The organism is Photobacterium sp. NCIMB 13483 (genome assembly GCF_003025475.1).
Taxonomy (GTDB): domain Bacteria; phylum Pseudomonadota; class Gammaproteobacteria; order Enterobacterales; family Vibrionaceae; genus Photobacterium; species Photobacterium piscicola.
Genome location: NZ_PYLV01000003.1, coordinates 1 through 57,671, shown reverse-complemented (window position 1 = coordinate 57,671; position 57,671 = coordinate 1). Strand labels below are relative to the sequence as shown.

At 37.9% G+C, this 57,671-nt stretch carries 44 protein-coding genes; 13 read left to right on the top strand and 31 right to left on the bottom strand.

Features of this window, described 5'->3' with window-relative positions:
- Positions 1–16: 16 nt before the first annotated feature.
- Together C9I86_RS03930 and C9I86_RS03925 are read left to right on the top strand one after the other, a co-directional pair.
- Positions 17–1,213 carry an extracellular solute-binding protein gene (locus tag C9I86_RS03930; protein WP_107275705.1) on the top strand — a complete coding sequence of 399 codons (1,197 nt, stop codon included), beginning with the start codon at positions 17–19 and terminating at the stop codon, positions 1,211–1,213.
- Positions 1,213–3,348, top strand: a complete 2,136-nt coding sequence (locus tag C9I86_RS03925; RefSeq protein ID WP_235865984.1) for a diguanylate cyclase domain-containing protein — start codon at positions 1,213–1,215, stop codon at positions 3,346–3,348. The genes C9I86_RS03930 and C9I86_RS03925 overlap by 1 nt, the downstream gene beginning before the upstream one ends.
- Before the next feature lie 58 nt (positions 3,349–3,406).
- Here the strand turns inward: C9I86_RS03925 and C9I86_RS03920 are convergent, their stop codons facing one another.
- Both C9I86_RS03920 and C9I86_RS03915 read right to left on the bottom strand, forming a co-directional pair.
- Positions 3,407–3,874 carry an RNA methyltransferase gene (locus C9I86_RS03920; RefSeq protein ID WP_080159184.1) on the bottom strand — a complete coding sequence of 156 codons (468 nt, stop codon included), beginning with the start codon at positions 3,872–3,874 and terminating at the stop codon, positions 3,407–3,409.
- A gap of 123 nt (positions 3,875–3,997) precedes the next feature.
- Positions 3,998–4,333 (bottom strand): PBPRA1643 family SWIM/SEC-C metal-binding motif protein, encoded by a 336-nt coding sequence (locus C9I86_RS03915; protein ID WP_107275704.1) that lies wholly within the window; start codon positions 4,331–4,333, stop codon positions 3,998–4,000.
- Between the two features lie 620 nt (positions 4,334–4,953).
- Here C9I86_RS03915 and zwf point away from each other — a divergent pair.
- Genes zwf through gnd form a run of 3 tightly spaced genes read left to right on the top strand, consistent with a single transcriptional unit; the run spans position 4,954 to position 8,631 of the window.
- Entirely contained in the window at positions 4,954–6,453 is a 1,500-nt protein-coding gene (gene zwf, locus C9I86_RS03910) for a glucose-6-phosphate dehydrogenase (protein ID WP_107275703.1), read from the top strand.
- A 2-nt stretch (positions 6,454–6,455) separates the two neighbouring features.
- Entirely contained in the window at positions 6,456–7,181 is a 726-nt protein-coding gene (gene pgl, locus C9I86_RS03905) for a 6-phosphogluconolactonase (RefSeq protein WP_107275702.1), read from the top strand.
- 1 nt (position 7,182) lies between these two features.
- On the top strand, positions 7,183–8,631 hold the full coding sequence (gene gnd, locus C9I86_RS03900; protein ID WP_107275701.1) for a decarboxylating NADP(+)-dependent phosphogluconate dehydrogenase: 1,449 nt from the start codon (positions 7,183–7,185) through the stop codon (positions 8,629–8,631).
- Positions 8,632–8,711: 80 nt separating this feature from the next.
- Here the strand turns inward: gnd and C9I86_RS03895 are convergent, their stop codons facing one another.
- From C9I86_RS03895 to C9I86_RS03865, 7 genes are all read right to left on the bottom strand, one after another.
- Positions 8,712–9,008: a hypothetical protein gene (locus C9I86_RS03895; protein WP_045040663.1), complete on the bottom strand. Its 297-nt coding sequence runs from the start codon at positions 9,006–9,008 to the stop codon at positions 8,712–8,714.
- A 287-nt stretch (positions 9,009–9,295) separates the two neighbouring features.
- Positions 9,296–11,764, bottom strand: coding sequence for a trimethylamine-N-oxide reductase TorA (gene torA / locus C9I86_RS03890; protein WP_080159189.1), 2,469 nt, complete (start codon positions 11,762–11,764; stop codon positions 9,296–9,298).
- Between the two features lie 23 nt (positions 11,765–11,787).
- The gene (gene torC, locus C9I86_RS03885) at positions 11,788–12,966 is read right to left on the bottom strand and encodes a pentaheme c-type cytochrome TorC (RefSeq protein ID WP_080159190.1); all 1,179 of its coding nucleotides are present in this window, start codon (positions 12,964–12,966) and stop codon (positions 11,788–11,790) included.
- 46 nt (positions 12,967–13,012) lie between these two features.
- The gene (torE, locus tag C9I86_RS03880) at positions 13,013–13,189 is read right to left on the bottom strand and encodes a trimethylamine N-oxide reductase system protein TorE (RefSeq protein ID WP_080159191.1); all 177 of its coding nucleotides are present in this window, start codon (positions 13,187–13,189) and stop codon (positions 13,013–13,015) included.
- Between the two features lie 479 nt (positions 13,190–13,668).
- A complete protein-coding gene (locus C9I86_RS03875; RefSeq protein WP_080159192.1) occupies positions 13,669–14,772 on the bottom strand; it encodes a phosphoribosylaminoimidazolesuccinocarboxamide synthase in 1,104 nt (367 codons plus the stop codon).
- A gap of 216 nt (positions 14,773–14,988) precedes the next feature.
- Complete coding sequence (locus C9I86_RS03870) at positions 14,989–15,753, bottom strand: metal-dependent hydrolase (RefSeq protein ID WP_080159193.1); 765 nt, start codon at positions 15,751–15,753, stop codon at positions 14,989–14,991.
- 241 nt (positions 15,754–15,994) lie between these two features.
- Complete coding sequence (locus tag C9I86_RS03865; protein WP_107275700.1) at positions 15,995–16,708, bottom strand: DUF445 family protein; 714 nt, start codon at positions 16,706–16,708, stop codon at positions 15,995–15,997.
- Positions 16,709–16,965: 257 nt separating this feature from the next.
- Between C9I86_RS03865 and C9I86_RS03860 the strand changes: the two genes are divergently transcribed.
- Positions 16,966–19,284, top strand: a complete 2,319-nt coding sequence (locus C9I86_RS03860; RefSeq protein WP_107275699.1) for an ATP-dependent helicase — start codon at positions 16,966–16,968, stop codon at positions 19,282–19,284.
- 36 nt (positions 19,285–19,320) lie between these two features.
- On the opposite strand, the gene C9I86_RS20325 is transcribed toward C9I86_RS03860, so the two are convergent.
- From C9I86_RS20325 to C9I86_RS03805, 12 genes are all read right to left on the bottom strand, one after another.
- The gene (locus tag C9I86_RS20325) at positions 19,321–19,455 is read right to left on the bottom strand and encodes a hypothetical protein (RefSeq protein WP_255418348.1); all 135 of its coding nucleotides are present in this window, start codon (positions 19,453–19,455) and stop codon (positions 19,321–19,323) included.
- A gap of 302 nt (positions 19,456–19,757) precedes the next feature.
- Entirely contained in the window at positions 19,758–21,014 is a 1,257-nt protein-coding gene (locus C9I86_RS03855; protein WP_107275698.1) for a dicarboxylate/amino acid:cation symporter, read from the bottom strand.
- Positions 21,015–21,373: 359 nt separating this feature from the next.
- A complete protein-coding gene (locus tag C9I86_RS03850; RefSeq protein ID WP_107275697.1) occupies positions 21,374–22,504 on the bottom strand; it encodes an S-(hydroxymethyl)glutathione dehydrogenase/class III alcohol dehydrogenase in 1,131 nt (376 codons plus the stop codon).
- A 371-nt stretch (positions 22,505–22,875) separates the two neighbouring features.
- Positions 22,876–23,445, bottom strand: coding sequence for an S-(hydroxymethyl)glutathione synthase (gfa, locus tag C9I86_RS03845; RefSeq protein WP_080157758.1), 570 nt, complete (start codon positions 23,443–23,445; stop codon positions 22,876–22,878).
- A gap of 284 nt (positions 23,446–23,729) precedes the next feature.
- Positions 23,730–24,344 (bottom strand): S-(hydroxymethyl)glutathione synthase, encoded by a 615-nt coding sequence (gene gfa, locus C9I86_RS03840; RefSeq protein WP_080157757.1) that lies wholly within the window; start codon positions 24,342–24,344, stop codon positions 23,730–23,732.
- 218 nt (positions 24,345–24,562) lie between these two features.
- The gene (locus tag C9I86_RS03835) at positions 24,563–25,792 is read right to left on the bottom strand and encodes an NAD(P)/FAD-dependent oxidoreductase (protein ID WP_080157756.1); all 1,230 of its coding nucleotides are present in this window, start codon (positions 25,790–25,792) and stop codon (positions 24,563–24,565) included.
- Positions 25,793–26,334: 542 nt separating this feature from the next.
- The gene (locus C9I86_RS03830; RefSeq protein ID WP_080157755.1) at positions 26,335–27,228 is read right to left on the bottom strand and encodes a LysR family transcriptional regulator; all 894 of its coding nucleotides are present in this window, start codon (positions 27,226–27,228) and stop codon (positions 26,335–26,337) included.
- A gap of 251 nt (positions 27,229–27,479) precedes the next feature.
- Positions 27,480–28,706 carry an NRAMP family divalent metal transporter gene (locus C9I86_RS03825; protein ID WP_080157754.1) on the bottom strand — a complete coding sequence of 409 codons (1,227 nt, stop codon included), beginning with the start codon at positions 28,704–28,706 and terminating at the stop codon, positions 27,480–27,482.
- A gap of 237 nt (positions 28,707–28,943) precedes the next feature.
- A complete protein-coding gene (budA, locus tag C9I86_RS03820) occupies positions 28,944–29,663 on the bottom strand; it encodes an acetolactate decarboxylase (RefSeq protein ID WP_045038424.1) in 720 nt (239 codons plus the stop codon).
- A 12-nt stretch (positions 29,664–29,675) separates the two neighbouring features.
- Complete coding sequence (gene alsS / locus C9I86_RS03815; RefSeq protein ID WP_080157753.1) at positions 29,676–31,340, bottom strand: acetolactate synthase AlsS; 1,665 nt, start codon at positions 31,338–31,340, stop codon at positions 29,676–29,678.
- Positions 31,341–31,609: 269 nt separating this feature from the next.
- Positions 31,610–32,800 carry a NupC/NupG family nucleoside CNT transporter gene (locus tag C9I86_RS03810; protein WP_107275696.1) on the bottom strand — a complete coding sequence of 397 codons (1,191 nt, stop codon included), beginning with the start codon at positions 32,798–32,800 and terminating at the stop codon, positions 31,610–31,612.
- Positions 32,801–33,423: 623 nt separating this feature from the next.
- A complete protein-coding gene (locus C9I86_RS03805) occupies positions 33,424–34,893 on the bottom strand; it encodes a lytic transglycosylase F (protein WP_107275695.1) in 1,470 nt (489 codons plus the stop codon).
- Positions 34,894–35,075: 182 nt separating this feature from the next.
- On the opposite strand from C9I86_RS03805, the gene C9I86_RS03800 reads away from it, so the two are divergent.
- The 3 genes from C9I86_RS03800 (at position 35,076) to C9I86_RS03790 (ending at position 37,857) form a co-directional block, all read left to right on the top strand.
- Positions 35,076–35,981, top strand: a complete 906-nt coding sequence (locus tag C9I86_RS03800) for a hypothetical protein (protein WP_080157750.1) — start codon at positions 35,076–35,078, stop codon at positions 35,979–35,981.
- A 77-nt stretch (positions 35,982–36,058) separates the two neighbouring features.
- Positions 36,059–36,550, top strand: a complete 492-nt coding sequence (locus tag C9I86_RS03795) for a DUF1456 family protein (RefSeq protein WP_080157749.1) — start codon at positions 36,059–36,061, stop codon at positions 36,548–36,550.
- Positions 36,551–36,774: 224 nt separating this feature from the next.
- A complete protein-coding gene (locus C9I86_RS03790) occupies positions 36,775–37,857 on the top strand; it encodes an aspartate/glutamate racemase family protein (RefSeq protein WP_107275694.1) in 1,083 nt (360 codons plus the stop codon).
- Between the two features lie 63 nt (positions 37,858–37,920).
- Here C9I86_RS03790 and C9I86_RS03785 read toward each other — a convergent pair whose 3' ends face one another.
- The 5 genes from C9I86_RS03785 to C9I86_RS03765 form a co-directional block, all read right to left on the bottom strand.
- Complete coding sequence (locus C9I86_RS03785) at positions 37,921–38,451, bottom strand: copper-binding protein (RefSeq protein ID WP_080157747.1); 531 nt, start codon at positions 38,449–38,451, stop codon at positions 37,921–37,923.
- 3 nt (positions 38,452–38,454) lie between these two features.
- Positions 38,455–41,619, bottom strand: coding sequence for an efflux RND transporter permease subunit (locus C9I86_RS03780; protein ID WP_107275693.1), 3,165 nt, complete (start codon positions 41,617–41,619; stop codon positions 38,455–38,457).
- Positions 41,619–43,337, bottom strand: coding sequence for an efflux RND transporter periplasmic adaptor subunit (locus C9I86_RS03775; protein ID WP_107275692.1), 1,719 nt, complete (start codon positions 43,335–43,337; stop codon positions 41,619–41,621). Before C9I86_RS03775 ends, C9I86_RS03780 begins: the two co-directional genes overlap by 1 nt.
- Positions 43,338–43,349: 12 nt before the next feature.
- Positions 43,350–44,732: a TolC family protein gene (locus tag C9I86_RS03770; RefSeq protein ID WP_107275691.1), complete on the bottom strand. Its 1,383-nt coding sequence runs from the start codon at positions 44,730–44,732 to the stop codon at positions 43,350–43,352.
- A gap of 223 nt (positions 44,733–44,955) precedes the next feature.
- Positions 44,956–45,348, bottom strand: coding sequence for a hypothetical protein (locus C9I86_RS03765; RefSeq protein ID WP_080157743.1), 393 nt, complete (start codon positions 45,346–45,348; stop codon positions 44,956–44,958).
- Positions 45,349–45,644: 296 nt separating this feature from the next.
- Between C9I86_RS03765 and lgt the strand changes: the two genes are divergently transcribed.
- Positions 45,645–46,445: a prolipoprotein diacylglyceryl transferase gene (lgt, locus tag C9I86_RS03760; RefSeq protein WP_080157742.1), complete on the top strand. Its 801-nt coding sequence runs from the start codon at positions 45,645–45,647 to the stop codon at positions 46,443–46,445.
- A 56-nt stretch (positions 46,446–46,501) separates the two neighbouring features.
- On the opposite strand, the gene C9I86_RS03755 is transcribed toward lgt, so the two are convergent.
- From C9I86_RS03755 to C9I86_RS03735, 5 genes are all read right to left on the bottom strand, one after another.
- Positions 46,502–49,105 carry a TRAP transporter permease gene (locus tag C9I86_RS03755; RefSeq protein ID WP_199190739.1) on the bottom strand — a complete coding sequence of 868 codons (2,604 nt, stop codon included), beginning with the start codon at positions 49,103–49,105 and terminating at the stop codon, positions 46,502–46,504.
- A gap of 127 nt (positions 49,106–49,232) precedes the next feature.
- Positions 49,233–50,192 (bottom strand): TAXI family TRAP transporter solute-binding subunit, encoded by a 960-nt coding sequence (locus C9I86_RS03750; protein ID WP_107275690.1) that lies wholly within the window; start codon positions 50,190–50,192, stop codon positions 49,233–49,235.
- Positions 50,193–50,566: 374 nt separating this feature from the next.
- Positions 50,567–51,409 (bottom strand): energy-coupling factor transporter transmembrane protein EcfT, encoded by an 843-nt coding sequence (locus C9I86_RS03745; protein WP_080157740.1) that lies wholly within the window; start codon positions 51,407–51,409, stop codon positions 50,567–50,569.
- A gap of 2 nt (positions 51,410–51,411) precedes the next feature.
- The gene (locus C9I86_RS03740; RefSeq protein ID WP_107275689.1) at positions 51,412–53,106 is read right to left on the bottom strand and encodes an ABC transporter ATP-binding protein; all 1,695 of its coding nucleotides are present in this window, start codon (positions 53,104–53,106) and stop codon (positions 51,412–51,414) included.
- A gap of 2 nt (positions 53,107–53,108) precedes the next feature.
- Positions 53,109–53,660 (bottom strand): ECF-type riboflavin transporter substrate-binding protein, encoded by a 552-nt coding sequence (locus C9I86_RS03735; RefSeq protein ID WP_080157738.1) that lies wholly within the window; start codon positions 53,658–53,660, stop codon positions 53,109–53,111.
- Positions 53,661–54,315: 655 nt separating this feature from the next.
- On the opposite strand from C9I86_RS03735, the gene uvrY reads away from it, so the two are divergent.
- The 3 genes from uvrY (at position 54,316) to pgsA (ending at position 57,500) form a co-directional block, all read left to right on the top strand.
- Entirely contained in the window at positions 54,316–54,960 is a 645-nt protein-coding gene (gene uvrY, locus C9I86_RS03730) for a UvrY/SirA/GacA family response regulator transcription factor (protein WP_080157737.1), read from the top strand.
- A complete protein-coding gene (gene uvrC, locus C9I86_RS03725; protein ID WP_080157736.1) occupies positions 54,960–56,810 on the top strand; it encodes an excinuclease ABC subunit UvrC in 1,851 nt (616 codons plus the stop codon). The genes uvrY and uvrC overlap by 1 nt, the downstream gene beginning before the upstream one ends.
- 132 nt (positions 56,811–56,942) lie before the next feature.
- Positions 56,943–57,500, top strand: a complete 558-nt coding sequence (gene pgsA / locus C9I86_RS03720; RefSeq protein WP_107275776.1) for a CDP-diacylglycerol--glycerol-3-phosphate 3-phosphatidyltransferase — start codon at positions 56,943–56,945, stop codon at positions 57,498–57,500.
- The last annotated feature ends 171 nt before the right edge of the window (positions 57,501–57,671 follow it).

The window sequence follows — 57,671 nt, the reverse complement described above, 5'->3', positions numbered from 1 at the left end:
GGGTACTATTAATATAATGTCAAATAATTTATTAAACACTGTTCATTTTTCTTTTTTGTTGGTAATATTATTATTTACAAAAACAGTATTAGCGACACCGAGTTTAACTATTTGGTCTTCACATCAGAATCGTGATTTTTTAACAGTAATGACGGATAAATATAAAAAAAATCATGATGTTAATATAACAATTATACAGCTTGATCCATCAGAAATAAAAGCGGAAATTTTATTAAGTGCCCAAGATGGCGGTTTACCCGATCTTATTGTTATCCCTTCAGATTTCTTAGGGTTGCATAATCTGATGGATTTATCGACAATCCCTCGTGATTGGTATACAGAATCGTTGACTCCAAGAGTGAAGGCTACTGTAGAATTAGATGGTAAATATTGGGGTATTCCTCTTATTCAGGGTAATTTTTTACTCTTGTATTACAATAAAAAATATGTGACAAAGCCAGCCACAGATTTTAGAAATATTATTTCAGAAAAAAAACAATTTCTAGATAAAAATATTATGCCAATAGGATGGAATTATAATGATATGTATTATTTTATTCCTTTCTTATCTGCATTTAATGGTTGGCCTATCATTGATGGGAAAATTGAGCTGAATACGCCAGCTATGGTTGAAGCGCTAAAATATTATCGTTCTTTGGCTGTGCAAGGGATTGTTAATCGTAACTGTGATTACCGTTGTTCGCAGCTAGATTTTATCAAAGGAAAAAGTGCATATTCTATTAATGGTGATTGGGCATATCATGATTTAAAAGTGATGCTTGGTGATAATCTTGGTGTAGCCGTATTACCTAAAGTAAATGGTAAAACGATGCATCCTATGTCTAGCACATTTGTATTGGCCGTACCTAGCAATTCACAACACTCAAAAGAAAAACAGGAATTAATTAAAGATTTTGCTGAATTTGTTCAACAACCCAAAAATCAGCATGCGGTATATGAAAAAACCAAGTTATTACCAATCTCAATGACGTATTATAGGCAACTTAGACAGAAAGCGACCGGAGATAATTTAGTTATGTTTCATCAAATGGCACTAACAAAGCTTATGCCATCAACGTTGAATATGGCTATTTCATGGCAGGCTATCGCTATAGGTTTTCAGCGTTATCAAGCAGGTGCAACAGCTGAATATGCTGCGGCACATATGCAGAAAATGGCAATAAAACAGATTCAGCACTTGGATTATAATTGATGAAGTTACGCTTAAAATCATCATTAGCATTGTTAATGTTAATTATTGCTGTTGTACCTGCTGCAATTGTTGGAGGATTACTTCTAAAGCAGCAATCCGATGTGGAAGCGAATTACCGTATTGGCATGTTAGATCGACTATCTAATACTATTGAACAAGAATTTGATTATCGTTTTTCTTTATTGTCGACAAGTTTAGATGTGCTATCACGAGATAGACTATTTGTGCAGGCGATTGATAATTTCTTTCTTGCGGGCCATGTAAGTTCTTCGCTGGGGACATTGGTTAAAAATACACCATTAATTCAAGCTGCTTACTTAGTTGATGATCAATGGTCGGAAGTTGAAAGCTACAATGGGATTCATGGTTTATCTTCTTTTTTAAAATTAAAAGATCTTCTTACGTATCGTTTATCAACTAACAATGGTAAAGGTCGCCAGTGGGTATTTTATTATAACGATGAAGATTTGATGCCGAAAAAGTTTAATCCAACACGGCGAGGAATTATCATTGGCGTTCCTATTTTTCAATCGATGACGAATGGCTTAAAGCGTATTCCTTTGGGGTATTTAATAATAGTTGTCCCAATTGAAAATATCGTTAAGGTATTACGACCTTATTTAAAAGATGGGGAACGTGTTGTCTTTCAAAATCATCGCTCTGATTTGATGGATCATGATGGTGATATGAGTGAGATTGTTATTGCTCAAGGAAAAATAGATCAAAACACACCAACAATACATAAAACAATCAATATAAAATTAGAAAATAAATATATTTCAGAGCCGATCCAATACACAATGAAAGTATATATGGATAAATATCTAGGTGAGAATCCTTATATAAATTCTTTAAAATATATATCATTATTTGGTGTGATTATTATTCTTTTGTCACTTTTTAGTGCGGGTTTGACCTATCGTTGGATTGCGCGTCCATTGGGTGGGCTAATGGATGTTGTGAGGGCCTATTCTCGAGGTGAATACAAAAGCTCAAATAAACAATTACGCTTTGCTGAATTTTTTATGGTTGAGCGACTTATTCGAAATATGGCAAAAACGATTCGAGCTCAAATGGCCGATTTAGCCGCGACGAATAAAGAGTTAAATGCTGCTTATTTAGAAAAAGAACAAGCTAACTTGCAATTGGTTAATTTCAATGATGAGTTAGAACGAAAAGTTGAAGAAAAGACCTTAGCGTTGAGTCGATCATTATTGCGAGAAGAAAATCGCCGATCGATGTTGCAATCATTATTATCATTTAGCCATGAACTTCAATCTGGCGATATTATAGAAACAGTAATGACACAAGTGGTTGCTCTATACCCGATGGCTGGTTGGGCAATGAAAAGCTATACTGGGAATAAGGGAATATGGGCTTGTGAAAACATAGACCAATCTCGCTTAGAAAATCAAGATATACAGCCTGAAAGTCATTATAGTGATTATTATTGTGTACCAAATAACGGTAAGTATTTGCATTGTTTTAAAGTTAAAAACAGTCAGAACGACATTGTTGGCATGATAGTGATGCAATATATACAATTAGAACATGATGATTTTGAAGTTATTTCTCTATTTATTCGTCAATTAGCTACTGAATTAGAAGGTCGACTATTAAATGAAGAATTAGCGCGTATTGCGATTACTGATTCATTGACCGGACTTGCAAATAGAAAAGCTTTTGATAAAGATTTAGAAGAGCATATACAATTAATTAATCGGTATCCTGATCGTCATTTTGGTTTGTTCATGCTTGATGTTAATGGACTGAAACGAGCAAATGATCAACATGGTCATAGTATGGGTGATGCGTTATTAATTGAAACCAGTAAGTTATTAGTTGAAACCTGTCGATTGACAGATAAGGTTTATCGTCTTGGTGGTGATGAATTTGCCATTATTTTAGAGGCCGGTGATTGTGACAGCTGTGACATTTTATGGCGTCGATTAGAAACAGTACGCGATCAAATTAACTATGCTAGTTTACCAAATGGAAAACAGGTTGAAATTCATTTTGCTGTTGGGTATGCCAGTACTGATCAATACTCAGCAGAGCAAGTTTGTTTAGTTGCAGATAAAGCAATGTATAAAGATAAACGTCATTTTTATGAACAAACAGGAATTGGACGATAATAAACATAACCACTGCGATAATATGGATTATTGCAGTGGTTTTTTATAAGTAAAATACTTATTTATGATTTGAGAAGTTATCACCCTTCGCCATGCGATCATATAAAATCACATTAACTGCTGCTGCCAGATTCATACAGCCTTTTGTTGGGACGTAAATAGTTTCACGACAAAAGTCAGTAATTTCTTTTTTTAATGTGCCGTCTTCAGGACCAAAAATATAAAATGCACGTTTTGGATGTTTATATTCAGGTAATGGTTTTGCATCATCAATTAAATCAACGGCAACAGGTACACAGCCGACAGGAATAATTGCTTTTAGATCTTCAACACCAATTAATGGAATATCAAGCGCAACATTTTTGGTATCAGTACAAAACTGTGCAGCGTGATCATAACGAGTGCCAGTATAAAAGACAGAGTTGACACCATAACAACCCGCTGCTCGCATAACCGAACCGACGTTTTCAGGTGTTTTGGGGTTAAAAAGGCCTACGCAAGAGTAACCCTGACTTTTTTTGCTCATATGTACATCTACTTTAGAAATTGTGGCGGGATTGTATACCTAAAGACGTTATTTTTGCAGTAGGTACCATTATTTAGAAGAGAACAAAACAGGAACTTAGGGTCCCTGTTTTTAAGTGACGTTTTATTTACCGCAACATTTTTTATATTTCTGACCACTGCCACATGAGCAAGGATCGTTACGGTTAGGTGTTTTATCAAACACTGTTGTCGTAGGTTTGTTTAATGTTGCAGTAAGATCCACAATATCTTCTTCAACGTCAGCATTAATTGTAAATGTTGCAAAAAGCTGTTGCTCTGCAAGCTCTACTTCTAATTCTTGTTGGCGTTCTTCAGTATTCACTATCAATGTGAGCGGATTGGTTTCCGTGCCAAGTTTAGTTTCGCGCTTCGTGTTGTAGCCACAGCTGCTGTGTTTTGGCTTCTTTTCGATGCGACCTTTATAGAAAAATTTAGACATGGGATAACCTGCTTGCTATGAAATATTCGCGCATCATTCGTGAATGGGTACGCTTAATAACTAAAAAGCCACCAAAGTTAAGGTGGCTGAAATTGCGGGCATAATAACCGCCATTGTGTGTGTTATCAAGCGTTGAGCAAGCGCTTCAGTAATAAAAGTCGGTGGGTGTTCTGATCAAAAATAGGATATATGGTGTTTTTTCATTGGTCTTTGTTGAAGTAAACGATTGCATTGTTATTATCATCTCTTCTACACTTAAACGGTTTTAATCAAACACCGCTGTGAAACGGTGTGTTGCTTACACTTATTATATAGACGAAAAAACCTATCAAATTAATAGGTTTTTTCGTCTATCACTGCTGATAATAATTGTTAATATACTCAATATATAAAAGAGTAAATAATGATAAATTGTCTGATATGTTAGTGTATTAGCGATAAATACAATGATTAGATGTAACATATTGACTGATAAGATTATTAATGTATAACAAAAATTTTCAATTTTTATCACGAAAAATGCATAAAAAATTGAAAATTACGGCATAATAACGCCCGTTATACCAAGCAATTGATTGCTGTACCAGATCGAATGATCTGTAAATAAATGGGAACATTACATGGTTAAACCAGAAAATAACGCAATTGTAATTTTTGGTGCGTCAGGCGATTTGACTCATCGAAAACTAATCCCTGCGTTCTATCATTTATACGCTAATGGTTTATTGCCAGAAGATTTCGCTATTTTAGGTGTTAGTCGTACGGCATATAGTGATCAGGAATTTCGTGATAAGCTTCGTTCTGCATTAGAAGAAAATGAAAAAACAGATGCGGCGATATTAACGAAGTTTTGTGAGCATTTATATTATCAGGCATTGAATACTTCTGATGCTGAACAATATGGCGTATTAAAGCAGCGCTTAGATGTCTTTAAAGATACTCACCATACACATGGCAATGCTGTCTTTTATCTCGCAACGCCACCGAGTCTTTATGGTGTAATTCCTGAGTGTCTTGCTGCTCATGGTCTTAATGATGAAGCGGATGGCTGGAAAAATCTTATTGTAGAAAAGCCATTTGGTTATGATCTTGAATCGGCTATTTCTCTTGATAAACAAATTCACGCATGTTTCCAAGAACATCAAATTTACCGCATTGACCACTACTTAGGTAAAGAGACAGTACAAAACTTACTTGTCTTCCGTTTTGCTAATGGCATGTTTGAACCATTATGGAACCGTAATTTTATTGATTACGTTGAAATTACTGCATCTGAAGCCTTAGGCGTTGAAGATCGCGGTGGTTATTATGATGGTGCGGGTGCGGTACGTGATATGTTCCAAAACCACCTATTGCAAGTTCTAGCAATGGTAGGTATGGAATCTCCAGCAGCTATTAATGCTGATTCGATTCGTGATGAAGTGGTTAAAGTGATGCAAAGCTTTAAGCCTTTATCAGAAGATGATTTGACTAACAATTTAGTCTTAGGTCAATACACTGAATCTGATGTTCGTGGTAAGCATCTACCAGGTTACCGTCAAGAGCATGGCGTTAATACTGATTCACGCACAGAAACGTATGTTGGTATGAAGATGTTTATTGAGAACTGGCGTTGGAATGGCGTACCATTCTACGTTCGTACAGGTAAGCGTTTACCGACACGTGTAACAGAGGTTGTTATTCATTTTAAGAAAACACCGCATCCAGTATTTGCAGCTAAATCAGCTGAAAATAAGTTGATTATTCGTATTCAACCCGATGAAGGCATCTTAATGAGTTTTGGTTTGAAAAAACCAGGTGCAGGTTTTGAGACGCAAGAAGTATCGATGGATTTCCATTACGATAAACTTGAATCAATGAATATGCTAACAGCTTATGAGCGTTTATTGTTAGATTGCATGAAACAAGATGCAACCTTATTTGCCCGTACTGATGCAGTAAAAGCTTGTTGGAAATTTGTTCAACCTATTCTTGATCATAAAGAACAACCTGAGCACTTATTTGGTTACGCAGCAGGAACATGGGGACCAAAAGAAGCCGATGAACTGTTAATTAATGATGGTCGTCAATGGCGCTTCCCATGTAAGAATTTAGCTAATACTGATTATTGTGAGTTATAAGCATGATGAATTATAAAGTATTTGCGACGCCACAAGATGTAGTGATTTCTCTTGCTGAAACCATGCAAGCGATGAGTTTACAATCTCAAGCGGTACATATTTCCTTATCCGGTGGCAGTACGCCTAAATTGTTATTCAAAGTATTAGCGCAAGCGCCTTTTGCTGACAGTATTCAATGGAATAATCTTCATTTCTGGTGGGGTGATGAGCGTTGTGTTGCTCCAACCGATGCTGAAAGTAATTTTGGCGAAGCAAATGACTTGTTATTTAAGCACGTTACAATTCCAGCAGCAAATATTCACCGTATTCGTGGTGAAGCAGAGCCTATTGCTGAATGTGCACGTTTTGCAGCAGAGATGGATGCAGTGATTCCACATAAACAGGGATTACCAGCATTTGATTGGATTTTATTAGGCATGGGTGGTGATGGCCATACTGCTTCTTTATTTCCACATCAGACCAATTTTGATGATCCTGCATTAGCAGTGATTGCCACTCAACCACAAAGTGGCCAGCAACGTATTTCAAAAACAGCGCGTTTACTTGAAAATGCTGACCGTATTACTTATTTGGTATTGGGTGAAAGTAAGGCTGAAGTCTTATTTGAAATAAATAGTACGCCGGCAGAGATGTTAGCTTATCCTGCCGCAAAAATTAAAGCCTCTCATGGCGAAACAGAATGGTATTTAGATGCAGCAGCTGCAAAGTTGCTAGCACAAGGAGAATAATATGAAAGGCGATATTGGTGTTATTGGTTTAGCTGTTATGGGTCAAAACTTGATCCTTAATATGAACGACCATGGTTTTAAAGTTGTTGCGTTTAACCGTACCGTTTCTAAAGTAGAAGAATTCCTTGAAGGTCCTGCAAAGGACACTAACATTATCGGTGCGACATCATTAGAAGACTTGGTCTCTAAACTAGAATCACCACGTAAAATCATGTTAATGGTTCGTGCTGGTGATGTTGTCGATGCATTTATTGACCAACTTGTACCGCTACTAGATAAAGGCGACATCATTATTGATGGTGGTAACTCAAACTATCCAGACACTAACCGTCGTGTTGCAGCCCTTGAAGCAAAAGGCTTATTATACGTAGGTTCTGGTGTTTCTGGTGGTGAAGAAGGTGCTCGTTTTGGTCCTTCAATCATGCCTGGTGGTTCTGAAGCAGCATGGCCTGCAATCAAACCTATCTTTCAAGCAATCTCTGCAAAAACAGCAGCAGGTGAGCCTTGTTGTGATTGGGTGGGTAAAGACGGTGCTGGTCACTTCGTTAAGATGGTTCACAATGGCATCGAATACGGCGACATGCAGTTAATTAGCGAAGCATACCACTTCATGAAGTCTGGTTTAGAGCTGTCTCATGATGAAATGCAAGCTATTCTTCAAGAATGGAATAAGACTGAGCTAGATAGCTACTTAGTTGAAATTACAGCTGAAATTCTTGGTTATAAAGATGAAGATGGTCAGCCTCTTGTTGAAAAAATTCTTGATACTGCGGGCCAAAAAGGTACAGGTAAGTGGACAGGTATTAATGCACTAGATTTAGGCATTCCACTAACACTTATTACTGAAGCAGTATTTGCGCGTTGTGTTTCTTCAATGAAAGAGCAACGTGTTGAAGCAGAAAGCTTATTTGGTAAAACAATTGCTAAAATTGATGGCGATAAGAAAGAGTGGGTTGATGCATTACGTCAAGCACTACTTGCATCAAAGATCATTTCTTATGCACAAGGCTTTATGTTAATCCGTGAAGCATCAGAAGAGTTTAACTGGGATCTAAACTACGGCAACGTGGCACTTATGTGGCGTGGTGGTTGTATTATCCGTAGTGCATTCCTAGGTAATATTCGTGATGCATACGATACAAACCCAGAAATTAAATTCTTAGGTTCAGATACTTACTTTAAAGATATCCTATTAAGCAGCATGCCTGCATGGCGTAAAGTAGCATCAAAAGCGATGGAAATTGGCCTACCAATGCCAACAATGACATCAGCATTAACCTTCCTTGATGGCTACACAACAGCAAGCTTACCTGCGAACATGATTCAAGCGCAGCGTGACTACTTCGGTGCTCACACCTATGAGCGTATTGATCAGCCTCGTGGTCAGTTCTTCCATACGAACTGGACGGGTACTGGCGGTAATACAGCATCTACTACTTACGACGTATAATGTCTAAGTAATCGATATAATTAAGCCATCGTTTTTACGGTGGCTTTTTTTATGCATGATGTATTGTGATGAATCTAGATTTAACTTGCTATACGTTGGCAATAGAGTAATGCGCGTAATTCCATATTTTCAGCTTCAAGCGCCACTATTTGTTTATGAGCTTCTGTGCGCATATCTTCATTTGTTTTTCGTGTTTTTTCAAAAATATCGCTCAGGGCACTAAACAATTCTTCTCCAGCAAGCAGCATTTCTTTGCCGCTAATTTCAATATTATAAGAACGTAATAAATCACGAGCATAAGTGGTTAAGTCACCTTTGGCGCGACCAATTTCTTTGTCAATTAATGGGCAAGTGTGAGGGTAGGAGAAACCTGACATATTTTGTACCTTTAAAGTCAAATATCCATAAAAGATAATTGTTATAAACCTCCGTGCCTATGAGATAATTTTCGCTTACATTTTTAAATTGATCAATATATGCACAATAAGTTTGACAAAAAACAAACAAACGTCTCTTTTTTGATACAAATTAGTCAGTAATACTGCTGTTGGGTGAAGCATTAATCTATGTTGATGAGTGCTAATTACGGTGATTTGTTGGTAAAAATAAACCCTCGTATCGATTAAGAGTACGAGGGCTTAAATATCACACTAAAATCAAATAATTAACTTACTTCAATCGGGCCACCAAAGGCGGTTACTGGTGGTAATTCACCTTTGAATTTCTCAATATTGACTAAACACGTTTGGGCACTGGTCGCTTGCGCCAATTCGGATGTTGGTATATCCATGGTTAGAGTATTTGGATCGCCATAGGTATCAATCGCACCAATCTTCTCATTTAATGGCCCGTACCATGCACCTTCTTCTATACGAACGACGCCTTGTGGGTAGCTGTCTGTGATAACAGCACCTGCAAGTAGTTGACCGCGATCGTTAAACACACGTACAACGTCACCGTCTTTGATGCCTTTAGCAGTAGCATCTTTTGGGTTGATATAGACAGGTTCACGGCCTTGGACGGTATACGTCGCGCGGAATTCATCGGATTCACACATTTGTGAGTGCAAGCGTTTGTCAGGGTGACAAGATTGCATCCAGAACGGATGTTTATCTGAGCCCGGACCACCATGTGAACGTTCTGTCTTTTCAAACCACATTGGGTGACCTTGACAGTGTTCATAGCCATAACGAGCAATTTTACGGCTGGATATTTCAATGAAACCTGACGGTGTGCCTAGCGCATTTATTTCTGGATCTTGACGGAAATCGGCATGTCGAACCCAGGGCTTACCGGTGCCAAAATCTAGGAATCCTTGCTCCCAGAAAACATCAAATTCTGGCATGTCGAATTTGCCTGCATTAGCTTTTCGGCAATCGTTATACAGCATTTGAACCCATTGCATTTCATCCATACCACGGGTGTATTCTTTATTTTTACCAAAACGACGTGATAATTCAGTGAAAATATCAAAGTCAGTTTTTGATTGGTACAGTGGGTCAACTAACTTTTGCATTGCGATTAAGCCACGGCCACTGTATGAGCCCATAACGTCAATATCGTTACGTTCAAACTGAGTACATGCAGGGAGTACAATATCAGAGAAACGACAGGTCGCCGTCCATGCAAAATCAATCGTTACCACGGTTTGTAATTTTTGGAACGCTTGTTTCATGCGGTTACGATCTTGGTGGTGATGCCAAGGGTTGTTACCGCTGATCACCATCATTTTGTAATCAGGCAGAATCACTTTAGAACCATTGTATTTAATTTCTTTACCCGGTTCTAAAATACAATCAACGAAGCGTGCGACAGGGATAGTACGACTATAACCATTGAAGTCGTTGTTATCCCATTTTGGTTTTTGCCCCTCATCCACGTTACGAGGAAAACCGCCTGGTGCTGCAAAGCCTGTTGATGGGACACCAATACCGGAGTAATGATGGCCATAAGAAATACCGCCGCCAGGTAAGCCAATTTGTCCTACCATCGCAGCAATAACGGCACCCATCCAGTAAGGTTGCTCGCCGTGTTCTTGACGTTGAATACACCAACCAAATAGAATTTGAGTACGCTCTTTAACCAGCATACGAGCAAATTCACGGATTTGATCAGCGGGTACGCCACAAATTTCAGCTGCCCATTCTGGTGTTTTCTCAATGTTATCTTTAGTGTCACCTTTGACATAACCAATAAACTCATCAAAGCCCAAACAATACATTTTGATGAATTCTTTATCATAAAGATTCTCAGTGTAAAGCGTGTGTGCTACACCCAACATAAACGGTACATCTGTCTGCGGGTGAAGGTAAAGATGCGTGTTTTCTAAGTAACGTTGGGTCTTGTTTTTAACCGGATCAACCGAAATAACATTGATCTCACCTTTAGCTACTTTTTCTTTTAGTTGCGCAAGGTAAGGGTAAGACTCATGCGTTTCACAGTTCCAACCTACTTGGAGGTTTTTAACCGGATCGTTAGCCCATAAAATAATGTTCTTACTGTTGTCTAAAATTTCAGACCATGACGTACCTTGAGCATATACTTCAGTCGAACCTAGCACATAAGGCATTATGGTTTGGCCTGCACCTGTTGAGTAGTCGCCAACTTTGGTGATGTAATTACCGTGCATACCGACAGCACGTTGCATGTGACTGGTACAGCTATGGAATTGACCCGTTTGACGCCAGCCTGTTTGACCTGCGTGGAGCGCCCATGGACCGTAATCTTTTTGAATACGCTCTAATTCACGGTAGAACAAATCTAAGGCTTCATCCCATGTCACACGTACAAAACGATTATTACCGCGTGTTTCGCCACTAAACTTGTGCTTTTTAAGCCAGTCTAGACGTACCATTGGGTAACGAACGCGTGATGGATTATAAATAATCCCCTTGATGCCTTTTAGCATTTCAGTTGGGTTTTTATCTATTTCAATCGCTTCAATTTGTTGCACTTTACCTGCATAAATTTGTGCACGAAAAGCACCCCAGTGAGATCCAGAATAACGCCATGTTCCTTGACCTATTTGATCGTCTGCAAACACTTTTGATGATGCGAGTAGGCTTGGGCCTATAACTGTCGCTGCACTTGTTGTAGCAAGGCCTTTAAGAAAACTTCTTCTTGATACTGACATATTTATTTTAACTCCATCAAAACTTAGTGCTGTGCATCAGAAAAATCAGATGAATGCTTCTGTAGGTACTTCAACACAATAGCTTCGCTATCACGGTCAAAGTTTACAAATGCTAGCATACCGTTAAACATGCCCGGCCATGTGTTTGCATCAAAATGCGCTTCAGCTGGTTGGGTGTGACATACAGAACAGTTGGTGGTGTAAGCTGTTTTTGCTTGTGCCCATACTGGTGTGATGTCATTCACTAATGAGTCTTTAGGCATCCATACTTTAGCGGTAACACGCTGCCAAGGAAGGCCTGTTAGGTCATCGACTTTCTCTTCATATTTATCAACAACTTTATCATTTTGAGCTGATTCTTTAAGTAGAGATGCAACCGGAATATTCATTCCGAAATCTTCCTGAATCACACGACCATAGCCTTTATCTTTACGCCAACCTGCAATCTCAACTTCTACTGCATTATCTGTTTCATCAATGACTTTAACGCCAGATGCTGGATTTAGAATACCCGCTTCAACAGTCATTGCTTTATCTTCATAAACAGGTAAGAAGCGAACGCTATAAATCTCTTCACCTTTGCTGTAATCAGTACCATGAGAAAGTTGGACTAGTTCTGACACCATGCCACCACTGGTATCCATATCTTTTGGTAAGTGGTGAGCAATACCTTTATGACAATCAACACAGCTTTGATCTCGCTCTGCTGCATTTTTCATTTGAACGCGTGCAACAGGGGACATTTTTTCGAAGTCCATACCTTTGTAATCATGGCAATCACGACATTCTTGTGAGCCATTGGCTTTAAAGCGTTCCCATTCATGCTGTGCTAGCACAATTCGGCGATCTTCAAATTTTTCAGGGGTATCAATGAATCCAGCAAAATGGGCAAAGACTTCTTTGCTTGCTTGAATTTTACGTGAAATTTTGTCAGTCCAATCATGAGGGACATGGCAATCAGGGCAGGTTGCTCGAACACCTGAACGGTTCTTATCATGAATAGTATTAACGTATTCAGGCACGACATTATCGGCATGACAGCTTACACAGAATTCTTCAGTATTCGTTTTTTCAAGGGCCGTATTAAATCCGCCCCAGAAAATAATACCCGCAACAAAACCGCCAAGGGCTAAAACACCAAGGCTAATATGAACGCTTGGGCGTGATAGAGTCAGCCAAGCTTTTTTTAAAAATGCTTTCATTATTATTGTTTCTCTTTAAATGATGCTTGTAGTGTGAAGTAGGGGATCAACCACCGTGACCGGGAGGACCAAAGACAAACAATTGCAACATCCAAACTGTGAAACCATAACCACCAACGAAAATGACACTTAAAATAGGGAACAGGAAAATGGTAATAAAAAGGAACATTTTCCATTCGCGGCTACGTGTTTTCTTGGCAGTAGCATCAGTAATACTGCTCATAAAACCTCCTAAAATATGGTTAAAGGGAAAGTTATTTCTTATAAATAGTTATATCAATTTTAATTTCAATATGATCATAAAGTAGACCGCTGTACTTATTCAATTATTAAATGCGTAATTCTGTTATTAAAATAGTATTTTTTTGAATTTAAACTTAGTTATTAATACTAAAAATACGTATGTATAAATTAATTATTATTTAAGTGTAATTATTACAATAAAATCCAAGAGCCAACTTGTGGTAATGTTGTATTTTTGTTTGTTTTATTGGTGCTTATTGGGTGTGATTGTTGGTTATTGCGATGCTATTAATGGTTTGTGTTGATTGAAAATTGAAGGATTGGTAATGGAAGAAGTGTTTTGTTAATGATTTTACGTAATCTAATATGAATAGAGTCGTAATTAAAGGCTTAATATGAATGGAGTTGTTAATAATACGGGATAGAAAAGAGAGCTATCAGATAGCTCTCGAATAAATATTAATCAATTAATTGATATTCTTGGCGTAATATATCAATAATTTCACTCTTTGGATCTTGGCTTAGAGTAATTGGCTGTCCGGTGATTTTTTCTGCGATATTGGTGTAGATTTTAGATATCTGCATTAATATATCTTGAGGGAGCGCATTCTCTGTCGCTAGTGCAAAACGTTCAGGCATACGTTCTTTATTTAATAAAATATCTGGATCTGGAAAGTAATTAAGTAACACTTGACGGAAATCTTCTTTGGAATTTTCAACGATCTGTCCGTCACGATAAGCGGCACCATCCCAAATTCGTGATGAATCTGGTGTACCCACTTCATCCATATAGATAAGTTTTTCATTACCGTTAGCATCTGTAACGTAGCCAAATTCAAATTTAGTATCGACAAAAATTTGGTCTAATTTTGCTAATTCGTGACTAATAACTGTAAATCCATCGGTTAATAGTTTTTCGTAATAGTTAATATCATCAGTATTTCGGAAATTAAAGGCTTGGTAGTTATTGATGAGATCTTGACGAGTCACGTTAACATCATCCGCTTCAGGCACATTAGGGATGTCTTTTAGGATACCTTTGGTTGAGGGGGTCATTAGAAGCTCTGAAAGTTTTTGATCTTTTTCTAGACCTTCTGGTAGTTCGATACCACAGAAATTGCGTTCACCTTGCGTGTATGATCGCCACATTGAACCTGTGATGTATTGACGACAAATAGCTTCTACCATTACAGGTTTTGCTTTTTGTACAATCCAGACAAAAGGATGGGGAATATCAAGAATATGGCTATCGGCTAAGCCATTATCTTTAAAGAGTTTAAACCAATGATTTGAGATTGCATTAAGTGCCGCGCCTTTACCGGGAACACCTTTCAAACCACCTTCACCATGCCAAATACAGTCAAAGGCGGAAATGCGATCACTGATAATCATAATTGCAAGAGGCGCATCAGGTTGAACGTTGTAGCCTTTTTGTTGAATTAGACGACGACTGTCTGCGTCTGTTAGCCAATAAACAGAGCGTACTTTTCCACTGTGAACGGGTTTATCGGTACGGATGGGCAGGTCGTCATTGACGGCAAGAACTTGATCAGCAAGACTCATGGTGAAATTCCTATTTCAAAATGATGGCATCGAAATACAGAGTGTTTAAGATAAACATTACCTCAAGCACTCATCTTATTAAGCATAATACTCGGTTCATTGTACGACTACCAGTAAAAAAGCAAACGATTGCTTTTTGGTTTAAAATGGTGACAAATGTAAAGTATGGTAATGAAATATCATACTTTACATTATGAGATAGTGTTTTATTGGGGATTAAAAACGTTGATAAAAGGCATGTAAATCACGGGGCGTAATATAAAACATGTGCAATAACCATTGTTTAGTATCGTCCAGGTTGAACCAGACAGGTGTAAATTGGAAATGACTCCAATTTGTGACAACTTGTAGTGCACCATCATAACTTGGTGCTAGATCAAATAAGATAACAATGGCGATAACCTGAGCTAGGCTAATGAACGGTTTGGTAAAGGCAAAAGGTTTAAGTGCGGTGCCAAATGATGATTTAAAGCGTTTGTTTGATAGATCGACGCTGTATATTTCATCAAGGACTAAATGTACGATGCCGCCAAGTAGAACAAACCCGCCAGCAAACCAACTATCAGTCGCTGTATGCCCCAATAAGACGCAAATATGGACACAACAGAGTGCAATAAGAGTCACAAATGAAATCGAGTGACATGCGCCACGGTGAACCGTACAACGGTCAAATACCGCTTTGCCAAAATAACGAATAGTAATAAACAATGAGATGACATACAAAATCAACTCAAGCATTGCGACATGGGTGTAAATATGGCTGATGAGTAAAAAACAACAAAACCCAGCCAGAAGTGTAAACAATGCTTTCATCGACGTTGAGTGGTCTGAATCAATGTCAGGTAGAAGCCCACCGATGGTGCCAAAAAAAGTCATCCATAGTGCAATGCTGGGGCTAATATGATCAGCCGACAACAATGTAGTTGCTGTTAAACCACTAACAATTGCTGCAATTGTGAAATGGGTCGAGAAATTTGCCAAGAAAAATGAATTCCAACTGGATACATATACAGGTATTTATCACTGTTAGTTATCTTAGTTCAATATTTATCACACTTTTAATGTAATTTATGAAAGTGATTGAGTGAAAAAGAATCATTTTAGTTTTTAGTTGCAATTAGGGTGAATAAATTGCTTTCTCAATTTGAAGCTGAAAGGAGTAAAGAGAGTAGCTGTATACGCTTTAAAAGGTCACAGCTACTTGAAATTAAAGCAGGTAATCTTAACCTGTAATCAATGCTGAAATGATGCCGATAATACCACCAAAGACTCCGCCCCAAATAACCAGCCAACCCAGGTGTTCGCTAATCATTTTTTCTACCATTTCTTTGACCATTTTAGGGGTAAGTTCATTTAAACGTTGGTCAATAATATCTTCAATTTTACTTTCAATATCATGCAATGTTTCAGGTTTGGCTAATTGTTGTTTCAGTGCTGTTTTAAAATTATCTTGTTCACTGATTTCTGTTACTGATAGCTGCATTTTCTCAATAAAAGGTTCACGTAATGGTTCCATGGCTTCTGGGCCACCCATCATGGTGATCATGCCGCCAAAGGATGAATTCATGATCACATCCAGTAATGAATCAAAGGTTGGTGCAAAATCAATTTTGCTGATAATTGGTTGCATATCCAGCACGGTTGAGTGGTCGGTATCTTGGCTTAAAAAGCGACTAATGTTTTGTTGAGTAAAAAACTGCTCCATCATTAGGTTTTTAATGGCTAGTTTAAACGCTTCAAAGCGAGCAGGGATAACACCTGAACCATAAAGACCGGGTACTTTTTCAAATAACATATAAATGGCAAGCCAGTTTGTTAATGCACCGGAAAAAGCAAATAAGCCACAGTAAAGAATGATATGTTGATTACTAATATAACCAATGAATAAGAGAAGAAGAGAGAGCACATTGGTCATTAAGCTTTTATTTTTTATCATGATGTAGTTCTTAGTAGTAACACCGATTGAAACGGCAAATAAAGACAGTCAATGGCGCATAGCCACCAATAATGGAGCCGAATTTTAACAATAGATAGTGACCAATGCCAGATTTTGCTGGGCTACACCATCTTTGATTACACGATGTTTGGTAGATAAAGGAGTGTGGATGTAATGTCATGTTTTACGATTTAAACTTTATATGGCAATTGCTATACTCGTTTGCTATGCGTTTATTGCCTTACTGAGTATTTTTAATGACCCGTTTTACTGCTGAACAAACTGCTTTTATTCATCATCAGTCAGGTAACGCACTTTGTGTTGCTGGTGCGGGAACGGGGAAAACAACAACCTTAGTCGGTGTTGTAGAACATAAATTACAATCAATCGCAGCAGAACAAATGTTGGTATTGATGTTTAACCGTGATATTCGCACCGATTTTAAGGAAAAGTTAGCACAGATCCCGTTAGCCGCGCGCGTGCCTGTCCATACTTTTCATAGCTTTTGTTTTCAGCTATTAAGACAGTCGGGGTATCTATCTGCGACGGGTTATCAAATTGATTTTAATAATGGTGATAGTGATAAAACCATTGCTAAACTTGTCTTACGGCAAATGGCGGTACAAGAAAAATCGTATCAAAAACAACAAACGTTTAAAGATCCTCGCACTATTGAATTGTTAATGAGCTTTATTGGGTTAGTCAAAGCACATATGTTGCCGCCCAAAGAGGTATTTGATCTCTCTGAAATTAATAGAGAATATGCCTTTATCATTGAAGCATTTTGGAACTTTGAAACTGTACGTAAAGAGCGTAAACAGCTATTTTTTGATGATTGGTTGGTAGAAACTATACAGTTATTAAAAAATGATCAAGCTCTATGCCATTACTATCATCAGCAAATTAAATTTATGATGGTTGATGAGTTCCAAGATATAAACACCGCGCAATATCAATTGTTGAAATTACTATTATCACCACAAGCTCAGTTAGTTGCGGTAGGTGATGTTGATCAGTGTATTTATAAATGGCGGGGTAGTGCTCCACAATTCATGCTTAATTTTGAACAAGATTTTGCGCCAGCAACGACATATAGTTTGTCGCATACGTTTCGATTTGGGCATAGTTTAGCATTAGCGGCTAGCCATTTAATTGCTAATAATAAACAAAGATTTCATGACTTTCAGACCATTGCGCATAAATCTGTTGCGGATACTGCTGTGGATGTTATTGGTACCGCTCGCCAAGTGGGAGAAATTGCGCAATCAGTGGCTGATTTTATTCAACAAGGTGGTCAACCTGCTGAAGTGGCTATTTTAGTTAGACGTTGGTCACAGGCGATGTTATTTGAGTTAGCTTTTTTAACAAAGAAAATACCTTACCATATGCCGATCGGTTCGGTGTTAACACACAGTCGTGAAGTAAAGTTGTTAATGGACGTTATGATATTAGCAACGGGGCGTTTTTTAATATTAGCGGATAACGATAAAGCCAATTTATTGTTTAATTTATTATCTTTTCCACACTGCTATGTACCTAATAAAAGTTTACGCCCATTGTGTGAGTCTTTATCACAGCGGCCAAGTAACGAATGGCTTAGTTTAATAAAGCAAACTGAAAAAATTCAACCTACATTAAATCTAGAAACGTTTAAAGATCGGATTGAATTATTATTAATGCTGCAACGAAAAGGAAAGTTTAAAGCGCTGGCGGTTTATAAGCAATATCGTCGAGACAGTGAACTTGATAATTGGATTTGGAAAACAGAAGCAACGGCAACGGAAATAGAAGAAGCCGTTGAACGTTTAGACAGTGTTGAAACCGTATTAGAATCAATGGATCAAAACTGCGATAAAGCTTTACAGTATTTTGAATATTATACTCAACAGTCTGCAGCTGAAAACCAATCACACCAAAATAACAGTGTGCAACTAACCACTATTTTCAGAGCTAAAGGATGTGAGTATAGTCAGGTACATTTACCTTATTGGGATAAAGATGCTTTTCCTTATGTTAATCGATCATCATTGGGTATTTCAGCAGATACAGAAGAAGAACGTCGACTTGCTTATGTAGCAATAACACGTGCCAAGCATAGTGCCAAAATATATTATACGGTTGAGAATACCAAGAAAGATCAATATGTGCGTAAAGACAAAAATGCCAGTCAATTTATTCTAGAATCTAAAGCTGATGTTGCGCAGGAAATTGGCCCTCAACTTTATCATGATGGTGAGCTTCCATACCATAAATCACCTGTTGTGCAGGGATATTATCGTCGTTTAGCTCGTATTGATGACATGCAATTACCACCAAAGGTTGTTGCTATTTCTTTGCCTGAGATAAATACAGCAGGAGAAAGTGTTTATAGCTATGAGTGGGCATTACAACAACCGATACCGGATAAAGCTGATAAATTGATCCGTAGTATGGTTCAAACAAAAACGACTAAATACTTAGAAACTGAAGTAATACGTATTATTCGAGAATTAAAACAAGCAGGCACGGAGAAACAAAAGGTATTGATTAATCGTCTTATTGTTGTTGCCCGTGCCAAGGCGCGTAAATATAGCTAACTATTTATGATCAAAGAATATCTTACTGTTAGGATTTTAATGTTCGCGGTTAGATCGTGCTTCACGTTGACCAAGATTTTGTTGAATAGCGAATTCAAGTCGTTCGCGCAATTGACGAGATTTAGTTTCAGTATTTCTAAACCCTAACGATTGTAATAATTTTCTAACCATGATTAAAACCTATTAATTTACGTTAAGACAATAACGCATACATAATTATTTGAGTAATATTGTCTTAAATTATTAGAGAATTAACACCGTCCTTGAGCTTCCTATGGCTCCATTATATCGTCTGTGTTAATTACACAGGCCCCTGCTGATATAAAGGATGTTAAAAATTCAATAAGCATAACGAATGAAATAACGTTTAAACGTTATACTTATTGATTGATTTTATAGCACATTTTTTTTACTGTCAAAGTAATATTAAGCTTCAAGGTAAGAAGGGGATAAAATGCTAAATAAGACCCAGATCACACTTTTGTTGACTGGTTTTGCCATTTATCGACCACTAAAGCTGCAATTAAATCACCTTCAACATTGACCGCGGTACGGAACGTATCTAATGGGCGTTCAATAATGAGTAGAATCGCGATGGCTTCCAGTGGAATACCAACCGCAAGCAGAACTAATTGCATACCCGACATTGATCCTGATGGCATCCCTGGTGCTCCAATAGACGACACCATCGCCATAATGAAAATCATAATCAATCCTGATGTTCCGAGTTCTATACCGTAAAGCTGAGCAAGAAAGATAGCAGCAACCCCTTCAAAAAGTGCAGTGCCATCCATATTCATGATTGATCCTAATGGTAATACCATACTGCTGGTGGGTTGAGATACCCCTAAATCTTCTTGTGCTGTTTGCAATGAAAGTGGCAACGTCGCTGAACTTGATGAGGTTGCAAATGCCATAGCCATAGGGGCTGAAAGGGCGCGGAATAATGTTGAATATTTAATCCCTGTAAACACCTTTGCGAGTAAAGGTAATACGATGCCGCCGTGAACTAAGGTCAGTAAAAATACCAATAAAGCAAATAAGGCTAATTCGCCAAAAATACTGTTTCCGCTTTGTATTGTAAATTGAAAGACAATTGCAAATACAGCTAAAGGTGCCAGCTTAATAACGGCAGATACTACTCGATTAATTGCAATATTGAACCCTGAAATAAGCTCAAAAATAGGGTGCTTAGCTGGTAAACTGGCTAATAAGGCAATACCTAATAATAGTGCAAATACAACAATGGCTAATAAGTTTGTCGTTGCTAGCGCTTGAAACGGATTAACTAGCGCCATGTTAAATAATTTCTCGGTAATAGCGCCGCCAGAAGAAGCACTATTATCAATTAATTGTACGTGGTTACCAACCGTAACTTGGGCTGTATCAATTAAGTGTGGCCATTTAGGGATTGCAAGTGAAACACCAAGACCTAAACAGATAGCAAGTGTTGATGTTAAGCTATAGAAAGCAATCGTCTTATAACCTAATGTTTTTAATCGTGATGTTGAACCAATACTTGTAATGCCTTGTAGCAATGAGAATAGCACCACAATACCGACAAGCATTTTGAGTAAGCCGATATAGGTTGTTTTAGTTAACATTAATAATTTAAAAGCAGTGGTATTTTCAAAACCTGCTTGTAAGGGTAAGAGAGAAGCAATCCCCCATGCTAAAAGCGCTGCTATCATCAATTGAAAAGGTAACGATTTGAATAGACAACGGTTCATGGAAAAGGTCTCTGTTCTGGGTTCGTATCGTAACGAGAATATAAAAAGAAGAACTTGGTATTAAAAGGCTTAATTAATTATATAGGGTGCCTAATCCAAGGGATGCGTTAAATATAAATTGTAGTGTAAAAATAAAAACGCTCTGACACCAAATGTCAGAGCGTGGCAATTGCCATTCTCAATTAACGATTATTTGGACGCTATCCAAATAAGGTAGAAGTAAAACTAAAATATAGTATCGTTAAAGAGTTAATTGCTAATCCATTAGCATATGGTATTGAACAAGTGAAAATAAAAATAAGCGATTCCCTTTACAGATGATTCAGTAAAGGGAATGTAGATTGTAATCGTGCTAGTGATTACTTATCGAAGTGAATAACCGTACGGATACTCTTACCTTCATGTAGTAGGTCAAATGACTTATTGATGTCGTCTAGGCCCATGTTAAATGAGATGAAATCATCAAGTTTGAATTCACCCGCCATGTAACGGTCAACGATACCTGGAAGCTCTGAACGGCCTTTAACGCCACCAAATGCAGAACCACGCCATACACGACCAGTCACAAGTTGGAATGGACGGGTAGAGATTTCTTGACCTGCACCAGCAACACCAATGATCACTGATTCGCCCCAACCTTTGTGACAACACTCAAGTGCAGAACGCATCACGTTGACGTTACCAATACACTCAAAAGAGTAATCAACACCGCCGTCAGTCAATTCAACAATCACTTCTTGAATTGGCTTGTCGAATTTCATTGGGTTAATACATTCAGTTGCACCTAGTTTCATTGCTAGATCGAACTTACTTTCATTGATATCAATCGCAATAATACGGCTAGCTTTAGCCATAGTACCACCGATGATAGCTGCAAGACCGATACCACCAAGACCAAACACCGCGATAGTGTCGCCTTCTTTAACTTTAGCCGTGTTAAGTACTGCGCCCATACCGGTAGTTACGCCACAACCAAGAAGACAGACTTCTTCAAGTGGTGCTTCTTTGCTGATTTTAGCTAAAGAGATTTCTGGAAGTACAGTGTACTCAGAGAAAGTAGAGCAACCCATGTAATGGAAGATAGGCTGACCGTCTTTGTAGAAACGCGTGGTGCCGTCTGGCATTAAGCCTTTACCTTGGGTTTCACGTACTGCCTGACAAAGGTTAGTTTTACCAGATAGGCAGTATTTACATTTGCCACACTCAGCAGTGTAAAGAGGGATAACGTGATCGCCAACTTCAACACTTGTTACGCCTTCACCGATCATTTCAACGATACCGCCACCTTCGTGACCAAGGATCGCAGGGAAGATACCTTCTGGATCGTCGCCAGATAATGTGAATGCATCAGTGTGACATACGCCAGTTGCAACGATGCGAACTAATACTTCACCAGCACGGGGTAACATTACATCAATTTCTTCAACAGAAAGAGGCTGTTTAGGACCCCATGCGATAGCCGCTTTTGATTTGATAAATTTGTCAGTCATCGTTCACTCTCTTAAAATATAGGTGACCCATGTTCAAGCATGGTGTTCGTTGTTAATTATAGTCACTGATCTAATGTCATCATGGTGACTTGATGCAGCTATTATATTTATTTCTTAAATATTGATAATCCCTAAATATGGAAAATCATTATTACTAGGGTGTAATAATGTGACTGTTTTTAAGTATAATTATCATTTAGAACGTTAATTAAAAGCGTTATCTAGAATAGTCTATTCTTGATACGCATGGGGAGATTGTTATCTAAGTGTGATATCACTCATATTTGTTTACTTAGGGATACAAATCAGACAAAAAAAGCAATATCTCAGAAAGATATTGCTTCTTATTTTGTCAGGTGTTGCTATGTATATTACGCTTGTGGGTGATTTTGAGCGTAAACGTGTGCTGCAATTGCATCCATTAGTGCAGGAGAAAGGCAATCGTAGGTATTAAGACCAAGTTCGTTAAGACGAGCACGGATAGCTGTCATATCTTTAGGATCAGTGCCTGTTTCAATGATAGATGAAACAAATGCAGCAAACTCAGGAGCAGACCAACCTTTGTCAGTTGATAGTTCTGTGTGAACAAAATCTAAACCGAAGAATGGGTGATTAGCATTCTCGATACGACCGTACATGTGAACGCCACATTCTTTACAAGCATGACGTTGAATTGCTGCAGATTCATCGATAATAACTAGCTTTTCTGCGTTAGCAATGACTTCAACATTGTCACGAGAAATAACCGCGATTTGTGAAAAAACGGCACCTTCAGGTTTCCAACACTTAGAACAACCACAAGCATGGTTGTGTGCAGTTTGGCCTGATAGTTTTACGCGAACTGTATTTGATTCACAGTTACAGTTTAATACGCCACCTTGGAAGTTTTCTTTAGTTGCAGCAAAACCGTTATCAATTGCAGGGTGTAGAGATATAGACATAATGTTTCTCTTTTAATTGTTATAGAATAATAATTATAAATTCGAGGTGCTGAATTAAATAAAATTATTATTGTTTATTTAATAAGGAATAATAATTTTATATTTAATTTAGATAATCAACAGTGGGTGAGTTGATAAAACATATTCTATGCTTAATTAATTATTACACAATGTTGAATATAGTAATTGATTATTACTGAATGGAAACAATAAAAATGGACAAAAAAAAGCCCTATTAAAGCGAAATGCTTAATAGGGCTTATTGCTACTAGTATATAGCAATATTAATGGCTATGTTTACTGATGTGGATTGCAATAGCATCCATTAAGTCAGGTGATAAGCAATCATAAGTTTCTAAACCTAATGATTCAAAACGTTCACGAATTGCTGGCATTGATTTAGGATCAGTACCTGTTTCAATAATGGATGAAACAAATGCAGCAAACGCAGGAGCAGACCAGCCTTGCTCGCTTGATAGTTCAGTGTGAACGAAGTCTAAGCCGTAAAATGGGTGGTTGGTGTCTTCAATCCGACCATACATATGAACACCACAATCTTTACAAGCATGACGTTGAATGGTTGCTGTTTTATCAACGATGATTAATTTTTTAGCATTTGCTATTACTTCAACATTATTTTTTGGAATAACGGCAACTTGTGAAAATAATGCGCCTTTAGGTTTCCAGCATTTAGAACAGCCACAAGCATGGTTATGAGCCGTTTGACCATTTAATTTAACAGTGACTTTATTTCTTCGGCATTGACAGCTAATTAAGCCACCTTTAAATGTATTTTTAGTTGGTTTAATTCCATTATCTATTGCTGGGTGTAATTTAATAAAAGGTGTCGTTGAACCTTCGGTATTATTACCGAATAACTTAGCAAAGAATTTTTTCATTATATTAATCTTAATATGTAGAGTAGGGTAAAGTATTAAAGGTATTATGATAAAAAGAATTTTACCGATAAAATATTAGGTATTAGGTATTAGGTATTAGGTATTAGGTATTAGGTATTAGGTATTAGGTATTAGGTATTAGGTATTAGGTATTAGGCATTAGGCATTAGGTATTATATTCGGCTAATAATGATTAGCCGAATATTTATTATGCTGGTTTATAGCATACCACTAGGCTGGAATAATGCCTTTAAGCGTTTGGTAATGATTAAACGTGATACAGTAAATAAGCCTTCAACAGTACGTTGGTGAAGACGGAAAATCGTATCGTAAAGACGACGAATAATACGACCTTTAAAGACTAATTTATTTGCCATTTTTGATTGTGGGGCAAATGAGCCAACAGCAAAGTGGTGACCAACCGCGACAACCATACCGCCATCTTTGAATTCAAAATCAGTCAGTTCTTTACCACGTAATAAATTGGTTAAGCTTTTCGTTAAGTGAACTGCTGCGCGGTTTGCTGCTTGAGCTTTAGGTGGTACAAAACTACCATCAGCTTGTGGAATTGATGCACAATCGCCTAAAGAGAAGATACTGCTATCAATCGTGGTGGTTAGGTTCGGGTTAACCAAAATCTGGTTCATGCGATTATATTCTAAACCACCAAGACCGTTTAACCAATCTGGTGCTTTCACACCAGCAGCCCAAAATTGAATATCAGCGTCTAATGCTTGATTGTCAGCCGTAACCATACCGTGATCAGAAACTTCACTGATACGAGTATTAAGTAGTACATTAATATTAGTACGTTTAAGTTCTTTTAATACTTTTTCTGACATCTTTAGTGGGCTATTTGGTAGCACACGATCTGCAGCTTCAATTAAGTTAATGGTTAGTTTTGCTGCGTTGTAGCGTTGTAGCTTATGACTTACTCGCGCAAGCTCTGCTGCAAGTTCAACACCTGTTGCACCAGCGCCTACAATATTGACAGTACGATCATTACCTTCGCGTAATAATTGACTGATTTTGTGCCATGCATGACGTGCTTGGCTAGCTGAATCAAGGAAAATACAGTTATCGCGAGCGCCTGTTGTATTAAAATCATTACTTACTGCGCCAACAGCAACAACTAGGTAATCGTATTTAACCATTGCTTCTGTACCATCATTACGGCGAACAGCTAGCATTTTATTTTCACGATCTATATCAGTCATCGCTGCTTGATAATGTTGGTAGCCATTGATTGCACCATGAGTGAAATAACACACAGCATCTAGTTCACGATCAAAAGTACCCGCTGCAATTTCATGCAGACGTGGCTTCCAATAGTGATCTGTTTCTGGTTCAACCAAAATGATTTCATGTTCTTTACGATTAGCTTTGGCTAACAATGTAGATAGTTCTATACCGGCAGCACCGCCACCTACAATAACGATTCGTGACATAACGAATACCTCAAAAAGTGAACCCTAGATATCATTCTCAGGGGATGGTCTTTCCATCATTAAAGCTATGAGCTGATCCGTTGCTACAAAATGACTTTTTATTAGCCACAACACGCAGGGCGGCTACCTGATATCTTATATGTGATGAATTTCTTTGATATAAGACAATTAAATCAGTCAAAATTCAAGTTCTGTGAACTAAACACGGGTATTTTTTTTAAAATATCTCTGTTGAGCCAATAGTGACTATTATATTACTAGTTTATTTAATAACAATGCCAATAAAAACAAATAACCTTTACTGTATGGTAATAATTAACTGTGATAATAGATCATGGTAAAGAATGGTGGCGTTAAATTACTCATATAATAAAGCTATTTATGTCTGCAATTTATATGCATAACTATACAATTTGTAGAGTAGAGAAGAGGGGGGGAAGAGATTTAATTAATGGTGATGATTCTTATGGTGTGAGAATTCAAGAAGAGCAATTTATAAAAAAATAGCATGAGCGAAGAAGCTCATGCTAAATGGTAATAATTTAAAATGATTCAATCTCAGTAAATTGCCCCTGAAGCCAGTGGATAGCTGGGCTTAATTGAGAGCCAATAGGATAAATTAGAGATGCTGACCATACATTGCTGGTGATTTTACTAAATGAAAGGTTAAGTTTCTTCACTAGTTCATTCTTAAGATCATGTTGTAATACAAAATCCGGTAAACAACAAATACCAATATCTTCACGGCATAGTGATAAAATTGTATGGATATCTTCAACATGCCACAATTGTAATGCTGCTTTAGCTTCTTCAAATGGTAATGAATCTAAAGATGCTGGAATTAACAGACGCTGCTGACAGAAGTCTTGGTAACTTAATGTTGTTGCTCCGTCATTAAATTTATCAAGGTAAGATTGAGTTGCGACCCAGCTTACATTGATATTAAATGCTTGCGTATACTCTAGGTTAATTTTATTTTCATGGTCAAAGATACCTAGTGCAATATCGAGATTTTTAGCTTTGATCTCTTCTGCTAAACGCTTACTATTTTGTTGCATAATAAACAATTCAATATTAGGTAGATCAGATGATAATCTTTTGATTATTGATAGAATTTTGTCATTGCAAACCAGTGGGTCGATACCGACCTTTATTTTTACATCATTCATATGATATATAGATAAAGAACGCTCAAGAAATGTTTGATATTGCGCCATCATTATTTTTGCATTCTTGAGTACATGCTCTCCTTTTTCAGTAAGGCGAGGGCATTTACTTGAACGGTCAAATACTTGAAATCCTAAGTCAATTTCAAAATTTTGGATAGTGAGGCTAACTGCAGCTTGAGTTTTATTTAGCTGTCGTGCAGCAGCACTAAACGAACCATATTCGGCAGCAGCAATAAATGAGCTAAGAGTTTCAATCTTTATATTCATTATTTAACGATTCATCTTAATTTATTATTATGGATATAAGCCATATCTTATCTATCTCCATAAGAATGACTGCAATGGTGTGCCTCTAATATAACTAAAACCTATACCTAATGACAACCATTAGTGTGTTTTATATTGATATTTATTATATTTATAATAGATCTATCACTAGATTAGTGCGTAATATTGTGAATACCAACCATTAATTAATTGATAAACTTAGATACCCATAAGAGCGTATGTGGCACATGTTACCCTATGAATTTATTAATAAAACCACTGATATTGGATAAGCTAGCTAAGCCCATGACAATTACAATAGTGATACCAATTGCGGTCAGATAAAGTGGGTGTTTGTAATCGCCAACAATTTTTTTCTGTCGTGTTGCTGCCAGCATGGTGGCGAGTACGATTGGTAGAATAACGCTGTTAACAAGACCAGCTAACATCAGTAACAAAATTGGCATATTCATCAATACAGTTCCTACCGTTGTCAGGATAATAAATCCAACACACCATGTTTTTTCATTACGAGCAACAATAGGAAAAAGAGTTTTTATAAGGGATATTGCCATGTATGAATTACCAACGACCGAGGTAATTGATGCAACAAATAACACGAGTCCAAAGATAAAGTAACCAATATCACCTGCTCCGTGGCGGAATGCATCTGCTGCAGGGTTGGCTGGATCTAATGTGACACCCGTTGTGATGATACCTAACACCGCACAAAATAATAAAATACGAATAATTACGGCAATTGATATCCCTGCCCATGCAGCTTTAGTAACGATTTTCGTATTTTCTATACCTTGTAACTTAACATCAATTAAACGTTGAGCACCGGTGTAATAACCGCCAACAGCACCGCCAACGATGGTTAATGTTGGTAACAGTAAATTAGAAAAATCAGATGGAGCGACTGCCGCTAAGACTGTTGGCGCGAGAGGGGGTAAATTAGTCAGGGCGACATAGGCAATGAGTACAATCATTAATAGCCCTAAGTAACGCGCCATTTGATCCATTCGTTTTGATGCATTATGGACAATAAATAGCAGGCTACCGATAACACCAGTGAAAATAGCGCCCCACGTGGTGTCTAGTCCCATTAGAACATTCATGCCTAGTGCTGAGCCACTTACATTACCAAAGTTGAATGCAACGGCTCCAAGCGCCAATAAAATACCAATGACGTATCCCATGCCTGGTGCAACTTTATTGGCAATATCTTGAATACGTAAACCTGAAACACCAACGATACGCCATAGGTTCATTACTATACCAAAGGTAATAAACATAGAAGCAAAAACAGGGAAAGCCATATCTATATTATAAATATTGGTAAATACCGCGGTTTGCGTTAAGAAGCCAGGCCCTACAGAGGTTGTTGCCATTAAAAAAGCAACGCTTAAAATGGCTTTATTTTGCCAATCAGTGTGGCGAGGGGAGGTGTTGGTTGTTTGTGTGTTCGTGTGCATAATCAATCCCAAAATCAAAGTCTCTCATATTTATAAAAATAGAAAGACAACTGATGGGGATCAGCTGTACGATTGTGGCGTATTTTTTGGCAAAAAAGCAATCTAATGTAATCGTTTGCTTTAGTTGGCGCGGATAATAGAGAGTGTCTTAGGTATTGTCAATCATGTTTTTAAAATGGATAAAAAAAAGCCCCATTATTTTAAATAATAAGGCTTAAGGGAATATTAACTTAGAAATTATTTTTCTGTGGTATGAATAGCCGCTTTTAGATCATCAGGATTTAAATCTGCACGATCAAATTCTTGAGATGCAGGCATACGTAAATGGAAATCTTTGAAGATTTCAACTTCAGCTGTACCTTCTGTCAAAATGAAGTCACTCACATGACCACCTTGAGTACGGTCATCGCTAATGAAATGGAAGTGGAATCCTGGAACATTAATACCGATCATGTATTCAGGAATCTTAAAGCCGATCATTACACCTGAGACATGGGTCATTTCTGCAATAGGTTGATGTTTTACGACTTCTACCATTGGCGGATAAGGGCGATGTTGTGCTGGTACGGTACGTGTTTTAACGTATGAAAATTTACCCGTTAAGCGAATCGCATTAATAGCATTATTGGCAACAAAATCATTTTCTAAGCACGTTTCAAACTCAGCTTTAGTTTGTTCAATAAGACTTACTTTTTCAGTTGGTTCAAAATTAACCACTGAAGCAAAGGGCGTAGTAATATCATGATTAACTAGATGTACTTCACCAGTACTGGTTAGTTGATATACTTCATCACCTAAAACAATCATTTCACCGTCAAGGTCATTAAAGGTACCAATGCCAAAGTTACCATGGTCAAGTAGTTGACCAATTGTAAAATCGCCTTGGTATAAACCTGCAATTAAAGCACTCATCATTGAGGTTTGGTAAAATGTCTTTTCGTTAGGTTGCTGACTCATGATGTTGTCCTATTAATCTTGTTGGCAAGGGTGAAGTTGATCAAGTAGACGGCTATTATCACGGTAGTCAATATTAACGTTAACTAATACAGGACCGCTTAATGCCATTGCTTTTCGTAGTACTGGTTCAATATCATCAGCAGTATTAATAGCTAAACCATAAGCACCAAAACTTTCGGCATACTTAACAATATCTGGGCCCATAAAGCTCACTGCACTTTCACGACCATATTTTTTAAGCTGCTGAATTTTAACCATGTCATAGCTGTGATCTGTCCAAACAAAGTGAACAATATTACATTTATGACGAACTGCGGTTGCCAATTCCATCGATGAAAATAAGAAGCCACCATCACCAGACATTGAAATAACTTTTTCATTTGGTGTCAGTAGTGATGCAGCGATAGCCCAAGGTAAAGCAACACCTAATGTTTGTTGACCGTTGCTGAACAACAAGCGGCGTGGTTCAAAAGAGTGGAAGTAACGTGCCATCCAAATATAGATAGAGCCCACATCACAGCATACTGTGGTATCGTCACTTACAAACTGGCGTAAGTCATGAACAAAACGTAATGGATGGACACCCATTGATGATGTTTTATTAACACCCATGCGCATAATCTGTTGTAGGTCTTGACGTAAATCTTGAAATTTCTGATTATTTTCAAGTGATTCACGTTGATCTAATTCAGCAGCAATAGAAGCAACAGAGACCGCAAGATCACCAACGACTTCCGAAATTGGGTTATAGCTAGCTTCTAAATCAGCTTGTTGATAACCCACATGGATAATAGGTGTTTTACCGTCTTTATTCCATAAGATTGGATCGTATTCAATTGGGCTATAACCAATAGTAATAATTAAATCAGCATTGTTTAATGCAATATCACCTGGTTGGTTTTTAAATAAACCCACACGACCAAGAAAACAATCATATAAATTATGTGAAATGACACCTGCAGCAGCAAAAGTATTTACCACGGCAATTTTAGTTTGTTCAAGTAATTGACGAATAGCACCTGTAACAAAAGGCTGACTCGCATCCATACCTAATAATAATACTGGATTTTTAGCTGCGTTAATAAGATCAGCCGCTTGACGGATAGCTTGTGGGTGCGCACCACCAAATAAAATTGGTTTTGGTTGTTGTACTGGAATAAAAGGGATTTGGTTGGTTAGTACATCCTGAGGAAGGCTAACAAAACTTGCACCTTGAGTTGGTTGTTCTGAAATACGAAATGCTTTATGCACGACATCAGGTACAGAAGCACTGTCCATTACTTCAGCGGAAAACTTAGTAATAGGGTTAAACAGAGAACGAGTATCCATTGATTGGTGCGTATTATGGGAATACATCGAAAGGGGAACCGCACCAGCAAGTGCAACAACAGGATCACCTTCACTATTTGCCGTAGCAACACCAGTCACGAGATTTGATGCGCCAGGACCTGAGGTTGCAAGACAAACACCAGCTTTGCCTGTTAAACGACCTGTTGCGGCTGCCATGAAAGCTGCGTTTTGTTCGTGGTGACAAATAATGATTTCAGGACCGTTATCACATACGGCATCAAACACAGCATCGATTTTAGCACCAGGAATACCAAAAATGTGGGGAACGTCATGTGCCTTTAGGGTTTCAACGACAAGTTCTGCACCTGAAATGGTTTTATTTGACATATAAGCCTCATGGTTATAATTGTTGATCGGCTCAGGACATGTTTTCGCTAAATCGAATTTAATGTGATGAGTAGCATAAAATCTAAATTATTTATCATACAAATGAAAGAGGCTAAAATTGGAAGTTAATATTACTTATTTAATTAAGTGCAGTGGAATAAATCGCATATTAGTGAAAAATAGAGGTTGTAGGCTGGGATGAAAAATTGAAGATGTTGATTCTTATATAATTAAATGGCAGGGCTTAATAAACCCTGCCATTGATACTGCTATAGCATAATGTTGGCAATTAATGCAGATAAAATACTAACTAAGGTTGAGCCATAAAGTAGGCGTAAGCCAAAGCGAGCAACCATATTACCTTTCTCTTCGTTCACACCTTTAACCGCACCAGCAATAATACCGATAGAACTGAAGTTTGCGAATGACACAAGGAAGATAGAAACCGTACCAACAGTGTGCGCAGACAAAGTACCTACTTGTTTTTGAAGGTCCATCATTGCAACAAATTCATTAGTTACAAGTTTGGTTGCCATAATACTACCAGCTTGTAATGCCTCATGAGCAGGAACGCCCATTAACCATGCAACAGGGTAGAATAAGTAGCCAATTAAGTTTTGGAAGCTGATGCCAAATGCTGCATCAAAGCCTGCATTGATCATTGAAATGAGTGCAATGAAACCGATAAGCATCGCCGCAACAATAACAGCAACCTTAAAGCCCATTAAAATATATTCACCCAGCATCTCAAAGAAAGTCAGTGTTTCACTACTTTCTGCTGCCATCATTTCATCAATATCCATCTCAGCTTCGTGATCGTAAGGATTGATAATAGACAGAATGATGAAGGTACTGAACATGTTTAAAAACAATGCAGCAACAACATATTTTGGGTCGATAAGCTTCATGTATGAGCCAACGATAGACATAGAAACCGTTGACATTGCCGTCGCTGCAAGGGTGTACATACGACGCTCTGACATTCCGCCTAAAATGTTTTTATACGTGATAAAGTTTTCAGACTGACCAACCATTAATGCACTGATTGCATTGAATGATTCTAGTTTGCCCATGCCATTGACTTTAGATAACAAGAAACCTAACGCTTTAATGATGTAAGGTAATACTTTGATATGTTGCAGAATACCAATTAATGCGGAAATGAAAACAATCGGCATTAATACACTTAGGAAGAAGTTAAAATCATTGTTATTCGATAAATTACCGAACACAAAATTAGTACCATCACCTGCAAATGAGAGTAAACCATTAAATGCATCTGCAAACTCTTTTACAATACCTGTACCTGCTGATGAGTTGAGTAGGAAGTAAGCAAGTGCTAGCTCTATTATAAGTAGCTGAATAATATAGCGATATTTGATGTTCTTTCGGTTGTTGCTGGCAAGTAAAGCTAATACTGCAATAACGACTAACCCGAGTATAAAGTGTAAATAGACCATATTGGATTGTGCTCAGTGTGATTATTATCTGTTTATGTGTGTATGCTGAATGATTTCATTCTTCGATAAAGTGATATATATCGCATTTTTAATCCAGTAGTTTTTTTTGCAATTGACAAAAACTAATTTTTCACGTTTGCGCAATCGCTTGCTATTTGTTTGAATATGGTGATAAAAATAAGAATAATAATGAAGACACTGAATGTAACTCCATTATGTTTTGTGATTTGTTTCATGTTATATGATTGAAATATTTAAGTTAATTAGGTTGTTATGGCTTATTATGAGGCAAAGTTTTTTAAATTAAGTATTTTCTATCTGGAAGGGTAAAGAGTAATGTTAATATTGTGAGTGAATTTATCGTACTAATATTAAAATGTAATATTGGAAATATGAGTTATGATTGCGACTGGTATTAATTTACATTATCAATAGATAATAGAATGATATTTACTCTATTAGTCTTGTTACAGGTGCTGTAATGAAAAAATCATCCAAAAACCGTAAATTATGGTATTTCCATAAACATGATCGCCGAACTAAACATTTATCACTACCTAATTTAAAATCATAATCACTATTGTGCATATTGCTAATGGTGATTATGACTGATTTTTGATGTGCTATTTAAATAACACTGGAGCATCAAATCTATAGGGTGGAATAAAAGGGCGAATACCAGAGTCACGGAAACGTTGTAGTTTCATTATTTGTTTGTAAACAATGAAATAACGATTGATGTTATTCACATAGACAATCGGTTGTGATCCAATATGTTTACGGGTAATAAGTTCAACATTATTAAACCAAACGTTAGGGTTATAACCTTGTTCTTTGGCGTAACGCCGCATTTTATTGATATTGCCAGGGCCTGCATTGTAAGCAGCGAGTGAGAGATACATTTTATTATCATAATCAATTTCATCACTGCTAAAATATTGGTCTTGTAAATAACGCATATATTTTACACCAGCATGAATATTGTTTTTTGATGTATATATATTAGGAATATCTACACTAGGGTCACGAGCAGTGCTGGGTAGTACCTGCATGATACCGACGGCACCTTTGTTTGATACTTTATGTTGATTTAGCCCTGATTCTTGAAAACCTTGCGCCATTAACATTAAATAATCAAAGTCGTATTGTTTTGAATAGCGAAAGAAAATATGCGATAAACTTTCCATTTTATCGATATTATTAGGATCAAGTAGTGTATTAAGCCAACGATGGTTTTCAATATATTTACTGTAAATAATATTACCTATTAATGTCCCTTCTTTTACTGTATCAATATAGCGATTAACCAGTGCCATTAGGTTGGGGCTATCTTTACGTATCGCCCAAGCTATTTGACCGTCATTACGTAAAACAAAATGATCATTAACACGGATATTTTTTAATATGGGTTGCCAGATTTTTATTTTGTGGTTATCTATCACTGTTGCATTGAGTAGTTCTAAATTTATAAGTTCTAATAATTCATAATCTTGTAGTGTTTCATCAATAAACAATATTGATGCGGGTGGTAAGTTTTGCATGCGCAATTTATTATTAATTTTGAGTAAACTTTGATAGTAACTCGAACTTTTTCTCACCCAGATTGTTTTACCACTTAAATCGGTTACTTTGTTAAAGGGGGGCTGTTTAATATTGTTAATAAGTACTTCTGATATATTGGTAAGTACAGGTTGACTAAAATCAACTTGTTTTTTACGTTCAGTTGTTATTGTAATATTGGCAATGGCTAAGTCGCCTAAGCCTTTAATTATATAAGGTAACAATTTATCTCGATGGACAGGAATAATTTGTAAGTGCATTTTTGGGTGTGTTTTATGAATGTCTTTCTCAAAATGCTGCAATAAATCGGCAATAATACCTTTAGTTATACCATCTTCTATATAGTAAAAACCGAGATCTGCTGCAACCAATACTCGCAATACCCGCTTTTTTTCTAATTCAGCTAAATCACCCACATATTCAGAGCCACTAAGTGGTGCTAATTGAACAGCATGAGTCTGGAAACTTACTAATAGTAAACACAATGCGGCGAGCCCGTATTTATATTTAATGAGGTGTGGAATATTAATCATTATTTAGCTGCCATACCGAAGTGAACGGAATTTATATGTTTAAGATTAATTATGGTTGGTAATGGTGAAATTTGCTTATTTATATCAGGTTTTTGTATGTTTTTTTCCTGTTTTTCATACGCGCAATATAATGATAGTATACAAGGATATTAATTTTTAAAGATATAATTCATACGGGTAATATGCTGATAATAAAAAGAATTGTTGTTGGATTGTCAGTAGTGTTATTACTGCTGTTATGTAGTCTTGGTGCCACTTATTTTGTACGTAATGTTCTTTATGTGGATATTTTGGCATATATGCCTAAAAAGATAAGCGAAACCTCTGGTTTGGCTATTATTAATGGTGATATTTGGACGCATAACGATACGTATGGTGATAATAAACTTTATCGTTTAAATCATGATATGACGGGTATTGCACAAATCGTAAAAGTAAATAATAGTCGTAATTATGATTGGGAAGATTTAGCGCAAGATCAGCAATTTTTATATGTTGGCGATATTGGTAATAACCTTACTATACGCAATGGTGGTGTTATTTATAAAATAGAGCAAAAAGGCCTCAATCAACAACAAGCAGTAACACCAGCGGCAAAAATACAATTTCAATATAATGATTTTACTAAAGGTTGGTTTAACAAACATAACTATGACAGTGAAGCCATTACGGTTGTTGGTGACCAGATATGGTTATTTTCAAAAAACTGGAAAGATGAGAAAACTCGACTTTATCAAATAGATAAAGGCGAAGTAAATAAAGTCCAGCATTTAAATCCGGTCGCTGAATACCCTAGTAAAGGGTTAATTACAGGGGTTGATTATAATCCTGAAACAGCAACATTGGCGTTTATTGGTTATCGCCGAAATATATATCTAGGTTATTCATTTATTTGGCTTGTAAAAGTGAAGGATGATAAACCAGATTGGTCAACGGGCATTTATAAGCGATTAGGTAATTATTCACAATGGGAAGGAATTCATTGGTATGGTGCTGGAAAGTTACTAATCACAACAGAGAAAACGCCACTCAATAAAGCATTAATTGCTACGCTTGATGTACAAAAGCTGCTTGATTCGAGTGAATAGCGATGAATTATCTGTTATTCTGCGCTGATAATTTCGCTGTGATTATTACAACCACAGCATACTAAATTGGATAAATTGTGACTAATAACGATGTTTTGCGCCGTGTTCGCTATACTTTTGATTTAAATGATAGCGAAATGATCGCTATTTTTGCTGCTGCTGATTGTGAAGTAACGCGTGAGCAAGTTTGCAGTTGGTTAAAAGCTGATGATGCAGAAGGTTATAAGAGCTGTTCTGATGAACAAGTTGCTACTTTCTTAAATGGCTTTATTAATCAAAAGCGTGGCAAGAAAGAAGGTGAACAGCCTGCGCCAGAGCAAAAAATCACAAATAATATTATTTTTAGAAAATTACAAATTGCACTAAACCTGAAAGCAGATGACGTACTTGATTTGTTTAAATTGGTTGATTTTCGTTTAAGTAAGCATGAATTAAGTGCTTTTTTCCGTAAAGTTGATCATAAACATTACCGTGACTGTAAAGATCAGGTGCTACGTAATTTTTTACAAGCATTACAGATCAACCACCGTGGCGTTGAGCCATCAGAAGAAACAATTGACGATAAGTAATTGTTTTAGTTGATACTTACGACAAAAAAGCAGCTTTTATTAAAGCTGCTTTTTTATTGGCTGTCATTTGATCAATATAGGTGTTATTAAAGGGTTTATATTTTTGAAATATTTACTAACATATTAATCAATATATTTGCACTCTTCATTATACTTATCAAAGTAAAAACGCCCGTTATTCTATAAGTTGTCGACTTCGATTATAAATATGAGTCATTGAGCTTATGAAAATTAAGGATAATTTTAAACAATCACGTATTGGTATCATTGGTGGAATGGGCAATGAAGCGATGGTTGATTTAATGGCTAAAATTTCTTCATTGCCTGAGCATAAAGAATGTCAATTTGTTGCCTTTGGTAATGCACGTTTAGCTTATAAGCCTCAAGAAATACTGCAACAATGGCTACCAACAGATATACCTGAATTACGTAAATTTGACACCGCAGTATATACATTACGCTTAATGCAATATTTAGCGGTTGATCGTCTTGGTCTTGCTTGCAATAGCGCCCATGAATTATTTCGACGGATATTGCCTGATATACCAGTAACTTTTGTTGATATGATTAAACAAACAGCAACGTCGTTACAAGGTTACCAAGATACTGTATTAGTCATGGGCGTTAATAGTCTGATAGAGTCAGGGTTATATCAAACAGCTTTAACCGAGCAAGGAATTAAAGCGACACAGCCTGCTGTTGAGAACCAAGTGAAGATAATGGAAGCTATTTACAATCCTGATTTTGGTATTAAAACGGCTAAAATTACTCAGCAAGCAGAAACACTACTATGTGAAGTGATATGTGATGAGATTGCTAAACAAGGTTGTACTAAAGTGATATTGGGCTGTACTGAATTACCATTAGCTTTAACAGCCTCCAGTTGTCAGCGATTTAAAGCACAAGGGATGTTGCCGTTAAATGTTGAAGTTATTGATGCATCAATGGCATTAGCACAAGCATTAGTGTCTACTCAAGGACAAAGTGAAGCATTAATTCAACCTTTGGTAACCTACCAAGGGCAGCACTTAGATTGGGCAACACCGCTGGCCTTTAATGTTAGCTCATTAGATCAAGCGATTATGATTCAGCAGCGTATTTTTGATTATACGGTGCATTATTTAACTGAGCGTAATCAGAGTCTTGCTGGAAGTTATTTTCATTTACCGACATTATTCTTTTCAGAGTCGGCAACGGATATTAAGCAAAAGTTAGTTGCTTTAAATATTGATGTTTATAGTGATATTAATATATTAGATAAGATTATAACGAACAAGTTAGCTAATTATTATTCTGACTTTGAATAATAAATAGTAAAATAAAACGAGATAGAGAATAGTATCTACCTCGTTTTTATTTTTAATAACGGCTTATAACGTGATGGTTTGGGTCATACCTGCGGTGGCATGTCCTTCCATATTACAAGCAAATTCTATCTTGTTACTGCCATGGAAGTGCCATAATACTTGTTTGGCTTTTCCTGGTGCGACCATTACTGCATTGCCATTCTCTGTATGGTGACCTTTCCCCATTTGTCGAGATTGTGCTTGTTCTTGTGGTGAGCCAATTGAAAATTCATGCGTCATTTTTCCTGTATTCATCACCACAAATTGCACCACATCATTAGGTTGAATATCAGTGGCTTTTTTAAGGGTGATCGTCATATCATCACTAAGGGTGACATAAACTACTTTATTCGGTTTTGAACCTAGGGCTGGCATGCCGACATCAGACATACTTTTCATGTTCATCATTTGATGGTCCATTTTAGTGGTATCCATTTGTGAATGATCCATACCACTATGATCCATTGCTGCGTGATCCATGGTTGAGTGGTCCATTGCAGCCATCGCTGTTGTGGTTGTTAAGGCTAGTATTAAAGTAAGCAGTGTTTTTTTCATGACTCATTCCTTTGTAATTGATGATGAATTTAATGATGTTGTGGTCTTGGTATTAAGCTCGCGACTTTTCCAAAGCTTGAAGGTGGCTGGTAATACTAATAACGTCAGTAACAGTGCAGATGCCATTCCGCCAATCATAGGTGCGGCAATGCGTTGCATGACTTCAGAACCCGTACCTGAGCCATACATTATTGGAATCAAACCAATGATAACGGTTAAGACTGTCATCATTACTGGGCGTACACGTAATCCAGCCCCTTCACTGATCGCTTGTTGTAAATCAGCAGCGGTTAATGCACGTTGTTGCTCTTGTGCATCCTGTTTTTTAAATGCCCATGACTGATTTAAGTACACCAACATAATCACGCCAATTTCAACCGCGACACCAGAGAGCGCGATAAAGCCAACGCCAACAGCAATTGAGAAATTAAATCCAAGCATGAACATCAGCCATAAACCACCCACCATCGCTAATGGTAGGGTAGCCATAATAATGAAGACTTCTTGCACGCGGCGGAAACTGAAATAAAGTAGCAGCATAATAATGGCAAGAGTAATTGGGGTAACAATACTCAAACGGGCTTTTGCGCGTTCCATATATTCATACTGACCAGACCATGCTAATGAATAACCTGCGGGCAGTTTTAATTGTTTCGTAACTACTTGTTGTGCTTCGGCAACGTAAGAACCTAAATCTCGTTGATCAATATCGACAAAAACCCATCCATTTGGACGTGCATTTTCAGTTTTGATCATTGGTGGTCCATCTTCGTAACGAATATCCGCAACATCAGCCAATGCGATACGGGCACCATTGGGGGTAATTAACGGTAGATTTTGCAATTTAACCGCTGAATCACGGTAAGATTGTGGGTAACGTACATTAATAGGATAACGTTCTAAGCCTTCAATGGTTTCACCCACGTTCATTCCACCAACAGCGGTCGAAACTATCTGTTGAATATCTTTAATAGCTAATCCATACCGTGCTGCTTGGCGGCGATTAATATCAACCGTGATATAACGGCCTCCTGCAACACGCTCGGCATAAACCGAGGTAGTACCTTTGATATTATTTAAAATAGGCTCAAGTTCTGCACCGATCTTTTCGATAACTTTTAGATCTGGGCCTGCGATTTTGATCCCAATAGGTGTTTTGATACCTGTGGCTAACATATCAATACGGGTTTTGATCGGCATTACCCATGCGTTAGTTAAACCAGGAAATTGGATCAATTGATCTAATTGTTTGCGTAAAGACTCAGTGGTGACACCTTTTCGCCATTGATCTCGTGGCTTGAATTGGATCACTGTTTCTATCATGGTTAATGGTGCAGGATCGGTTGCTGTATCTGCTCGACCTACTTTGCCCCAAACCGTAGCGACTTCTGGGACTGTTTTAATCAGTTTATTGGTTTGTTGTAATAACTGACGAGCCTTACCGATAGAGATCCCCGGATAGGTGGTTGGCATATACATCAAATCACCTTCGTCTAACGGTGGAATAAATTCACTGCCAAGTTTCGTTAATGGGTAGTACGAAGAAGCCATTAAACACAGCGCAATAACGATGATTGTTTTTGGAAACTTAAGACTTACATTCAATAATGGACGGTAAAGTGCAATTACAGCACGGTTCACGGGGTTTTTATGTTCAGGTAAAATTTTACCGCGAACAAAATAGCCCATTAATACGGGGACTAGAGTAATCGCTAAACCAGCCGCTGCTGCCATAGCGTAGGTTTTAGTTGATGCTAATGGCGAGAACATCTTGCCTTCTTGTCCTTCGAGCGCGAACACGGGAACAAAACTTAAGGTAATGATCAGTAATGAGAAGAACAAGGGTGTACCGACTTCTTCTGCCGCTTTACCTATCACTTGCCAACGGTTTTCATCGGTAAGTGGGGTACGTTCAATGTGTTTATGCACGTTTTCTATCATTACAATCGCACCGTCAACCATTGCACCGATTGCAATAGCGATACCGCCTAGTGACATGATATTGGCATTTATACCTTGCCAATGCATGATAATAAAAGCAGATAAAATACCAATCGGTAAGCTAATCGCTATTACTAATGAAGAACGAATGTGGAATAGAAATAGTGCACAGACGATGGCAACCACAAGGAATTCTTCTGCGAGTTTTTGCCACAGATTCTTCACCGCATGGTCAATTAATGTTGAGCGATCATAAGTGGCTACAATCTCAACACCTGCTGGTAAGCCTTGTTGTAACTGTGCTAGTTTGGTTTTGATGTTGGCGATGACTTGACTGGCATTTTCGCCAAAGCGCATCACAATAACACCACCGACAGCTTCACCTTCACCATTAAATTCAGAAATGCCTCGGCGCATTTGCGGACCAAGGTTAATATCTGCAATATCCCCGAGTAACAGTGGCGTACCATTTTCGGTCACTTTTAATGGCAGTGATTTTATGTCCTCGATATTGGTCAAATAACCTGTAGTACGCACCATATGTTCGGCTTCAGCCATTTCAATAACGGAAGCACCGGTTTCTTGGTTACCGTTTTGAATCGCCATATTTACTTGCTGTAACGTGAGGTTATAGGCCCGTAGTTTGGACGGATCGATTTGAACTTGGTATTGTTTGACCATGCCACCAACGGTTGCAACTTCAGAAACACCTGCAACAGTTTGAAGTTCATACTTTAGAAACCAATCTTGTAAATTACGTAATTCGGCTAAATCATGCTTACCTGTTTTATCTTGTAATACATAACTATAAATCCAGCCAACCCCAGTCGCATCTGGTCCTAAGGTTGGTTTTGCATTGGCGGGTAACTTAGGTGCAACTTGGCTTAAATATTCAAGTACACGAGAGCGAGCCCAATACATGTCAGTCTTATCATTAAAGATAATATAGACATAGGAATCGCCAAAGAAAGAATAGCCTCGAACAGTTTCAGCACCTGGTACGGCTAACATGGCCGTCGTTAATGGGTAAGTGACTTGATCTTCAACCACTTGTGGTGCTTGGCCTGGATAGCTGGTCTTAATGATGACTTGAACATCAGACAGATCCGGTAGGGCATCGACGGGAGTATTTTTAACACTGTATAAGCCACCAATGGTTAAAAATAAGGCCACAATTAACACCAATAAACGGTTATTGATTGACCAACGAATAATAGCTGGGATCATTATTTATTCTCCATTGGCTTAATATCTTGCAGAGTATAATCACTGCCATTTTTAACCAGCTTGAATCGAATTGATTGCCCCTGTTTAAGATCAGTTAATGCAATACTATCGTCGACAGTAAAATTCATTTCACCCGCAGGCCATTTCCATTCAGGTACTGCTTGGTGGTTAACCGTGATCATATTAAATGCGGCCATTAACATTGAAATCTCACCGTTTACCCACACTTTATTGGCAATATTGTGCTTCTGCTTTTTATAATCAATGATGTTATATTGATTATCGGCTGTTTTTTGTAGCTCAAATTTAATCTGTTGACCAACGACTAAGTCTTTAATTTTTATATTTTTATCAATATTAAAATCCATTGTCATCGCAGGCCAATTCCAAGCACTGACTGGCTGGTGGTTGATGGTTAATATTGTTTGATCAGCATTGATCGCAGTGATCTCTCCTTGAGCCCAAGTGACGGTGGTGGCTTTATCGACACTGTCGACACCATTAATACGTGAGAGATCGGCACTTTTACTGGATTCGGAATCAAGCATAAATTGTGCAGAGGTGACAATACGATCAGCCGTGGTTAATCCTGCGATAACTTCCACGAGATTATCAGCTTCACGACCAATACGGATCTTTACTGATCGGTATTTTCCATTACCTTCAGCGAGTACAACGCGGGTCATATTGCCTGATCGAATCACGGCTTGAGTCGGAATAGTGAGAACAGCAGTTTCTGTTTTTGGGGTGAGGGTAATATTGGCGAACATATTGGGTTTTAATTGCTCATTATGATTAGCAAACTTTAACCGCATCCGTAATGTACGCGTTTTTGGATCTAAAATAGGGTAAACATAATCAACTTTGCCTTGCCATTGTTGGCCAGGAATAGCGTCTAGTGTCATATTTGCTTTGCTACCTGTGGTTATCCAATGTGCTTGGCGCTCAAATATTTCAGCATTGACCCAGACTTCATTAAGAGGCCCAGCGCTAATAGCGGCTTGTGCGGGTGATAAATAGCCCCCTTCACGAATATTTAAGCTTGCAATAACACCATCAGCGATAGCTTTGACTTCAATGGTCTTCGTTGCTTTCCCCGTTTTAATAATGTGTTTAATTTGTTGTTTGTCGACGCCAAGAGCGGCTAAACGATCACGGGCACCTTGCATTAAACCACTACGGCCTGTGCGATAAGCATTAAGTAATTCTTGCTGAGATTTGACTAATTCAGGCGAATAAAGAGTAAATAACACATCGCCTTTATGTACCTGTTCACCAACAGCATTGACGTATAATTTTTGAACCCAACCACTGACTCGAATATTGGTTTGCCAGAGCTGACTTTCATCAAAATCAACGTAACCAATAGTGTCGATCTTAGGTGTTAGTTTTTGCTTAATAACAGCAGCAGTTTTTACGCCTAAGTTATTTTCAACCGCAGCATCAATAATAACCGTACCGGCAACATTTTCTTTTGCAGCATCTTTTTCTGCATAAACAGGAATGAGATCCATCCCCATTGGTGATTTACCCGGTTTATCACGTTGGTAATTGGGATCCATTGGAGCAACCCAATACAAGGGTTCACTGTTTGAAGTGGTCGCTTTTGAGTCCATCGATACAGAATGATGTGACATATAATATGTAGCACTAACTCCAATAGCTGTACCAATAAGTAAGGCAACAGCCGCAATTTTAACGGTATTTTGTGACGTCATGATATTACCTACTTATTGATTGTTATTATTGATGGTTGTTGAGTGCTGAAGCTGTAACGAGTGTGGTTGAACATCAAAACCATTGACTAATGAGGCTAAATTGCTGTTAGTAATGTTTAAGTCGGTAATAACCCGTGCTTGTTCAATGACTAAAGCGAGTTCATCAGTGGCAGCGGTGATTACATTATTAAATTGCGCCGTATTATTTTGATAACCACGCTCAACAGCTTGCGTACGTGCTTTTGCTTGAGTAAGTAGGGTGGTTGTATAACGCGATAAGCGCTGGCTTAAATTATCACGTTCAACCAGTAAGGCATTTACCTTGGCGTTCATTTGATTGAGCAATAGATCACGTTGTGATTTTGCCGCTCCTACTTGATATTGCGCCGCCGCATAATGGTGATCTTGACGGTTATCAGTAAATAGCGGTAAATCCATGGTGAGATAGGCACTCACTAGATCAGAGGCTGGTTTGCCTGACATACCATTGGCTTGGCGAGAGGCATACATAATTTCAATACCAAATTGAGGTTTATAGGCTTGTTGACTAATGGCGACTTGGGTTTCATTAGCTGAAATAGCACTATTGGCAATAAGCACCATTGGATGTTGTTTCAGTAATGAATAATGTTGGTTAGTGGCGGTTAAACGCGGCATTAATTGGTTAAGGCGTTGCCAAGATAACTGGTTTGATGCTTGGACTATTGTTTGCGTTGTAAGCCAATCAGTGCCCAGCCATTCAGACAGTTGTGCCATGATACGGTGCTGTGTTTGTAGATTTGTTTGTAATTTGTCTTCTATCTTAACGACTTGCAGTTTAACTTGGAGTAAGTCTTGAGCTTCACCACTACCGATAGCGTAATTAGTCTTGGTGAAATTAGCTAATTCAGTTACAAGACGGTGGTTACGTTGTAAGGTACGATAAACAGATTGTTGATAGCCTAATTCTAACCATAATTGGGTCATTTTATTGGTAATATCAAGTTCACGAACCGCTTGTTGTGTACCAATAGCTTGCGCTTGAATCTCGCCTTTTTGTTGCTGTAAATCAAGGGTGTTACCACGGTCAAATTGCTGCATTAAACCAATTGATAATGTGGTCATTGGATCAGTGTTTAGAGAAAAACTATCTGTAGGTAAACCACCGATACCCAGTTTTAACTTGGGATCAGGTAAGCTATTGGTACCTAAGCTGGTTTCCTGCATTGCATGTTGCTGAGCACTAATTTGCGCCATATTGGCATCGTTTTTAATCGCTTTAGTGATCAGTTGTGTCAATTGTTGCGATTGCTGTGTTTTTGTCGCTGCAGTTGTTGATGGTGACGCAAACAGTGTTACCGGTGTTATCGCGCTAGCACTGATAGCCAGAACGAGCATAGAAGTTGTAACGTTCATAACGTAATCCAGTCTTCCATAAGCGAATATAAAACAATATAAGTGATGATCTAATTATTATTACGCAGTTAACTAAGTAATAACGGCCTAGAACAGTCATTGAATTAAATAAGGCTTATGGTGATCTTAGATCTGCTGCAAAATAATTAAATACAGATCATAAGATACAATTAATCTATCACGGACAATAATGATGTCGTGAGTAAAAATAGATTAAACGGATTTATGCTATTGGAGGGCGATATAACGTTGGCGTGGTAGTATTTAATTGGTGTGTTTTTTCTATAGCGATGAGCGTCAGATTTGATGGCTGAAATAAGTTTTCAAATTGGCTCGGGAGAAAAGCAATATTACTTAAACATGCGATAGAGCAACAATTATCAACGCCACCCATTTTATCGCAATGTGCTGCCGATTGTTGTGCTTGGTGGTGTTGATGATCGAGCATTGATTCATCATCACAGCAATCCATCGTTGATGACATTACCATCATTGAATTATTCATGCTGAGCATTTTTATCGACATTAAAGGCGCACTGGAAGCAACACTTGATAGCAATAATGCTATAAGCGTAAAGCTTGTAATCCAAATTGTGCGAAGACGTTTAATATACATCTTAAGCCTTTAAGTAAAGTTAGACGTTATTATATGCAATTATTACTATTTGACGTCAAGCATTAATTATAATGTGGTGTGTTATTAAGGCATAAAATGCCAAATATAATGCATCAAAATGTTAGTTATATTGTTTAATGATTTTTATTTGCTGAATTATTAATCGTATTTATCATAAATAGTTTGAGAAATTAAGCTGCGGTTTATTCACCCCACTGGTTTTTCTTGCTAATCTGTAATCATTCTCGATAGCATCTATTGTTTTTGGCTATTGTTCACTCAGAAGGTAATCTTGTTTGAATCATTTTGTTTGGGATGTTAATCCAATACTAGTGTCATTCTTTGGTTTAAAGATACATTGGTATGGCGTGCTATTTGCGCTCGCTATTACGTTTGGCTTCCAAGTTATGAAGTCAATTTATCAACGTGAAAATAAGCCAATTGAAAGCTTAGATTCATTACTTATGTATGCCGTTGTCGGTATCATTGTTGGCGCTCGATTATTTCATGTAGTGTTCTATGATCCAGATTACTACTGGGCACATCCAGCGAAAATCTTTGCTGTGTGGGAAGGTGGACTTGCTAGTCATGGTGGCGGCTTAGGTTTAATTATTGCGGTTTACTATTACAGTAAAAAGTATGCTATTGACCGTATGTGGCTTCTTGACCGATTAGCAATAGCAACGGCATTATTTGGTTTCTTTGTCCGTTTTGGTAATTTCTTTAACTCGGAAATCTTAGGCACCCCAAGTAATTTGCCATGGGCGGTTGTGTTTGAACGTGTTGATTTAATACCACGTCATCCAGTTATGCTTTATGAAGGCTTTTCTTACTTAGCAATATTCTTCTTATTATTTGCTTTATATAGAAAAACCGATATCGGTAAGTATAAAGGATTGCTGTTGGGTTGGTTCTTAGTCTTGGTGATGACAGTACGATTCTTACTCGAATTTATTAAAGTACACCAAGCGGATTACTCAACCGATATGGTGATTAATACCGGTCAGTTATTAAGTATTCCATTTATTTTAGTGGGTATCTATTTGGTGATTAAAGGCCAAAGAGAACGTCGTTTACAACACGCTAAAAATAGCTAATCTAATACTTTAAAAATAGACAATAGAAAGCCGATCAGATGATCGGCTTTTTTTGTTTATACGGTAGCGGATTTTTGTGGTGTTTTTGCTATTGGTACTGATATTAAACGTCGACGCTGATTTTGAATAATAACACCAAATAATAATATCGCTGGCAACCACAACCATTCTTTACGCCAGCGTTCAACCGGAACTCTAATATCGAGAATTTGTTGATCAAATTGTAATTGCTCTTTAGCGGCAGGGCTGCCAAAAGTTACCATGTCAATCAATGTCTTGCCTTGGCTTTGATAGGTTTCAATGCCAATGTTTGCTAGTTTTTGTTGGCCAGTATCCCCCTTAGGAACGGTAAATAACACGCTAAACTCTCGGTGTTTACCAATCGCATCTTCACCTGCAATTCGCATTCGAATAACATCACCTGTAGGTAGAGTATCAAGAGTTTTTATTAAGTGTGTTGGCGCAATATTTTGAAAAGGATCCACTATTAAGTCTTGCCAAAAACCGGGACGAAATAGAGTAAAGGAGATCAATAATAATGCGATATTTTCATACCAACGATTACGCGTAATAAACCAACCTTGGGTTGCCATCGCAAAAATAAGCATCGCAATAGTCGCAATAATGAAGATAATAATGCCATGACTCACAGTGACATCGATCAATAATAAATCAGTATTAAAGATAAACAAAAACGGTAATGCAGCAGTACGTAAGCTGTAATAAAACGCTGTGATCCCGGTTTTTATTGGATCGCCTTTTGATACGGCGGCAGCGGCAAATGAGGCTAACCCAACTGGAGGAGTTACATCGGCCATAATGCCAAAGTAGAACACAAATAAATGTACAGCGATTAACGGTACAATTAAGCCATTTTGCTGACCAAGTGTCACTATCACTGGTGCTAATAAGCTTGAAACAACAATATAGTTAGCCGTAGTGGGTAGCCCCATTCCAAGAATAAGGCTTAATAGTGCTGATAAAATTAGCATCAGCATTAAATTACCCATTGATAGCATCTCAACCAAATCAGCTAAAATTAATCCGACTCCGGTTTGAGAAACCGCACCCACAATAATACCCGCGGTAGCAGTGGCGATACCTATTCCTATCATATTGCGTGAGCCTGCAATTAAAGCTTCAATCAGATCATTTTTACCATCATTGAAATCACCATAATGATAGCCGTCTTTACGTAATAAGCTCAGTAGCGGACGTTGAGTGATGATAATACCAACCAGCATCACCGAGCCCCAAAAAGCGGATAACCCTGGAGATAAACGCTCGACCATTAAACACCACACTAAGACCACAACCGGTAAGATAAAATGTAACCCTGCTAATAAGACACTGCGTGTTTCTGGTAATTCATCTAATGGCGCATCAGGATCATCTGTGGGTAATGGTGGATGAGTGGCTGCCACTTTTAATAAACAGAGATAAACCGTAATTAGTAAACCGCCAATGGCATAAGCTGCATAATTACCTAATAATGGTTTGATCCATCCTAAGCCATAATAGATTGCTAACGAAAATCCACTGATTAACAAACAACCAAAGCTAAAGCTGGTTAAGCGTACTAGCCATGGCTTATGTTGTTTAGGATTAATTGCGGTCATTCCCAGTTTTAGGGCTTCTAAGTGAACAATATAAAGCAAAGTAATGTATGAAATAGCCGCAGGCAAAAAGGCATGCTTAATAATATCGATATAAGGAATGCCGACATATTCCACCATTAAGAAAGCTGCTGCGCCCATAACTGGCGGCATAATCTGCCCATTTACTGATGAAGCTACTTCTATTGCGCCCGCTTTTTCCTTGCTAAACCCGACTTTGCGCATCATTGGAATAGTAAATGTGCCCGTTGTGACAACATTAGCTATTGATGATCCAGATATTAATCCAGTTAGCCCTGATGCAACTACTGCGGCTTTTGCTGGCCCACCACGAAGGTGTCCTAATAAACTAAAGGCTAATTGAATAAAATAATGTCCAGCACCTGCACGCTCAAGTAAAGCGCCAAATAGCACAAACAAAAAAACAAAGCTGGTGGATACCCCTAGTGCGATTCCAAATACACCTTCGGTAGTGATCCACTGATGGTTCGCAAGAGAAGCAAATTGCACTCCGCGATGAGCAAGTAGCCCTGGCATCCAAGGACCTGCAAAACTATACCCAATAAAACCTAGTGCAATAAGAGGCAATGCAGGGCCTAACACTCGTCGAGCGGCTTCTAATAATAATGGTAAACCAATACAAGCCACTACAAGATCAAGTTGGGTTAAGCTGCCAGGGCGTTGGGCTAATTCATGGTACATGACAAACAAATACAATGAAGTGGCTGCCGCAATCATCCCTAAAGCGATATCACTGTAGGGAACTCGATCGGTTGCGGAAGACTGGCGTGCTGGAAAAACTAAAAAAGCGAGAATAAGCGCAAAGGCTAAATGAATGGCACGGGTTTCGGTGTCATTAAAAACCCCAATACCAATAATAAAAGGCAGCGGGGATGCGATCCACAATTGAAATAGTGACCATGAAATTGCGAGCAAAGTAATTACTTTTGCCATAATGCCAGTCGGTAAACGTGCACCGACATCTTTCGCAATCAGATCTTCTGTCGAAAGTGGATTATCGGATATTAGATTATGTTGAGCCATATGTATTCACTTACAAGTTGGTACTAATGAAAACAGGGAGCACAATTAAAACGATAATTTGCTGTCTATTTTCATTAATAAAAGAAGGGTAAGCGAGATAGAAGAATTATCTCGCTTGGTGGTGAAGTTACATCCAGCCACGTTCTTTGTAGTAGCGAATAGCGCCATCGTGCAGTGGAGCGGTTAAGCCTGCTTTTATCATGTCAGTTTCTTTGAGTTCCGCAAAAGCAGGATGCAGGCGTTTGAAGCGATCGATATTAGTAAAGACTGACTTCACCAATTGGTACACCATTTCAGGATCAGTGTCAGCGTTGGTTGATAACACCGCTTTACCTCCAATTGAAACAGTATCATTAGGATTACCACGGTACATGCCACCAGGAATAATCGCTTTTGTGAAATAGCTCTTTTCTTTTAATAGTGCATCAATCTCAGGGCCTGTAACCGCAATTAAACGGGTATCTGTTGTGGTAGAAGCTTCTTGAATCGCGCCGTTTGGGTGACCAACAAAGTAGCTCATCGCATCAATTTTATTATCACTCATTGCAGGCGCTTGTTCGGCTGGTTTGAGATCAGAAACCAGACTGAAAATATCACTATTCCAATTTTTAACCGTTAAAATCTGCTCAAACGTATCACGTTGTCCTGAACCTGGATTGCCTAAGTTTACGCGTTTATTTTTTAAATCATCAAAGGTTTTAATTCCTGAATCTTCACGAGCAAGAATGGTAAATACTTCACTTTGTAGAGAGAAAACTGCACGAATATCAGACATTTTGCCATGATCTTGAAAAGGAGATAAGCCATTGAGTGCTTTAAACTGATGATCAGACTGCATGATGCCAAAATTGTATTCGTGACTGCGAAGGCCATTTACATTAGCAACGCCACCGCCACTGGTTGGCGCATTACATTTGATGTGGTGAGTATCTGTAGTGCGGTTCACAAATCGACAAATAGATTGGCCGGCAATGTAATAAACTCCCGTTTGACCCCCTGTGCCGATCGAGATAAAGCTATCGGCTGCGGTTGCAAAACTTGAGCAAAGTATTCCGCCGAAGGCACTAATAATAGCGAGTAGTTTCATTTTAAAATCCTTTTAATGATTATTACAGAGTGATAATTGTTATTTTCTTTATCACCATGGCATTTATGCTGTTTTTGTATTTATGAGTATGTTTGTTGTGTTTTTTAATGATTTTTAGTTATAAAAACGCGACTGGTTGTTTGACTAGTAAGCGTTAAGTTTGTTTTTTGTTAATTTAAAGTACGGTTTAATTAATGGACTGACAATAAGTAAAAAACTACTTTTCTTATGATTTGAGAAATTGGGTAATATTGCTAAGAAGAGATGAAATGAAAATAGTGATGGGAATAATCAAATGAAGTTAATAGTTACAGGGGGTTAAACGAAAAAACCGCCAATAAATGACGGTTTTTCATTATGCTTTAGAAGCCGTCTTAATGAAAAGGATACCAAAATAACGTTGCAGATTGATAACGATGCAGAATGCCAAATCCAAGTACAAGGGCAATAATTATTAACGCAATAGCATCATTTTTTGTCATTGGTTTTAAGCTATACCAAGTACGCTTTTTATTGCGTCCAAAACCACGCAGTGTCATTGCATTGGAGATCACATCCGCGCGATCTAAACTTGAAAAAATCAGTGGCCCAAGAATTTTGGCAACATTACGAATACGTGTCATGACTGGCGCTTTTTTTGAAATATCCACGCCACGTGCTTGTTGAGCATGCATGATATTGGTGAAATCTTTCATTACTTCAGGTAAATAACGCAAAGTGAGGCTTACGGCGTAAGCAATACGATAAGGTACACCTAGTTTATTTAAACTGGCAGAAAACTCTGTTGGATGGGTCGTAAAAACAAATACCAACGCAATGGGAAACATACTGAAATATTTAAGCGTAACCGTTAGTAAATAGAACACAGTTTCAAGAGTAATATTGTAGTGTCCAAAAAGGTGTACTAGGACGGTTGTTGAATGCATGTAGTCAGTGCCTTGTTGAGGGGCAATCAAAAACATAAACAATGCATTCATTAATAACACCACAGCAGTACCAACTAATAATGGTTTATAGACAGCAAATGGAATTTTAGTGGCTTTAAGTAGCAATAAACCCACGATAATTAATCCGCAAATAACGCGTAGATCAAAGGTGATTAGCACCATTGTTACCCATGCCATAAATAACACAAACTTGGTAATACCGTTTAGGGCATGTAACCAAGAGTGGGTGTTGACATAACTAATGCCAAATTTTAAATGTTTGCTTTTCATGGTTATTTATTTTTTAGTTCGTGGGCGATAAAACAGCGAATAAATTGATCAATATTTTCAATACCAATAGCTTGAGCCAATGAGTATAAGCTCGTAACCGTTAAGTTTGCTTGATCTAATAATGTTGGTTGGCTAAAAATATGATTAACTTTATCGTCAGCTAATAAGCGATTGTCGGCAATAACAACTGCGCGTTGAGTATATTCAAGGACTAAGTGCATATCATGCGAAATAATCACAATGGTGAGCCCTAGTGTTTGATTAAGTTCTTGAATAAATGTCATCATAGCCGCGTAGTGATGATAATCTTGTCCCGCAGTTGGCTCATCTAAGATCAACAAGTCTGGTTCAAGGACTAACATTGTCGCAATAGTAACGCGTTTTTTTTGGCCAAAGCTTAATGCATCAATAGGCCAGTGATGATAGCGACCAAGACCACATAATTTGAGGGTTGCTTCTACTTTGATTTTAATCTGCGCTTCATCCATGCCACGGTTACGTAGGCCTGATGCGACTTCATCAAAAATCATATGGTGTGAGATCATATGATTAGGGTTTTGCATCACCACACCAATGTGCTGGCTACGCTCAAAAATAGATTGATTAGCTAAATCGTTACCATTGAGAGAAATAGTACCGCAATCTGCTTCTAATACACCCATGATTAAACGAGTGATAGTCGATTTACCAGAGCCATTTTTCCCCATAATGGCAACAAACTCGCCTTTGTGGATATCAAAGCTAACATCATCTAGCGTATTGCGAACACCATCATAAGAGTAACTGAGGTTTTTAATGCTCAATAGAACATCTTTTTCTGGCTCTACTGGGGCGAGCTTAACTTGATGAAACCACGACTCAATTTGAGGCTTAAATTTATCAAGTTTAATGGTTGAAAAATAAGCGGGTTTATCTTCAGCTGTGATTGTACAGCCAGCCGCTTTTATTGCAGAGATATAGAGTGGCTCACGAATACCATGTTGTTGCAGTAATGGGCTAGCCAATAGCTCATCGGGTGTCATATCAGCAATAATTTCACCACGCTCCATCATAATAATACGATCAATTGGGCGATGTAATACATCTTCCAAACGGTGTTCAATGATGATTACCGTTTTGTTTGAATCTTTATGGAGGTTATCAATGATTTCAATCGCAGCTTTGCCTGTTTTAGGATCAAGGCTTGCTAAAGGTTCATCAAATAACAAAATATCAACGTCATCAACCATCACGCCAGCAAGTGAAACCCGCTGTTTTTGGCCGCCACTTAAATCAAAAGGAGAGTGGTATAAAATGCTGTTTAAGTCGACCATGTCAGCCGTTGCTTGTACAATTTCGCGCATTTGTTGCTGTGGAATCATTTGGTTTTCAAGTGCAAAGGCAATATCTTCCCCCACACTTAATCCTACAAATTGACCATCGGTATCTTGTAATACAGTACCGACCATACTGGTGCAGTGATCCAGATCTAGCTGACGAGTATTTTTACCATTAATGTAAAGCTCACCACTACAGTCACCTTTGATCGCATGAGGAATAAGCCCATTAAGGCATTGGCCTAATGTTGATTTTCCACAACCACTTGGACCAATAATGGCAATCTTTTCGCCTTTATTAATTGTTAGGTTAATATTTTTTAGAGTCGGGTTTTCAAGTGCCCAATATTTAAACGAAAAGTTGTTAAAGACGATACTCATTATTAGTAAGCCTCTTTTAAGTTGAAGCTTTGCTGCTTACGTTTAGCCACTGACGTTAGGATTAAATGACCAACAACGGCGATAATAACGGTATTACTAAGCGCAATAATAACTAATTGCACTAATACCTTAGTAAAGGGTTCGGCATAGAGGATGGCATCAAGAAAGGCGGAGCAGCCATAACCTACAACATTGGCAACAAAGGCTAGAGCGACAAAGAGACTAAAATCTAGATTAGAAAAACGTCCCATCTCTAAACGGCCACGGGTGAGCATCGGGTAAAGACCAATAATTAAGCCAACAATGCCTGAGCCCAGTTCCCATGTAAACCATACACCCCAGCCAGCAAAAAGGTCTGTCACCCAGTGACCTATAATACCGACAAGAAAGCCAACTAAAGGCCCAAAGAGAACGGCGAATAAGGCTAAGACTGCCATCGCAGGTTTAAGCGTGGTGTTAGCAAAGATAGGAATACCAAACATAGGTAAACCACCAATACCATATAGGGCTGCACCAATTGCAATAACAACAACTGTTTTAGCAGAAAGACTCATAACTTAACCTTGTTAACTCAGTCATCGAGACACGCTGTCATCGATGCAATGCAATAATTGGATAATAGATACTAATGGTTATAATCATCGTATTACAGATTAGATAGACCAAGCCAATCAGCAGAGTACCGTGATAGTAATCACTATCATTGGTGGTAACTCCGCATTAATAATCCATTATTAAGCAAGAGCGGTGTAAGTCTTTTTAATGTGAAAACGTCGTATATATAGAATGTGAAACCAAAAGCGGCGCTATGATAACGTAATCTTTCTCGGAAAGGAACGCTTTACATCTAGACGGCTAAGGATTAATCAGCATTAATTAACCTTATCAAAATAAGGTTAATAGATTGTTATATCTTACTGATTTGGTTATTTTTTATCATTGTATTGTCCACATCTAGACATAGGTATTTTTTGGGGCTTTATTTTTATTATAAAATAGACAATAATCGAACAACGGTCATTATTTTACAGCGCGTAAAAAATAGGTAACCGTAAACTGTCAAGCCTTAACTTTATGTGAAACTTTGCGCTGATACACAGAATCAGTATGAGGTTCATGGTTAAGTTGAGGTAGAATTATAAGTATTAGTGAGTTAGCTGTCCCGCCATAGTGGCAGGGTGCAGAGCCAAATCATATTGGAGATACAGCTTGATTAATGTATTCCTTGTAGATGATCACGAACTGGTTCGCACAGGGATCCGACGTCTTCTTGAAGATGTCCGTGGTATTAAAGTGGTAGGGGAAGCCGTCAGTGGTGAGGATGCCGTAAAATGGTGTCGTAGTAATCATGCCGACATTATTCTTATGGATATGAATATGCCAGGTATTGGTGGTCTTGAAGCTACTCGTAAAATATTACGCTTCAATCCTGAGATTAAAATTATTGTATTAACCGTACATACTGAAAATCCATTCCCAACAAAAGTTATGCAAGCCGGTGCCTCGGGTTATTTAACCAAGGGAGCTGGGCCTGATGAAATGGTGAATGCTATTCGTATGGTTAATAGTGGTCAGCGATATATTTCTTCTGAAATTGCCCAACAAATGGCTTTAAGTCAGTTCGCGCCAGATTCAGAAAACCCATTTAAAGAGCTGTCTGAGCGTGAATTACAGATCATGATGATGATCACTAAAGGACAAAAAGTTACTGATATATCTGAGCAATTAAGTTTAAGTCCTAAAACTGTAAATAGTTACCGTTATCGTTTATTTAATAAGTTAAATATTAGTGGTGATGTTGAGTTAACACATCTAGCGATTCGTCACGGCATGCTTGATACTGAGACGCTATAGTGTCTAATCATGTCGATGATACCGTTTTTGATGCGCAAAGTTTTCTCAAAACGGTAACTCACCAACCTGGCGTCTACCGTATGTATGACGCCAGCGGTGAAGTGATCTATGTTGGTAAGGCGAAAGATCTCAAAAAACGCTTATCAAGTTATTTTCGAACCAATGTTGCTGGCGAAAAAACACGCGCGTTAGTTAAAAATATTTGTAAAGTCGATGTAACAGTGACTCACACTGAAACTGAAGCATTGATCCTTGAACACAATTATATCAAACAGTATTTACCTAAATATAATGTCTTGTTACGTGATGATAAGTCTTATCCTTATATTTTGTTAAGTGCCAGTAAACATCCTCGTTTATCTATTCATCGTGGTGTTAAACGTCGCAAAGGTGAATATTTCGGTCCTTATCCTGATGTTTCTGCCGTGCGTGACAGTTTGCACTTGATGCAGAAAATATTTCCAATTCGTCAATGTGAAGATTCTGTTTACGCTAATCGTAGTCGTCCTTGTTTAATGTATCAAATCGGTCGTTGCTCTGGTCCTTGTGTCGCTGGATTAATCTCTGATGATGATTATCAACAGCAAGTGCAATGGGTACGTTTATTTCTTCAAGGTAAAGATCGACAAGTGATCAATACCATGGTGGAAAAAATGGAGCAGGCGAGTATGGCGCTTGATTTTGAACGGGCAGCTATATATCGCGATCAGATTCAAGCTCTACGTCGAATTCAAGAGCAACAATTTGTTAGTCAAGATAATGAAGATGATTTAGACGTTATTGGTATTGCACATCAAAACGGTATGGCGTGTATTCATGGTTTGTATATTCGTCAGGGGAAGATTTTAGGTAGTCGTAGTTATTTCCCTAAAATGCCCGTTGATGCATCGTTAACCGAAGTGCTATCAAGTTTTGTTACCCAGTTTTATTTTAATCAAGCTGAAGGTCGTGTCATACCGAGCCTTATTTTATTAAGTGAAGAACTTGGGGATGATAGTGAGGCTATTTTAACTGCTTTGTCTGAACTTGCTGGTCGTAAAATTACGATTAAGTATCATCCGCGTGGAACACGAGCAAAATATCTACAATTAGCACAAACGAATGCAGAAACCGCGTTAACCAGTAAATTAAATCATCGAATGACAATTCAAGAGCGTTTCTTTGCGTTGCAACAAGCATTAAACTTAAAACCTATCTCTCGAATGGAATGTTTTGATATTAGTCATACCATGGGTGAAAAAACCGTGGCATCTTGTGTTGTCTTTAATCATGAAGGCCCGTTAAAGCAAGAATATCGCCGTTATAATATTACGGGTATAACGGGAGGTGATGATTACGCAGCTATGGCGCAAGTATTAGAGCGTAGGTATAGTAAAAACATGGAATTAGATAAAATTCCAGACATAATTTTCATTGATGGGGGTAGAGGTCAACTCTCAAGAGCGTATGATGTTGTAAAACCTTATATCGCTGATTGGCCAAAACGACCAATGTTAGTGGGTGTTGCAAAGGGAACGACGCGAAAACCTGGGTTAGAGACGTTAATTTTCGTCACCGGTGAAGAATTTTCTATGCCAAGCGATTCTCCCGCGTTACATTTAATACAACATATTCGTGATGAAAGTCATGATCATGCAATCAGTGGCCACCGTGCCCAGAGAGCAAAAGTAAGAAAACGTAGTACTCTCGAAGATGTCGAGGGAGTTGGACCTAAACGGCGTCAGGCTTTATTAAAATATATGGGTGGAATGCAAGAACTGAAAAAAGCGAGTAAAGAAGAAATTGCTAAAGTACCTGGTATCAGCTTGGCTTTAGCGGAAAAAATAGTCGATGCATTGCAACATGGTTAGTCTGTCGCTTTGAAGGTCATCATTGCTACAGTACTTTATTGGTTAAATTTACAGAAAAGGCACACTCTTTTACTTTTTTAGAGTAGTCTAGATTGTATGTTAGGCCCAGATCTTGAACATAAGAATAAAATTATGCGTTTATCAATCCCAAATATTTTAAGTTTTATCCGGCTCATTCTTATTCCATTTTTCGTTATTGCCTTTTATTTACCTTATGAATGGTCGGCGTTTGCTACTGCGTTAATCTTTTGGGTAGCAGGTGTAACAGATTGGTTTGATGGTTATCTTGCGCGTAAGCTTAATCAAACGACACGTTTTGGTGCGTTTATTGATCCCGTCGCTGATAAATTAATGGTTGTAACTGCAATGGTGCTAGTGGTTGAGCATTATCATACTTTATGGGTAACTGTTCCTGCTATTACTATGATTGGCCGTGAAATTATTATTTCAGCATTACGAGAGTGGATGGCTGAACTAGGTAAACGTGCAAGTGTTGCCGTTTCATGGGTTGGTAAAGTAAAAACAGCATCACAAATGTTTGCCTTATTACTATTACTATGGCATCCGCATCAATACGTTGTATGGCTAGGTTATGCATCACTATATATTGCAATGGTGTTAACTTACTGGTCAATGGTACAGTATCTTAAAGCGGCAAAAGGTGATTTGTTAAACGTAGACAATCACTAAATAGATTTTAATTATCTGTTAATAAATAAAAAAGCGAGCTAATGGCTTAATGCATGTGAATTAAGATAATTTACGCTTCCTTGAAGGCCTAGTCGCATAGCGACTAGGCCTTTTCTTTACTGCCCTTGGATAACTTCTTTCCTGCCTTTCTGGTAGTACAAAGCTTTCTGC

Coding starts and splice junctions, on each gene's coding strand:
- C9I86_RS03930 (WP_107275705.1), top strand. CDS start 17: ATGTCAAATAATTTATTAAACACTGTTCATTTTTCTTTTTTGTTGGTA.
- C9I86_RS03925 (WP_235865984.1), top strand. CDS start 1,213: ATGAAGTTACGCTTAAAATCATCATTAGCATTGTTAATGTTAATTATT.
- C9I86_RS03920 (WP_080159184.1), bottom strand. CDS start 3,874: ATGAGCAAAAAAAGTCAGGGTTACTCTTGCGTAGGCCTTTTTAACCCC.
- C9I86_RS03915 (WP_107275704.1), bottom strand. CDS start 4,333: ATGTCTAAATTTTTCTATAAAGGTCGCATCGAAAAGAAGCCAAAACAC.
- zwf (WP_107275703.1), top strand. CDS start 4,954: ATGGTTAAACCAGAAAATAACGCAATTGTAATTTTTGGTGCGTCAGGC.
- pgl (WP_107275702.1), top strand. CDS start 6,456: ATGATGAATTATAAAGTATTTGCGACGCCACAAGATGTAGTGATTTCT.
- gnd (WP_107275701.1), top strand. CDS start 7,183: ATGAAAGGCGATATTGGTGTTATTGGTTTAGCTGTTATGGGTCAAAAC.
- C9I86_RS03895 (WP_045040663.1), bottom strand. CDS start 9,008: ATGTCAGGTTTCTCCTACCCTCACACTTGCCCATTAATTGACAAAGAA.
- torA (WP_080159189.1), bottom strand. CDS start 11,764: ATGTCAGTATCAAGAAGAAGTTTTCTTAAAGGCCTTGCTACAACAAGT.
- torC (WP_080159190.1), bottom strand. CDS start 12,966: ATGAAAGCATTTTTAAAAAAAGCTTGGCTGACTCTATCACGCCCAAGC.
- torE (WP_080159191.1), bottom strand. CDS start 13,189: ATGAGCAGTATTACTGATGCTACTGCCAAGAAAACACGTAGCCGCGAA.
- C9I86_RS03875 (WP_080159192.1), bottom strand. CDS start 14,772: ATGAGTCTTGCTGATCAAGTTCTTGCCGTCAATGACGACCTGCCCATC.
- C9I86_RS03865 (WP_107275700.1), bottom strand. CDS start 16,708: ATGATAAAAAATAAAAGCTTAATGACCAATGTGCTCTCTCTTCTTCTC.
- C9I86_RS03860 (WP_107275699.1), top strand. CDS start 16,966: ATGACCCGTTTTACTGCTGAACAAACTGCTTTTATTCATCATCAGTCA.
- C9I86_RS20325 (WP_255418348.1), bottom strand. CDS start 19,455: ATGGTTAGAAAATTATTACAATCGTTAGGGTTTAGAAATACTGAAACT.
- C9I86_RS03855 (WP_107275698.1), bottom strand. CDS start 21,014: ATGAACCGTTGTCTATTCAAATCGTTACCTTTTCAATTGATGATAGCA.
- C9I86_RS03850 (WP_107275697.1), bottom strand. CDS start 22,504: ATGACTGACAAATTTATCAAATCAAAAGCGGCTATCGCATGGGGTCCT.
- gfa (WP_080157758.1), bottom strand. CDS start 23,445: ATGTCTATATCTCTACACCCTGCAATTGATAACGGTTTTGCTGCAACT.
- gfa (WP_080157757.1), bottom strand. CDS start 24,344: ATGAAAAAATTCTTTGCTAAGTTATTCGGTAATAATACCGAAGGTTCA.
- C9I86_RS03835 (WP_080157756.1), bottom strand. CDS start 25,792: ATGTCACGAATCGTTATTGTAGGTGGCGGTGCTGCCGGTATAGAACTA.
- C9I86_RS03830 (WP_080157755.1), bottom strand. CDS start 27,228: ATGAATATAAAGATTGAAACTCTTAGCTCATTTATTGCTGCTGCCGAA.
- C9I86_RS03825 (WP_080157754.1), bottom strand. CDS start 28,706: ATGCACACGAACACACAAACAACCAACACCTCCCCTCGCCACACTGAT.
- budA (WP_045038424.1), bottom strand. CDS start 29,663: ATGAGTCAGCAACCTAACGAAAAGACATTTTACCAAACCTCAATGATG.
- alsS (WP_080157753.1), bottom strand. CDS start 31,340: ATGTCAAATAAAACCATTTCAGGTGCAGAACTTGTCGTTGAAACCCTA.
- C9I86_RS03810 (WP_107275696.1), bottom strand. CDS start 32,800: ATGGTCTATTTACACTTTATACTCGGGTTAGTCGTTATTGCAGTATTA.
- C9I86_RS03805 (WP_107275695.1), bottom strand. CDS start 34,893: ATGATTAATATTCCACACCTCATTAAATATAAATACGGGCTCGCCGCA.
- C9I86_RS03800 (WP_080157750.1), top strand. CDS start 35,076: ATGCTGATAATAAAAAGAATTGTTGTTGGATTGTCAGTAGTGTTATTA.
- C9I86_RS03790 (WP_107275694.1), top strand. CDS start 36,775: ATGAAAATTAAGGATAATTTTAAACAATCACGTATTGGTATCATTGGT.
- C9I86_RS03785 (WP_080157747.1), bottom strand. CDS start 38,451: ATGAAAAAAACACTGCTTACTTTAATACTAGCCTTAACAACCACAACA.
- C9I86_RS03780 (WP_107275693.1), bottom strand. CDS start 41,619: ATGATCCCAGCTATTATTCGTTGGTCAATCAATAACCGTTTATTGGTG.
- C9I86_RS03775 (WP_107275692.1), bottom strand. CDS start 43,337: ATGACGTCACAAAATACCGTTAAAATTGCGGCTGTTGCCTTACTTATT.
- C9I86_RS03770 (WP_107275691.1), bottom strand. CDS start 44,732: ATGAACGTTACAACTTCTATGCTCGTTCTGGCTATCAGTGCTAGCGCG.
- C9I86_RS03765 (WP_080157743.1), bottom strand. CDS start 45,348: ATGTATATTAAACGTCTTCGCACAATTTGGATTACAAGCTTTACGCTT.
- C9I86_RS03755 (WP_199190739.1), bottom strand. CDS start 49,105: ATGGCTCAACATAATCTAATATCCGATAATCCACTTTCGACAGAAGAT.
- C9I86_RS03750 (WP_107275690.1), bottom strand. CDS start 50,192: ATGAAACTACTCGCTATTATTAGTGCCTTCGGCGGAATACTTTGCTCA.
- C9I86_RS03745 (WP_080157740.1), bottom strand. CDS start 51,409: ATGAAAAGCAAACATTTAAAATTTGGCATTAGTTATGTCAACACCCAC.
- C9I86_RS03740 (WP_107275689.1), bottom strand. CDS start 53,106: ATGAGTATCGTCTTTAACAACTTTTCGTTTAAATATTGGGCACTTGAA.
- C9I86_RS03735 (WP_080157738.1), bottom strand. CDS start 53,660: ATGAGTCTTTCTGCTAAAACAGTTGTTGTTATTGCAATTGGTGCAGCC.
- pgsA (WP_107275776.1), top strand. CDS start 56,943: ATGCGTTTATCAATCCCAAATATTTTAAGTTTTATCCGGCTCATTCTT.